Genomic DNA, 55188 nt, shown 5'->3' with positions numbered 1-55188 from the left:
CGTCAGGCTCATAACCTGAAGGTCGCAGGTTCAAATCCTGCCCCCGCAACCAAATTCCTAAAAATATGACGTTGATGTCGCCGCTATGAGATAGGCTCTGTACGCCGAAGCTAATCGTGCGGATATTCAGTGCGAACATCATCCCACAGGGTGTACCCAAGAGCGGCGATATCTTCGTTCAGTTGCACACAGTGCTGCTGTCATCTGGTTTAAGCAACGTCAAAGTGGCTTGTTCGACCTCCGCCAAAGGCGCGGCCCAGCTTTTCATTGATAAGTCTTCCCAGTCTGACACTGCTGTTGGCCAATGGCGGTACAAATCCTGCCCGGTGGCAATCGAAAAACGGACCGCCTGATTGTCCGGTGTCAGCCCTTTTAGGTAGCAAATCCGGCTCTCGGGATCCGAGCTGTAATTCGGTAACCCTTTCCGGTAACACCGCACCTTTATTGGCCGCTCGAACAACTGGGCGTGAAGCGCTGTGAACTCAACTATGCCCGGAGGTCTGATTTTGTAATCTGGATGGTTTCGCCACCATGACTCGAAGTCGGGCCAGACGTGCCGCCAAACTCTTAACCCGGTGACTTCGTAATCAGAGTGCCGCCCGAGGATTGTCTCCATCAAAGATATTTTATCTTCCCCAAATCCCGACCAACGCAGGTCTACACTTAAGGCATCAAGCGGCGCTTCTTCTGTGGCGTCATAGCGTGGATCATGCCTACTTGTATTGAGGGATCCGAAGCTTAGCTTGGTGTTGTCTGTCAGCGTAACTCGCAATTTGCGGATTTTGGGGATGTGAATAAGCTTCTCCCCGAAGCATATGGGGACTTTGTCTGTGGTTCCTGATGTTGTGTGCGTTTCGCTTTGCACAGCAGCGGGGGATGTGAGTGCAACCAGTCCGAAAACCATTGGCATTCGCGCCCATCTCTTGGCCATGCACACACTCCTTACAAATCAGCTTAAGATAATAAACATGTTTTGCTTTACTTTAGGGCGTCGTTTCGCGCACGCAATCGTTTGAGATAAAAACAGTTTGAAGACCGACCGGAAATGGCCACTGCCTCAAAGCCCACTGGCCATACATCACATAAATTCAGTCTTGTAACCCAAGCCGTAAGGCGGAAACGAACGGTTTGATCAGGTACTCGGCGAAAGTGATATTGCGCCCCGACAGGGTGGCAGTGACGGGCATGTCTGTGACCAGTCGGAACCGTTCTGCCATCATGGATTGCGCTTCTGACAGGCTTTCGGCTGATATTCTGGCCGTTGCGGTATAGCCGCGCGGCACCCCGTCCTGGTCTTTCTCGGCTTGGGGAGAAATTGTCAGAATCTCAATCTCCATCTGCGGCATATCTCGCTGGGGCAGGCTGGGCAAAATAAGCTTTCCCTGCATCCCGACCTGCACCTGATCAATACTGTCTGGCGGAATCGATAAGCGGACGATGGGGCGATCCAAGGTTTGCGCAATGACCGCCAGAGTTTGTCCGCGCGGTGCGATCATTTGCGGGCTGTCGTAGTCCAGAGCATGCACATGGCCGGTGACGGGTGACCGAATATCTGCGGCACCGATTTCAGCCTCAAGCCGGCTTTGTTCGGCCCTTAGTCGAGACAGTTGAAGCGTATTCTGGCGCAGTGTTGTCAAAAGTTGTGCCTCGAATTCTGCCAATTCGCTGCGGGCCCGGATTTCTGCCTGCTCGGCCTGACTGGACAAGGATGCGGTTGAAGACTGCCTTTGCTGTAAGTCAGCGGACAGTTCTAAAATTTGATCCGACAGACCTTCGACATCTGTTTGGCGTGCTAGACCTTGTTGCCGCAGTTGTGCCTGCGCCGCGCGCAAGTCTTTGAGCAAAGCGATACGCTGCGCGATCAAGGCGGCTTCACTTTCGCCAGATAAGGCCTGATTGCGCGCGGATTCCGCTTCGTGGGTCAGTGCGGTTTGGCGATGCTGCAAGGCGCCGTAGCTGGCGGCATAGCGGTGAACCAAGGGCGAGGGGGCAAATCGGCTTTCCCAATCCGTGCGATGGCTGCGCAGGGCGGTAATCACCTGATTTTCTGCAGACAGGGCCTCAAGCTGAAGTTGGATCTCGCGAAGGGCGTCTTTCTGGGTAGAAACATCAATCCGAAACAAGATTTCCCCTTGTTGGACAGATTGCTGTTCACGCACGCCAACCCAGGCGATTGGCCCCCCATAGGCATGCTGCATATCATAGCTTGGCCGCGAAGAGGCTAATTCACCGCTGACTGAAACCGAAGTTGCCAGCGGGGCTTTCAGCGCCCACAGGGTAATCACCACCAAGAATGCCAACAGCCCAAAAGCCGTACGTTTCAACGGGCCGGTGACGGACGAGGGAAGAGAAGTGCTGGATTGGGTCAATGGGGGCGCCCTTCCGGTTCAGGGGCGTCGTCATTGACTATACGCGCTGAAAACTGGGCCAGATTGTTTTCGTTTCGAATTTCGAATCGCGCCGCCAGTTTTGAGGCAAGAAACAGAGGCATGGCTTTTTCACCAAGCTTTTCAAAGCCTTCGTGACCGCATTCAATCTGCGATTTAACCTGGCGCAGAAGTTTGTCGGCAGATGTCTGACCTTGCTCGACGATTTGCAATTCACAGTTTCGATCATCCAGAAAACGGAACTGAATTTCGACTTCGCGCGGTTTGTCCTGGGGGCCATTCAGGTTGGCGGCCAGAAACATTTCGGTTCCCAACATGGCGGCTTTGGCGGCGAACTCGGCATCGTTTGAGCGGGTAAACTGCCCGGTAATCCAATCCGACAGGTCCTGCAACGAGGTCTTGCGCAATGGCATTCGGGTCAGACGCCGGCCATCGCTCTGACGCCCCAAGACCTGGGCGCGGGGGCCAAAATCAGAAACAAACCCGCGTTCCAGAACAAGAATGTTATCGGCCAGTCCAATTGCCCCGGCGCGGTGCAAGACCATCACGACGGTCACGCCATCGTCTTTCAGATCCGCGATCGTTTCACACATCGCGCGTTCGCCGTTTTTGTCCAAAAGCGCGTTTGGTTCGTCCAGAAACAAATATTTCGGTTTACAATAAATCGCTGCCGCCAAAGCGACGTGTTGTTTTTGCCCTGCCGTCAAAAGGTGCGGCGTGGCACCGATATCTGTCTGATAGCCCTGAGGTAAGGCCGAGATCATCCCGTGTACTTTTGCTTTCTTAGCGGCGGCAATGATGGCTTTGTCGTTCATTTTCGTATCGAAACCAGCGATATTTTCGGCCACGGTTCCGGGCAGTAACCCGCCCATCTGGGGCAAATAGCCGATCATGGCGCGACGGGTGGTTGCAGACATGTGGCGCACGTCTGTCTGATCAAGAACGACACTGCCGATCGGGGCGGGGTCCAAGCCAGCCAGCGCCTGCAACAGGGTCGATTTTCCGCTTCCCGCATCCCCGATGATGGCCAGACAGTCGCCGGGGGACAGTTCAAAACTGATACGGTCCAGCCGGGGAGGGGCCCCGCCACCGCGTGGATAGATAAGGCGCTCGCATTTTAGCGCCCCTGACAACTCCAAAATATCCATCTGCGTTTCCTGGGGAACCGCCAGATTTTGAAGATGGGTTAAGGCGTCTTTTGCGTCTGGCCAGCTGCGCAACGCGCCAAGCGCCTGTTCAATGGTGGTGATGGTTTTCGCCGCGATCAAGGAGGCAGCAATCATCGCCCCGGCCGACAGTTTCCCTTGAGATACCAAATAGGCACCAATGGACATGGCCAGTAACTGCGCTGACATGCGCAGGCCTGTAAGCGCACCGTTGCCTCCCAGTAAGGGGCGATCAGACTGGCTTTCATAGGTCTGACGGCTTTGGACGGCGTCTTGCAATCTTGTGTTCAGATTGTTGCGCAGGTGCTGTGGTGACGTTAACGGGTTAAGCGTTTCCAGAAGGCGCACCCAACGGCGTTCTTGCGTGCGCAGCTGGTTAATCTGTGCTGAAGGGGCTTTGATCGCGGTATCGCGCAGATGTTGTACCCCCAGCATCGTCGCGACAAGTGTCGCCACCAAGACAACATAACTTAAGTGGATCAACCCCAGCACCCCAATGAACAGGGGTAACCAAAAAAGGTTCAACAAGGCTGTTGCGGACCCGCCGGCGATAAAGCCACGCGCTTGGCCAAGATGGCCCAGCATGTCGGTTTGTTGGGCAGGGGGCAGGGCAAGTATTGGCCCGGTGCAGATGCTTTCGGCCCAGCGTGCGACCCGTTGAAGCGAAAGATCCCGTCCGGTTTCAACAAAGGCGTTGAAGGCGATGGCCAACAGGGCCACCACCAGCAACAAGAACAACGTGTTAAGGTTACCGCTGGGAACAACCCGATCCAACACCTGCATCATGAAGATCGGGCTTACCAGGATCGCGGCATTCGTGACGAAGCTGAAGATTAACAAGGGCGCAATAAGCACGCGCAATTGGGAAAGCGATCCTGGGGTCACAGGTTAGTCTTTCTATGGTTGGGGCTCAGAGGATGAAATTGCTTTCGTCCAGATCGTCGGGCGATACGGATTTAAGGATCAGCTTATCGCCTTCCTGGCCGCCCTCCAGGCCACTCAGATCAATGACCGTGGCCCAGCCCTGATCATCCATCAGACCTTCCAGGTCGGCGTATTCCAGACCATAAGCGCTTAGATCAACGATATCCTGGTTTGACTCAAAGTCGTGCACCATGTCCTTGCCGCCGCCTTGGGCCACGATGAAAGTGTCCGAGCTGCCATCAGCGCTCCATTCGCCACCCCACATGTGATCGTTCCCCGCACCACCAGTGATGACATCAGCGCCGGTGCCGCCGACGAGCTTGTCGTCACCAGCGCCGCCGTCCAATGTGTCGTCGCCTGCGTTGCCGGCGACATAATCGGTGCCATCCCCGGCGAAAAGCGTGTCGTTGCCAGCCTGTCCATTCAGGCTGTCGTCGCCCGCGCCGGCGATGATGAAGTCATTGCCATCGCCCCCATAGAGCGCGTCATTACCCTCGCCACCGTCCAAAGAGTCGTCACCGGCGCCGCCCTCAAGGTGGTCATTCCCGGCTCCGCCGATCAATGTGTCGGTGCCTTCGCCACCAAACAGCATGTCGTTTCCGTCGCCACCGTCCAGACTGTCAACGCCCTCGCCGCCGCGAAGCTGATCATCGCCCGCGCCGCCAAAGATGGTGTCAGCCCCGCCATCGCCGCCGATATTGTCCGCGCCCTCGCCGCCATCCAGCGTGTCGGTGCCTTCACCGCCGCTTAAAATGTCATCTCCGGCCTCGCCATACATGATGTCATCACCGGCCCCGCCGCGCAGATCGTCATCACCGCCTTCACTTGTGGTAACGACTGGATCCTTAAGCAAAATCGTGGCTTCGGTGTCGACAACAGCAAAGGGATCAATCGAGCGCGGATCAACCGCACCATCATTCGAACCCGTGTTCTGGGCCTCGGATTTGAACTCGGCATAGCCATACCCAGCATCAAAATCGTAATGGACCTGATATACCGCGCCAGAACTGTCGGTCGTTCCATCCAAATCATGATCGCCTTTGTTCAGGCCGATATAGAGATTCCCATCGCCATCCATGAAAACCGCCCCGTAAGCGCCTTTTACCATGCCGCTTTCCATCTCACCCTCGAACAGGGTGCCGGTAACGGGGATAGAGGTGATCGTGGGCAGGCCTCCATCCTGAACTTCGCTCAGATCGATTTTGTGAACCTGACCGTTGCCGCCGTTTTGCGAGGGGGCCTCAACCGCGTAGAAACAGTTTTCATCCGCGTTATAGGCAATGTCATAAAGTCGACCATCAAACAGGTCCTTGGGCATGTCATAGTGAATTTGAACGGGATCGCCGTTTTCATCCAACTGGTCCACGTCGATCATCGTGATCCGGTTCAGGCTGCTGTTAAAGGTCCACAGGTTGCCATCACTGTCGAAATCACCAACATAGTCGCCGTTATCGACATCCCCCAAGCGGTATACATCCCCATTGGCATCCATCACCACCAGATCAGGCGGGGTGATCTCATTGCCAAGCGCATCCTGACCACTGCCTTTGCCGATGCCATAGATCAGGTCATCTTCGACGTTATAGCCGATGGCATTGACTTTGAATTCGCCGGGTGAGCCAGCGGTGATATATTCCTCGGCCTCGGGGTCAAAGACCATCAGCTGCCCGTCGATGACCTGATACAGGTTCGACTGGCCCGGTGCGATGGCGTCGACGGTCACTTCCTGACCGTTCACCTCGATGGTGGTCTCATAAGTGTATACCGCGCCGCTGGTATCAATTTCAGGCCCGTCATACGCCACTTCGGCATCCACGACACGGAAGATCATTTGATCGGTGCCGCCGGTACCGGTGACCTCTACTGTGTAGGTTTCATAGGCCCCCGATGTGGTTGAAATCGTTTCCACCACCTCGCCATTCCAGATCACCTGTACACTGCCTGACGTGCTGTCCGCCGCCAGGTTCGCGGCCAGATCAACAGCGATGGTATAGGTTTCCCCTTCCTTGGTATCCAGCTCAGTCGCCATCTGTTCCTGACCGTTCTCTTCGGTCACGGCCCAGCCATCTACGTCGCTAAACTGCGAAATGCTTGTGGGTTTGGTGTCGCCGCTTGGTTCGCCCAGCAGGTTCACGTTGCCCTGATCGCCATAGACAATGTCATCCCCATCGCCCGCGTTCACAACATCCGCGCCCAGACCGCCATAGCCGGTGTCATCGCCGTCTTCCAGGTTGATGACATCTTCGCCTTCACCGCCCTTGGCCGTGTCATTGCCGGTGCCTGCGTTTACAATGTCATCGCCAGCACCTGCGCTCAGGTCATCATGGCCGCGGTTGCCCAACAGCACATCATCGCCTTCGCCGGTTACGATGGTATCGTTGAAATCCTGACTGTCTCCGGTGGCCTCAAGTTCAGGGTCAACCTGCACTTTGCTGGGGTCATAGACCCATTTACCATCCACCAAGGTCCACTCTTCGCCAACATAATCGCCCGCGGCCAGATCATTGCCTTCACCTCCATCAATGGTGTCAGACCCTTCGCCGCCCAACAGGTGATCTTCGGCACCGTCACCTGTCAGGGTGTCGTCGCCGTCATTGCCATCCAGCTGGTCCTGATCCGCACCGCCGGTAAGAACATCATCCTGATCGCTTCCGACAATCGTTTCGCCGGTGTTTTCGGGGAACTTGTCCTGATCTTCCACTGCCATTTTTCACTCCACTCACAAAGAACTTGATCGGGACTTTCGGCCCGGTCTCTTAAGAAGGGGTGAAATGAGCAGCGTGGAACATGTCGAGTTTTAGTAAACTCTCATGGGGAAGTAGTTTGTGAGCTGATTGCGGAGGCCCGCCTACCCAACCCAAAAAAAGCGCAGTCAGATTTGGGCCCCGGGCGCTGTGCTCGCGCGATATGGGGGCCGGGAACGACAGATGCTAAACGTCGATTTTGTCGATCCCGGTGGCGTCTTGCGCTTTGGCGGCGTCGCCAACGCGCTGCCCCTTTACCACCTGATCCCCGGCGATTTCGGCAAGCGGGATCAACACGAAGGGGCGGTTGAACATCTCGCGATGGGGCAGTGTCAGAAGAGGGGTGTCCACTGTCCAGTCGTCCGCAAACAACAGATCAATATCAATCAATCGCGGGCCCCAGCGCCGCTCGGGCGCGCGGCCCATCGAAAGTTCGATCTGTTTGATACGTCGCAGCAGGCTCTCGGGTGCAAGGGTCGACCAACCGGTGGCGCAGGCGTTTACGAAAGGGTCTTGGTTTTCATCGCCCCATGGCGGGGTTTTGTAAAAGCTGGACACCTGATCCAGTTCAAACCCGTCCTCGATCGTCAGGTGGGACAGGGCAAGGCGCAGATTGGCGGCTGCGTCTCCGATATTGCTGCCCAAAGACAAGCCGACGCGCCAGCGCCGTTTGCGCGTAATTTGTACGCCGACAGCATCAAACCTGCCCTTCATCGGAGCGGTTGGCTTGCGCACGGCGATCCGGGTTTCTGTCACACTTGGATTTTTGTCCAAGATCAGATCGGCCAACCGGTTAGCCAGCGTTTCCACCAGATCAAACGGGCCGTCACCGCAAACCTGCCGCGCCAGATCACATAACGATGCATAGCACAGCGCCTGTTCGTAATCGTCGCTTTGGGCGCAGGCGCGGGTGTCAAAGGCGCAGTCGATATCGAACTGAAACTCTTGCCCGGTTTGCTTTTCGCGCTCAAACACCCCGTGATTGCCCCGCAGGCGCAGGTTTTGGACTTTTATCCAGTCGGTCATTGAAACTGCTCCGCGGCATTGAAGATTTGAACGGCATTCACATGTTCGGCGACATCATGAACCCGCAGGATATTGGCGCCATTGCGCAGACCGATAACATTCGCCGCCACAGTCCCGGCCATCCGGTTTGCTGGCGCAGCGCCTGTTACTTCCCCAATCATCCGCTTGCGGGACAGGCCCAACAGGATAGGGCGGCCGAATTTGCGCAGATCGGCCAGTTGATTGAGGATGCGATAATTTTGTTCCAGCGTTTTGCCAAAGCCAATCCCGGGGTCCAGGATAATATGAGCATCGGGGATGCCCGCCTTGGCGGCAAGTGTCAGGCTGTGCTCAAAGAAGGTATTGATATCGCTTGTGATATCCAAATCTGGGTCAACATCGGTTCGATTATGCATGGCAATCAGCGCACTGCCGGTTTCAGCCACGACGTGGGCCATCTGTGGGTCATGGTGCAGGCCCCAGACATCGTTGATCACCGCCGCGCCTGACTGCGCTGCAAAGCGCGCGACATCGGCCTTGTAGGTATCAACAGACACGGCGACATCAACCGCGGCGCAGATCTGCGACAGCGCTGGGTCAAGCCGAGAAAGCTCCTCGGATGCGCTAAGCGGCGTGGCACCGGGGCGGGTGGATTCCGCGCCCACATCGACAATTGCGGCCCCTTCCGACACCATGCGCACGGCTCCGTTTAGCGCAGCCTCAGGCGCGGCATGGAGCCCGCCGTCGGAAAACGAATCCGGCGTCATGTTGACGATGCCCATGACCACCGGCCCTGCGTTGACAGCAGCCAAAAAGGCGTCACGTTTTGTCAGTCTGTCGTCGGCCACGCGGCAAAATCCTTTGATAGATCCGTTCTGCTGTCGACCCGGTCATACAGTGCCTGCGCCAACTCTGCCAGAAGCGGCGTGTTCAGCGCCAGCGCCCGACCGTTCAACGATGTGATCGGCGCGATCAGGCGCAAGCTGTTGGTCATGAAAACGGCTTGGGCGCTGTGCAGTATGTCGGGTGTCAAAGAGGCTTCCTCGACATCGCGAAAGAGCGCGCGCCCAAGGTCCAGCAGCTGCGCGCGCACCACACCGGGTAGTATGCCATCCGAAAGGGGCGGGGTGCGTAAAGTGCCCTCAAGGATCACAAAAATATTGCCTGTGGCGCAGCTGGCGACATGGCCTTGGGTATTTGCAAATATGGCCTCATCCGCGCCGGCGGCTTTGGCCTGCCGCATCGCCAAGATCGCGTCCATATAGGACAGGCATTTATGCCCGGCCAACGGGGAGGTTTCATTGCGGCGGATGGGGGTTTCTATCGCGCGCAGGGGCCGCCATGCTGCGCTGAGAGGGCCGGCATGGGCCTGTGTCAGGATCACCGGTGCACAGGCGTCAGGCAAATCCAGGCCGCGCGGGGCAGGGCCGCGCGTGATCGTGGTGCGCACGGAGCCAGTGACGATCTTACGCGCGGCGTTCCCCAAGGTGGCTTGCGCAACCCGGGCGTCGAAAGGGATGTCAAACGCAGCGCAAGACGCCGCCAGCCGCGCCAGATGGGCCTCGGCAAATACGGCGCGCCCTTGTGCGACCATCACAGTGTCAAACACCCCGTCGCCCAGCAAAAGCCCACGATCACGCAGATCAAAGGGCGCGATGGTGCCGGTCTGCGGTTCGCCGTTAAGCCACTGCATGATTTCCCTTTCGCGCGCGGGCGAAGAAATTTCCGAAAATGTCGTGCCCGTGGTCTGACAGCACGGACTCTGGGTGGAACTGCACACCGTAGGTCGGATGCGTCCGGTGTTCCAGCGCCATGATCTCGCCGCTGTCGGTGCGGGCGGTAACACGCAGGTTTTGCCGCATCTCAGGCGTCTCTTCGACCACCAGAGAGTGATACCGCCCCACCGAGAGCGGCACGGGCAAGCCGTCGAACATACCAGTGCCATTGTGCCCAATCAGGCTTGCACGACCGTGCATCGGCTCGTGGGCGCGGGCCACGACACCGCCAAAGACGGCACCGATACATTGATGGCCCAGGCACACACCCAAAATCGGGATGCGCCCGGAAAACCGTTCGACCGCAGGCAAGGACACGCCAGCCTGACTTGGGCTTGAAGGGCCGGGCGAGATCACGATGGCTTCGGGCTGGGCGGCCTCGATCCAATCCAGATCAATCGCATCATTGCGCAGCACGGTGGGCGGCCAGCCCAGCTCTTCGCAATAGCGCGCGACATTGAAGACGAAAGAGTCATAGTTGTCGATGATCAGCAGCATACCTGTCACTGCGCTCCTTCAAAGGCGGCAAACAGCTTTTCCGCTTTGATCAGCGTTTCTTTGCGTTCGTCTTCGGGGTCCGACAACAGCGTCAGCCCGCCACCAGCCTGTACCACCGCGCAGCCCTCGCCCAATACGGCAGTGCGGATCGCAATGTTCAAATCCATGCGGCCATCAAAGCCAATATAGCCGATCCCGCCGCAATAGATACCACGCGCCACGCCTTCCAGTTCGGCGATGATCTCCATCGCGCGAATTTTTGGCGCGCCGGTGATTGAGCCCCCGGGGAACGCGGCCTCTATCAGGTCGGCGGGCCCTTTGCCTTCGCGCAGCTGCCCCTGAACGACCGAGGTCAGATGGTGTACTGCGGCATAGGTTTCCAGCCCGCAGATGACAGGGGTTTTGACCGTACCGGGCTGACAAATGCGCGACAAATCGTTGCGCAGCAGATCAACAATCATCACGTTCTCGGCCCGGTCTTTTTCCGAGGTGCTTAATTGCGCGGCCAGCGCGGCGTCCTGCGCGGGGTCATCAGAGCGCCGCGCCGTGCCTTTGATCGGGCGTGCTTCTGCCAGCCCCTCGTTCAGGCTGACAAACCGCTCGGGGGAGCTGGATGCGATGGTCGTGTCGCCATCGCGCAAAAACGCCGCGAAGGGGGCTGGGTTTGCCCGGCGCAAGGCTTTGTAAAAGGCCCAGTCGTCAAAGCCTTTCGGCAACGGACCCTGAAAGCGCTGGGCGATATTGGCCTGATATATGTCACCAGAACGGATGTAGTCCTGCACTTTGCACACGGCATCGCGAAAGCCTTGTGGGGTGAAATTCGACACCCATGAATCGCGCGCCACGCAGGCCAGATCAGGGACCGGGGCAGGGGGCGCTTCCAGCTGTTCCAGCAACCATGCGGCCCGTTCCTTGGCATGTAGCGCCTGAGCCGCGCCGACCTCTGGCCAGCCACTGGAACAAACCCATGCTTTTTGATCGCGCTGATCAAATGCAAGGATCAGGTCATAGAACCCAAACGACAATAGGCGGGTTTCCGGGGGCTTAACCGGCAAGGTGGGCAGCGTTTCAAACAGCTGCCCCAAGTCATATGACAGATGGCCGATCGCACCGCCGCAAAAGGGTGGGGCGTCGGGGCCGGGGGGGGCAGCTTGATAGCGCGCCAGACAGCTGGCCAGTGCCGCCATTGGGGCCCCCTCAAGGGGTTGATCGTTCCACAGCGCCTGTGCGCCTTTCACGGTGAAATGACCGAAGGGGGCCACGCCGATATAGGCATAGCGCGCAAGCTCAGGGTCCGTTCCGCCACCATCAAGGAAGGCAAATCCGGGCAGGTCGCGCAGGACCTCGGCGGCATCGACAGGCGCGCGATAGGGGATGGGCTGGCAAATCACGGTGCGGGCTTCCAGAAGGCGGGTCAGTCCTGCAGCAGTTTGAGCGTTTCAGCGCGGCGCTCGGGATTGTCCGACAGCTCGCCCCGCGTCACCAACGTCACGGTCTTGCTTCCATCAGCACGCGCCCCCCGCATAGCCATACACATATGCTCGGCCTCAAGCTTGACCATCACACCGCGGGCACCCAACGCCTGTTCCAGCGCATCGGCGATTTGGGCGCTCATACGTTCTTGCAACTGCGGACGCGCGGCGATGGTCTGTGTCACCCGCGCCAGTTTACTAAGCCCCGCCAACCGCCCGCCGTCGGGCAGATAAGCGATATGGGCTTTGCCAAAGAACGGCAAAAGATGGTGCTCACACATCGAAAAGAAGGTGATGTCTTTGACGATCACCAGTTCTTCGTGGCCATCGGCGCTGAACTGGGTTTCCAGATGTTTAAGAGGGTCTTCGTGCAGGCCCCGAAACACCTCGCGATACATGCGGGCAACGCGGGCTGGCGTATCGCGCAGCCCTTCGCGCGCCGGGTCTTCGCCAAGCGCTTTAAGCAGAGTTTCGATTGCCGCTTCGATCTCGTCCTGAGACGATAAGACCTTACTTTCCAGAGCGTTCAAATGACGTCTCCTTGATTGTGCGAACCCAGGCCTTGCGATCGACACCGGATTTCGGCATTTGCCTTTGAAATCAGATGCCTTTTCAGCCCCGTCCAGGCGCTTTTGCCATCAAGAACCGCACCGTTCTTTATGACGCTCATCGTCTAACCACCCCAACCAGCATATTGCAAGGTGAAAAGCCATGCGTCGAAATCTCCGACACTCATGGAATCGCAGTGAATCAGAAAAGCGCAGGAAAAGGGCCGATGTCAGTTGAGATGTAGCCGCGGGGTTGCCCCGGTGGCACCCGCAGGCGCCGCAGAGCTAAGCTCATGCGTTAGCCGGTGCAGCAGCTCTACATGGCAGCTGATGCCGGTCTTCATGTAAATGGAGCGCAGGTGGGCGCGGATTGTCGGCTCTAGCACGTTCAGTTTATTGGCGATTTTATCAATAAGCAGCCCTTCACGCACCAGCATACAGACACGGAATTCGCTGCGTGTCAGGCCAAACGGGTTGGACAGGTGCAAAACCTGAGGGTCAGGCTGGCGGGTGCCGCGCCGAGTGCGAAACCGGCTGCGTGCGCGTTCGGCCGTACCGGGCAGGCGGGATTGCCATGTTTTCGCAAGTGTCGGTCCCATGATCGCCAACAAACTACGGTCCGCTTCGGGAAGCGTATGTTCAAAGTGCAGCTCTAGAAAGTCGTTCTCGGCCAGCCGCACAGCCAGCAGGTCACGGATCGCATAGGCCGCCAGATCTGCATGCAGCACCTGTAGCTTGGCTGGTCGCGTATTTCGGTTTCTCTGGGCTTCCTTCAGGGACAGCGTGGCCCCAATGCGAAGATCATCTTTCGGATTCTCCAGCATCTCATTCAGGAAGCATGGCGGCCTTCCCTGCGGGTGACCAGCCGCGGCGATCATTTTCAGCGAAATGCGCCCCTCTTGGTGACGCGCAATGAACGCGGCGTGGGCATGCGTTACTTTTATCAACCGTTGCAGCGCGCCGTTGAGTTCACCTTGCCCATGCAAGGTTTCGACCCATTCAGCCAGAATATCGAGACATCCTATATCGACGGACTTAGACGAGCGTTCTTGAGCGTCTTCTATCACCTCTCCCCCCTTCCATGCGCAGGCCTGCCTTCGCAAGCCGTTGCAATACATAAGAAAAATGATGTTGAGAACGTGACTAAGCTGGCGATGGAAAGGTGTTATGTCAATCTTTACGAAAAGATTAAATGTTCATGAATGCGAATGGGAGAATTATAAACTCTGGAAATAGTTTATAAATAACATGGGTGTAGATCGTGAAGTTGAAGTGCATTTTGCGGCGCAATGGGCCATATCAAATTTGCCCATTTGGTAAATAAAAGCGGTGATTATGGGTGATTGTCACTCAATCTACGAACGAAAACCCTTGCGATTCGCAGGGGCTGCGGCCGGAAAGGGCTATCGGCCCTGTTCGAATTTGGCCCGCAATTGGCGGGCCAAGACGTTTACATTTCGTAACAGCGTGACTTCATTCCACCGCCACTGGGGCCACAGATGTAAACCGGGCGGCCTGTGCGGGCGGGGCCTTTGCCGACCACCTGCATGGTCGTGCCACTTTTGGCAGGCGTGCTGGTTGCGACTTTCACGCCTTGGTCAGACATGGTCGAAATTGATGCCGGGCTAGAGATGTTGGATTGGCTTGCCGTTTCGGTGCTCATGCATGCGCTGGTGACGCAAACCATGGCAACCGCGGCGGCGGAAAGACCTGTGGGTACAGCTTTCTTGCCCCGACGTGAAGTCAGAAATACGGACATACTGCTCGTGCTCCTCAAAAGCGCCTTTGCGGCGCTGGTTGCATATTCATGCCACCCTGTCCCAGCGGTTGGCTTTATTATTATTGAGGTGCAGTGGTAAACAAATTTAACATAATTTTCTAGCCGCCCTGAAAATGACGGTTAGAAAACGTGTCCAATTTGCATGAAATAGGGATGACCTGCGCGGGAACGCTGCCCCGCTGCAGGTTGAAAGTTTTTTCAAATCAACGACCAAGCCAGAGGGCTCCCCTTGGCTTTTAAGGCGGCATTATTTCGCCGATCCGGCGTTTATTGGCCGAGAACGCGCTCGGTCACGATCCAGTTTGGCAGGCCATAGCCATCAGGCCACGGGTGTACCTCTTGCTGGTTGAAGTAGACAACCGAGGTCAGCTGCGGAAACTGCGGATAGTCCTGACGCACCGAGTTTTCCCAGCGGCTCACATAGTCCGCATCCCCGACATAACCCAGTTCAGCGACCATTACAGGTTTGCCAAATCCTTTCACCCGTTCATAGCGTGGGGTGAAAATGTCCAGAAACTCCTGTTCATCGCCCAGTTGTTCGCGTTCCCAGGCTTGCAAGCCAAAGACAGACAGGCCCACGACATCGACATAGTCATCGCCGGGGTAGTAGTCTTCGAGCCCTTCATGACCCAGTGGAGACCACATGACCTGCACGTCTGGTGCAACGGCGCGGCAGACATTGATCATGCGCTGAAACGCGTCGACATAGATTGTCGGCTCCCAGTCGGACCAGATGAATTGCCCGCTTTCGTCCTCCATCTCCTGAGCCCAACGCACGGTGATATCGCTGTCCAGCTCATCCAACACAGCGCAGATCGCGCTCATGTTGCTGTCATAGAGACCGGTGCGGATGCCGTTGATCAGGAACTCGGGCGTGTTGCGGATGTCGCGGGTCCAGGTCCAGGGTTCAATGGTCACCAGCAGCTCGCGATTGCGTTCTTTGGCATAGGTGTCAGCGTCATAAAGACTGCCTAAGAACACGTCCTCCCAAGGCAGGAACAGATGTTCGATAGCGACTTCGCCGTCAGACGAAAATTGCCCGGGCGGGTCATAGGCGCCAAAAGCCAGATCGCCCGGGGGCGCGGCCAATGCAGGTGTGGTAAAGGCCAACATTGCCAGCCCCACGCCCCAAGGCGGTTTTCGGATCAGTTTGTATGGTGTCATCATCTGGAGCCCTCCTTGATAGATAACGAATTGAACCCTTTGAAAAGGTCCGTGCGGAATTGGTAATGAAGACGCCCCTGTGTCTGTCCCGCACCCGAGACATAGGAACGCATTTCGGTCATCTGATAGGGGCCAAGCCCCAGCGTCAGCACATGCAGCCCTTGGGTGCCACGCAGCGCGAAAGAGGCCCCAACCAGAAAAATCAAAGCGGCACAGGCGGCAAACTGCCCGGTGACCCGGGGCAGATAGCCACGCCAGTCCACCTTGTTTTCCTTAAGGTGCCGGATAAGGATCACCGCGCAGGTGATCGCATAGATGGCGGCATAGAGCAGCGATAGCAGGTAAAAGCCCCCGGCCTCGACCACGTCTGCGTTCAACAACACGGGAAGCGCGGACAGGGCGGATAGGGCAAAATAGGGGGCAAGCACCCGAACGGGCAAGGGCGGCTTGGTTGTCTGGCCCTTTGGCGTGATGCGGAAGTCTACGAATGACCCTGTCAGCGCATCGCGGAACGCCACGGCGCAGCCCATGAACACCCACGGCCACTGTAAAAACTGGAACAGGATCTTTTCCCAGCTGAACACATAGGCATCCAGCGGCCTCAGTAATTGATCGCGCCGACATTCAATCACCATCCATGTCAGTACGACCGCAGCCGGAAGAGCGTGCAGGACGAAGTCGACATAGGTTACGGCAGCAAAACGCGCATCGAAGGTCACCGCCAGAACCGGGATCAGGAACATCAGGAAATGCGCAAAGGCCGTGATCGGATAGAACGTCTGACAAAACAGGAATTGGAAGCGCAGCCTAAGAGGCAGCTCACCCAGATAGTGGGGGGTGTGTTTGAGCAGCAGCGTCAACAGGCTGCGCGACCACTGGAACTCCTGCGTGGCAAGGTCAGACACGCTTTCGGGCCCCGCGCCATAGGCGATGGCATCAATTGCGTGTACACCCCGCCAACCGCCGGCGTTCATCAGCAGTGAGGTCGAGTGATCCTCGGCCAGATCAGGCCCCAGCCCGCCCACCATGCGCAGGGCCTTGGTTCGCACCGCATAGTGCGATCCAATACACATCGGCGCCCAGCCTTTGCTCATCCCGGCTTGAAAGGCGCCGTGAAACAAAGCCTCGGTGAACAAACGCGTGCGGGCAGACCAGCTTTGGGAACGATTGTTGCAACACATCGACGGTGCGCTGACATACCCAACCTTTGGGTCGGCAAAGCCTTTCAGGATTTCGCGCAAATAGCCCGGTTGCGGCACGTGGTCCGCGTCGAGCTGGGACACGAAATCATATTCGTCGTAGCCCCAATGATCATAGAAATAAGCAAGGTTGCCTTCCTTGCATCGGGTCCTGCGCGGCCAATGCGGTTGATGATATGCCGTGATCCCTTTGCGGCTGGAAATTTTCACGCCATGTTCGGCACACCATGCGATGGTGTCCGGGGTCGGGTCTTCGTCAGCCAGCCATGTGTCATGGGGGACGTCTTGTGCCAGCATGGCAAGCAATGTCTCTTCAAGCACATGCAAGGGCTCTGACGGGGTTTTGGTGACGATCATCGCCACCCGCGCTTCTTTGGGCAGCTCAAGCGCCGGGTTGGGCCGATGAGAGCGCAAGAAGAAGGCGAAGAAATAGATCACCAGAAAATTCAACCACGCCAGAACAAAGGTGATCAGCGCAAAACGCCAAACCCCAATGATATTGCCCGGCTGTAGCCACCAGACCCAGAAATATAGATTTGCCAACAAAGCCAGACCTACAGTGATCCTGTACTTGCGTTGTTGAGCCGGCGTGAAGACGGGCACGAGAGCAGGGAGGGTGTCAGGCATGGTTGACCTCCTCCAGCGCAAGACCGAAGTAGGGCGCAGCGTCGCAGATGATCTGATCCAAGGCCGAGCGCTCGGTCTTGAACCCCAGCAGGCGCTGGGCTTGCGTTGGGTCCGCCATGAGTGAGGGCGGGTCTCCGGGGCGGCGGTCTGTCAGGGTCAGGGGGACCTTGCGCCCGCTGACCTGCTTCACGGCCTGCGCGACTTCCAGCACCGAATAGCCGCGTCCGCTGCCAAGGTTCAGTGTCAGTGAGGGACCGCCCTGCAACAAATGCTGCATCGCCATGACATGCCCGCGCGCCAGGTCGCTGACATGAATGTAATCGCGCACACAACTGCCATCCGGCGTGTCGTAGTCAGTGCCAAACACCTGCAGCGCCCCCCGCAGCCCCGAGGCAGACATCAGCGCAAGAGGGATCAGATGGGTTTCAGGGTCGTGGCGCTCTGCAAGGTCTCCGTCAGGATCTGCGCCGCAGGCATTGAAATACCGCAAAATGCCATAGGAAAACCCATAGCGCGCGGCATAGTCCATCAGCATGTGCTCGCCGATCAGCTTGGTGCGGCCATAGGGGTTGATTGGGTGTTGCGGGCTGTTTTCGGTGATGGGCAACTGGTCGGGGATGCCATAGGTAGCGCAGCTGCTTGAAAAGATCAGCTCGCGCACGCTGGCTTTGGCGCAGGCACTTAACAGGGACAACATGCCGCCGACGTTGTTGTCATAGTATTTCTGCGGATCTTCGACGGACTCACCAACATATGCTGAGGCCGCAAAATGCATGACACCCTGAATGTCATACCGCGCGATGACCCTAAGAATGGCCGGCGTATCCCGCACGTCGATATTATAGTACGGCCCCCATTTCACAGAATCCGCATGGCCGGTGGACAGATTGTCCACCACCACCGGCATGTAACCAGCGCTGGCCAATGCCTTACAGGCGTGGCTGCCGATGAAACCGGCACCTCCTGTGACCATGATGGGGATTCCGTGCATGGTTATTCTCCGACTAAACTCGCCGCTGCTTTGCGCGCCAGCTCCTCTTCAAAATAGCGGATGATGTTGCGCAGCCCGTCCTCCAGCGCGATCTGAGGTTGCCAGCTCAGCAGCGTTTTTGCGCGGGTGATATCGGGGCGGCGTTGTTTCGGGTCATCCTGCGGCAAAGGCTTATAAACCAGGCTGGAGCGCGACCCAGTCTGGCGCAGCACCTGATAGGCCAGTTCTTTGATCGTGAACTCAAGCGGGTTGCCTAGATTGACCGGGAAGTTCACCTCGGCGGGTGAACCCATCAGCCGGATCAGACCGTCCACCAGATCATCCACATAGCAGAACGAGCGCGTCTGCTGCCCTTCGCCATAGATCGTAATGGGCGCGCCCTCTAGCGCCTGAATGACAAAATTGGAAATCACCCGCCCATCGCTGGCCCGCATGTTTGGGCCATAGGTATTGAATATCCGGGCGATTTTGGTGGGCACGTCACAGCGTTCAGCGTAGTCGTGAAACAGCGTTTCGGCGGATCGCTTGCCCTCGTCATAGCAAGACCGCGGGCCAAACGTGTTGACGTTGCCAAAGTAATCCTCGGGCTGCGGGCTGACATTCGGATCGCCATATACCTCAGATGTCGAGGCCTGCAAAATCCGAGCGCCTTTCTCCTGCGCCAGATCCAGCAGATTGATCGCCCCCAGCGCGCTTGTCTTGAACGTGTGGATCGGGTCCGCCTGATAACGCGGCGGAGAAGCGGCGCAGGCCATGTTGTAAATCTCGTCCACCGGCCCATCCAGCCAAAGCGGGTTGATCACGTCATGTTCGATGAAGGTGAAGTTTGGATCTTGCAGCAGCGGCGCGATATTCGAAATGCGCCCCGACAACAGATTGTCCACACAGATGATCCGTGTCTCCGCTGTTAAAAGTCGTCTGCAAAGATGGGATCCCAGAAACCCGGCGCCGCCGGTAATCAAGATGGTTTTTCGAGATGGTTTTGCGCCCCGTTTCAGGCCAATAACCTGGCCGTTCCAATCACTGTCTTTCACGTCTATCCCCCCAGATACCGTTACAAAGACGCAGACAAAGTAAGGTGCGAGGGGGCACACCAAGTAACATTAAACTAAGTAGTGATTGCCCCCCGGCAGCGCAGACTTTCTCAACGCCTGTTGAAAAAGTCGCCAATAAACCAAGGGTTAGCAATGACGCGGCGCGGGCGTTTTACGCGATTTGCGCTTGGCTTCCCTTGGGTCATGCAACTTATCGGGGTGAAATACCCGCACCGCGTAAAGACGCCCGCGCGGCCGGCTTTGCCAATGTGGATAATGTGTGGATAACAGGGCGGCGTTAGTCTGGTTGGGCGCCCAGAATCAGGCGTTTCAGCCCCCACAATGCGCCGATATAGATCGCACCCAATGTGACCGGGGCAGAATAGGCCAGCGTGGCAAATCCGGTGACCCCTTGACCAACCGAACAGCCAAGCGCCACGACCCCGCCAATGCCCATCATCGCGGCGCCACCGACCTGACGGCCCAGTTCGCGCGGGTCCTCGCAGGCCTCCCAGCGGAATAATCCCCGCAAGGCCGAGCCAAGAAAGGCGCCGCCAAGCACACCTGCCACAGAGCCAACGGCAAAGCTCAACCCCCCTGATGACGATGTCATCAGCCACAGCAAAGTGCGCCCCAGTGGCGCGGTGAAGCTGTGGCCCTCTACCGGGATGTCCCCAAAGCTGATTTTGTTCAGTGTTGTGGTGCCCCACAAGGCAAAGGTCACGGATAGGCCCGCAGCGACACCCCAGGCCTGATGACGGCTCGAGCGCCGCAGACCTTCGTGGCTGAAAGCCCAATAGATCAGTCCCGCTGAAATCAGCCCGGCCACCGCGATGGCGGGAAGGCCCAAGACCCTCTCTCCCAGGGTCGCAAAGCTTTGCATGGAGTCAGACGGTGACTGCGGGAACAGGAATTGACGCAGATTGGCCAAGGGGCCGCCCAGCGTAATGAAGCCAAACAGCCCCATCACCACCACAACGACCAACGCCCGCATGTCGCCGCCGCCAAAGCGCACCAAAGCGCCAAACCCGCAGTTGCCAGCAAGGGCCATGCCGTATCCAAACAGCAACCCGCCCGCCACGCTGGCGATCGGATTCCAGGCGGTGTCGTGATACAGGGTTGCGCGCAGGTCAATCATGCCCGCACCTGCCAGTATATGGGTGGCGAATATCGCGGTGCCCAGAACGACACCCCACATGCGCAGTCGGGTCTGATCCTCGCCGTAAACAGCGCTTTCAATTGCGCCTAACGTGCAAAAATCACCCAGCCGTGCCGACAGGCCCAAAACGGCACCTGTCGCCAGACCAATCAGCGCCGCGATGGCGCCAATCGGAAGCATGTCCATGCTATTCCTCCCTAAGGCCGTCGTGGCCTTTCCTTGCGACCTGAATTAGGCCGACTTGCAGAACATGTCGTAAACCAGAGCGATCATGCGACGTGCCCGATCATCGGACAGCGAATAATAGATCGCTTTGCCTTCACGGCGGTGCGAAACCAAGCCTTCAAGGCGCAGACGGGCCAGCTGCTGACTGACCGCTGCCTGACGCGAGGACAGCAGGTTTTCAAGTTCGGTTACGGTCTTTTCGCCTGTGGACAGATGGCACAGGATCATCAGGCGGCCTTCGTGCGACAGCGCTTTCAGAAAGCTCGATGCCGCTTCGGCCTGCGTAACCATGTCACGCGCCACGACGGATCCGTATTCGGGCTGAGATGTCTCCGTGCCCAGATCCATGTCGTAAGGGTGAACTGCTTCGGCCATTATCTTTCTCCTAAGGGCGATCCGCGATGGGAGAGACGGATCATAATCAGCCCTTCATATATGTTTCTGCTAGCGTCTGACATACCACGTTCGTGCCGTAATAGCGATTCCACGCCTGTTTTCCAGTAAAACGCCTATTTGATCAGCAGTTAGCTTTGATCTTTAGCCGCCTGATTGCGAATCATTCTCAGCAAGCTGCGCCTGCCATTCGGGTTCCTTTTCGATCATCTTGGCGATCAGCCCCCAGAAAAAGTCCTCGCCGGGATAGCCTTCCAGCCGGGCTTGCTCCACGCCATCGCGTATCAGAACAAAGGTCGGGGTGAAGGCCGGGCGGCCTTTGGTCAGGGTGATCTCGGACTTCCAGTCTTTGCGCAGGTTCACCTTTTTCAAAGGCGCGGTGCGGCCTTCCGCCGTTTTAGAGTAGATCGGGCCGATCTCATTGTCCCATTTGATGCAGTAATGGCAGCCGTCCTGTTCGAACATCACCAGATGTAGTTCCGCGCGCGCGGGCGCGGTCATGAACCCTGTTGCCAGGGCGATCCCCAGCACCAATGAGCGAAGCTTTACCATTTTTGCTTTCCCTAAATATGCATACAACGTAATGTGTTTTGACGATGTCGGCAAGGGAGGCCAAGGTGCTGGACATTTCTTTCGGCGGTGCCGCGCTTGCCGGGCTGCTTTCATTTCTGTCACCCTGCATCCTGCCAATGGTGCCGTTTTACCTTTGCTATATGGCCGGAATTTCAATGTCCGAGCTGCGCGGGGATAACTCTATCGCGCCGGGAGCGCAGCGGCGGTTGGTGTTTTCAGCCATCGCTTTTGCCTTGGGGGTGACGTCGATTTTCATGTTGCTGGGCATGGGGGCCACGGCGCTGGGACAGGCGTTCCGCCAGTATATGGAGCCGTTATCCTATGTGGCGGCGGCGATCCTGATCCTGTTTGGTCTTCATTTTCTGGGCATTCTGCGCATTCCGTTTTTGTACCGTGAAGCGCGGATTGAAAGCAGTTCAGAACCCAGTTCAGTTTTGGGGGCCTATCTGATGGGGCTGGCGTTTGGCTTTGGCTGGACCCCGTGCGTAGGGCCGGCGCTGGCGGCGATCCTGATGATGGCCAGCGGGATGGGGAACATTGCGCAAGGGGCAGGTTTGTTGGCGGTCTATGGCTTGGCCATGACCTTTCCGTTCGTGCTGGCGGCGCTGTTTGCGCGTCCGTTTCTGAACTGGATGCAGCGCAACCGTAAATACATGGGTCACGTCGAGAAGGTGATGGGCGGGATGTTGATCCTGTTCGGACTGCTGATTGCCACCAACTCTGTTTCGATCATCGCGGATTTCATGATCCGACACATGCCGTGGGCCACGTCCATCGGCTAAACACTTTAAGGGAGGAGCCAAAGATGAACCTGTTCAAAACTTTTCTGGCCGCGTTGGTCATTGCGGCGCCGGTCTGGGCCGCTGCCCCGATGGGTGACGACGGGTTACATAAACCTGACTGGCTGCAAGACACGTTTATGGATATGGCCGAAGATCTGGAAAGCGCCAAGGCCGAGGGCAAGCGGCTGCTGATCATCTGGGAACAACGCGGCTGTATCTATTGCAAAGAGATGCACGAAAAGGTCTTTCCCGACCCCAAGATCGAAGCCCTGATCCGCGAAAATTATTATGTCGTTCAGATGAATCTGTTTGGTGATATCGAGGTGACGGATTTTGACGGAACGGCTCTGAGCGAACGCAAAATGGCGCAGCGCTGGGGTGTCATGTTTACGCCGACAATGATGTTTATCGGCGAAGAAGCGCCCGCATCTGGCCACGCAGGGCAGGGGGCAGCGGTGACCATGCCAGGGGCCTTTGGCAAAGGCACAACGGCGGCATTACTGTCCTGGGTTCTGGAGCGCGGATACGAAGGCGACGAGCACTTTCAGAAGTATGTTGCGCGCTACCTCGCTGATAATATGAAGTAATTGGAATGTGTTTGGGCGCGGAATAATATCTCTGCGCTGCGGCATTCTGAGGAAGTTAATACCGCCCAGCGGCAGTAAGAGAATACAATGTTTCGTTCCGCGCAAATAAAAATATGCAAAAAACTATATTTGTTATTGCATGCGATGGAACACGTCCGCTAGAAATAGCACAGGGAAAAGGACACTGGGAGGAGTCTTTACATATGAAACGTGCAATACTGATCGCCGCATCATTGATGGCAGGTGTAGGCCTTGCCTCGGCGGAAGTCGCGCCTCTGAACGTCGTATATGACGATGCTGGAGCGGTTGCCGTATCCTTGTCGGGTGCACCCGGCGATGCGGAGATGGGCCGCAAAGTTTTCAGCACCAAAAGCGAAGGCAACTGCGTGTCGTGTCACGCCGTCACCGAGCTGGTCGAAGACGTACCGTTTCACGGTGAAGTCGGACCGGTGCTGGATGGGGTTGCGGATCGTTGGAACGAAGCCGAAATTCGTGGCATCGTCGCCAACGCCAAAAAGACCTACGAGGGCACGATCATGCCCGCCTTCTATAAGACCACCGGATATATTCGCCCGGGTGATGCTTATACCGGCAAAGCCGCGAAAACCGATCCCCTGCCGCCGCTTCTGACAGCGCAGCAGATCGAGGATGTGGTCGCTTATCTGATGACACTGAAAGAAGAGTAATCCTTCGGGATTTCTGACGAGCAAGGAGAAACCTATGGAACTGACGAGACGTAGCGCGATTGCGCTTGGCGCTGGTGCCGCTGCTGTCGCGGCATTGCCGATCAGCGCGTTGGCCTCGGTCGACGATGCCATCGCAGCCTTCACCGGCGGTGCAGATATGGGCGACGCAGGGATCGACCTGACCACCCCCGAGATTGCAGAGAACGGGAACACGGTTCCGATTTCGGTCGACGCCCCCGGCGCGACTGCGGTCATGATTCTGGCCACGGGCAACCCGACACCGGGCGTATGCACATTTGAGTTCGGCCCGCTGGCTGCGACCCAGATGGCCTCGACCCGTATTCGTCTGGCCGGCACGCAGGACGTTGTCGCAATTGCGAAAATGGCCGACGGCAGCTTTGCCCGCGCGTCCAACACCGTGAAAGTCACCATCGGCGGCTGCGGCGGCTAAGTTACAGGAGAAACAACAATGGCATCTGGTGTAAAACCCCGCGTCAAAGTCCCCAAAACCGCATCTGCTGGTGAAGCTATCACCATCAAGACCCTGATCAGCCACAAGATGGAATCGGGTCAGCGTAAGGACAAAGAAGGCAACGTGATCCCGCGTTCGATCATCAATCGCTTCACATGCGACTTTAACGGTCAGAACGTGATCAGCGTCACGCTTGAACCTGCGATCTCGACCAACCCGTATGTCGAATTCGAAGCCACTGTGCCCGAGGCCGGTGAATTCAAGTTCACTTGGTACGACGATGACGGATCGGTCTATGACACCGCTAAGTCAGTGGCGATCGGCTAAGCGACGGTTTCATCAATTCAGGGAGGAAACGAATGAAACGTACCCAGCTGAAAACGCTAGGCAGTACCGTTGCGATGCTGGCCCTTGTGGCGGGCAGTGCTTCGGCCGACGAAGAGGCCAATCTGGTCGTGAACGAGGAGATCGAAATGGTTGTGCGCACGGATGCGCCAGCCCATGTCGAAAACCTTTCCACGATCTACTCGGGTTGGGTTTTCCGTTCGGATGAAACGCAAGCCTTGCAAATGGACGACTTCGACAATCCGGGCATGATCTTTGTGGATCAAGCCGCTGAACGGTGGGCCGAGGTCGAGGGAAAGAACGGCAAGTCCTGTGCTTCGTGCCACGGCGATGTCGAAGAGGGCATGAAAGGCGTGCGCGCGGTTTACCCAAAGTGGGTTGAATCCGCAGGGGAGGTTCGCACGCTTGAAATGCAGATCAACGACTGCCGCACCAATGCAATGGACGCCGAGCCTTGGAAATACACCAGTGGCAGCATGACCAACATGGTTGCTTTGATTTCCGTGCAATCGCGTGGAATGCCGGTGAACGTGGCCATTGATGGTCCGGCTGAAATGATGTGGGAGCAGGGCAAAGAGCTCTACTACACCCGCACCGGTCAGCTGGAACTGAGCTGCGCGAACTGTCACGAGGACAACTATGGCAACCTGATCCGTGCTGACCACCTTAGTCAGGGTCAGATCAACGGGTTCCCGACCTACCGTCTGAAAAACGCCAAGCTGAACTCGGTTCACGCGCGTTTCAAAGGCTGTGTTCGCGATACCCGCGCTGAAACGTTCAGCCCGGGTTCGGAAGACTTCGTTGCGCTAGAGCTTTATGTGGCCTCGCGCGGCAACGGGCTGTCGGTCGAAGGACCATCGGTGCGTAACTAAAAACACCGCCCTGCGCGCCGTTTTCGCGCGCAGGGTATTCGTTAGTTCCTTTACCACGCGCATGTCTGCCGGTGCCTTCATGTCACCGGGCAGGACAGGTGCATCTTGAACGGAGAGACGACGGACATGATTTCGCGGCGTGATTTCTTGCAGGCCTCGGTTGCGGCTTCGGCAATTGTCGGAGCCTCAGGCGTAGGCAACTGGGCCAAACTGGCTGCCCAGCAAACGCTGACTCAGGATGACCTTCTGGGCTTTGATACCTATGGAAACATCACGCTGGTGCATGTGACCGACATCCACGGCCAGCTAAAGCCAATCTACTTCCGCGAGCCTGAAATCAACCTTGGGATCGGCGATGTGAACGGCCTGCCGCCGCATGTGACCGGGGCGGATTTCCTGAAGATGTTCAACATGACTGCGGGCACGCCCGAGGCTTATGCGCTGACCTATCAGGACTTCAGTGCGCTGGCCAAAGGCTATGGTAAAATGGGCGGCCTTGATCGCGTCGCCACGATCCTGAACGCGATCCGTTCAGACCGTCCTGACGCGCTGCTGCTGGATGGGGGCGATACCTGGCATGGTTCGTACACCTGTTTCAAAACCGACGCGCAGGACATGGTCAATGTCATGAACGCGCTGAAACCTGATGCGATGACCTCGCACTGGGAATTCACGCTGGGCCATGACCGCGTCAATGAAATCGTGGACGAGCTGCCCTTTGCCTTTCTGGGCGCCAACATCTTTGACAACGAGTGGGACGAACCCGCTTATGAACCCTATAAGATGTTCGAGCGCGGCGGGGCCAAGGTGGCCGTGATCGGTCAGGCCTTCCCGTACCTCCCCATTGCCAACCCCAACTGGATGTTCCCGGGCTTGTCCTTCGGCGTGCGTGAAGAACGCATGCGCGAAGTCGTGGCCGAGGTGCGTGACGCAGGTGCCGATCTGGTGGTTGTGCTGTCGCACAACGGCTTTGATGTAGACCGCAAGATGGCCAGTCAGGTGGATGGCATCGACGTCGTCCTGACCGGTCACACCCATGACGCTTTGCCCGAGCCGGTGATGGTGAACAACACCATGCTGATCGCCTCTGGCTCGAACGGCAAGTTCGTGACCCGTCTGGACCTGGATGTGCAGAACGGTCAACTTCTGGGCTTCCGCCATAAGCTGATCCCGGTGTTCTCGGATGTGATCGAAGCCGACAAAGACGTCGCCGCCGTGATCGACGCCGAGCGCGCGCCCTATGAAGCAGAAATGTCCGAAGTGCTGGGCCAGACAGATAGCCTTTTGTATCGCCGTGGCAATTTTAACGGCACCTGGGATGATCTGATCTGCAACGCCCTGATTGACGAGCGTGAGGCCGACATCGCCCTTTCCCCGGGTTTCCGTTGGGGGCCGAGCCTGACACCGGGTGATAAGATCACCCGCGAGGACGTGTTCAACGCCACCTCGATGTCCTATCCGAATGCCTATCGTTCTGAAATGACCGGTGAAACCCTGCACGTCATTCTGGAAGACGTGGCTGACAACCTGTTCAACCCCGACCCTTATTACCAGCAGGGCGGTGACATGGTGCGCGTTGGCGGTATGGGCTACCACATTGACGTGTCCAAGCCGCAGGGCAGCCGCATCACCAACATGACGTTGCTAAAAACCGGCGAGGCGATTGATCCCGCGAAATCCTATGTCGTTTCGGGTTGGGCTTCGGTCAACGAAGGCACCGAAGGACCGCCGATCTGGGATGTCGTGGAAAGTTACATCAAGCGCCAGGGCACGATCAGCATCGATCCGAACAAATCGGTCAAAGTCACCGGGGCCTAGGCGCCCCTTCTTAACCGCGTTGCGCGAGCGCACAGATTTCAACACTCTAACAGGAGGTTGCCACATGACAGACAAGTCAGACCCGACGACCACCCGTCGCGGCTTTATCAAAGCCGGAATTGCCGCCGGTGGCGCGGCTGCCGCAGGGGCGGCCCAGGCGGGTGAACCCGATCCGCTGATCACCGAAGTTCAGGACTGGGCCAGCTATACCGGCGACGGCGTCGATGCCACGCCCTATGGCATGCCGATCGAATATGAATCCGACGTGGTGCGCCGCAATGTTGAATGGCTGACGGCGGACACCATCAGCTCGATCAACTTCACCCCGATCCACGCGCTGGACGGCACGATCACCCCGCAGGGCTGTGCGTTTGAACGCCACCATTCGGGCGCGATTGAGCTGCGCAAAGAAGACTACCGCCTGATGATCAACGGGCTGGTCGATAAACCGCTGATCTTTACCTACGAAGATCTGGAGCGTTTCCCGCGCACCAACAAAGTCTACTTCTGCGAATGCGCGGCGAACACCGGCATGGAATGGGCCGGCGCGCAGCTGAACGGTGCACAGTTCACCCACGGCATGATCCACAACATGGAATATTCGGGCGTTAGCCTGCGTACCCTGCTGGAAGAGGCCGGTCTGGGCGCCGCAGGCGACCTGAAAGACAAATGGGTTTATGTGGAAGGGGCCGATGCCTCGTCGAATGGCCGTTCGATTCCGATGGAAAAGGCACTGGACGACGTTCTGGTGGCGTTCAAAGCCAACGGCGAAGCCCTGCGGATGGAGCATGGCTATCCGGTGCGTCTGGTTGTGCCCGGCTGGGAAGGCAACATGTGGGTCAAGTGGTTGCGCCGCATTGAAGTCACCAACCAAGCCATTGAAAGCCGTGAAGAAACCTCCAAGTACACCGATACGCTGGAAGACGGCACCAGCCGCAAGTGGACCTGGGAAATGGACGCCAAATCGGTTGTCACCTCGCCCAGCCCGCAATCGCCCATTCCGCATGGCGCGGGTCCGTTGGTGATCACCGGCCTTGCATGGTCGGGGCGCGGGTCGATCACCGGGGTGGATGTGTCCATTGACGGTGGCAAAAACTGGCAAGAGGCCCGTCTGGCACAGCCCGGCGACGATAAAGCGCTGACCCGCTTCTACCTGGATATCAACTGGGATGGTTCTGAAATGCTGCTGCAATCGCGGGCGAAAGACAGCACCGGCTATGTGCAGCCGACCAAAGCGCAGTTGCGCGATGTGCGCGGTCTGAACTCGATTTACCACAACAACTGCATTCAGACCTGGTGGGTCAAGGAAAGCGGGGAGGCAGAGAATGTCGAAGTATCGTAATCTGATTGCAGGCACCATCGCCGCAACCCTGATCACAGCCCCGGTCGTGGCGGGTGAATACGGCCTTGGCCGCGAAGCTCTGCCTGAAGAAGTCGCAGCATGGGATGTGGACGTCGCGCCCGATGGCACCGGCTTGCCGGCGGGCTCTGGCTCGGTTGAATATGGCGAAGAAGTCTTTGCCGAAGCCTGCGCCTATTGCCATGGTGACTTTGCCGAAGGCGTCGACAACTGGCCAAAACTGGCCGGTGGTGCCGACACGCTGGACCACGAAGACCCGCTGAAAACCGTTGGCTCGTACTGGCCGTACCTGTCGACCACTTGGGACTATGTGAACCGGTCCATGCCGTTTGGCTATGCCCAAAGCCTTGAGCCGGATGATGTCTATGCCATTGTGGCCTATATCCTCTATTCCAACGACATGGTGGATGACGATTTCGTTCTGTCGAACGAAAACTTCCTTGAGGTCGAAATGCCCAACGCCGGTGGCTTCATCATTGATGACCGTGAAACCGCTGAGGCCCATTTCTGGAACGACAGTCCCTGCATGGAAAACTGCAAAGACAGCGTCGAAATCACCATGCGTGCCATGGTTCTGGACGTGACCCCGGACACGGAATAACGCCAACCACATCTGATCAGAACGGGCGGTCCATCGCGGGCCGCCCGTTTTCGTTTGACTGTGTTATCATGGGGCAGGGAGGACATCATGATTACACGACGCACTGCGATATTGGCGGCGGGCGCACTGGCGTTTCCGCGCGTCAGTTGGACGGCTGAACTGGGTGATGATGGGCTACACAAACAGCCTTGGTTCACCGACAGTTTTCTTGAATTGGACGACGATCTGACCACCGCGCAGGACGAAGGCCGGTATCTGATGGTACTGTTTGAACAGGCCGGGTGCCCCTATTGCCGCGAGCTGCATGAAGTTAACTTTGAGCGCGTCGAAATCGTCGACTATCTGACGTCGAACTTTGATGTCATCCAACTTGATCTATGGGGCGCACGCGAAGTTTTGGACTTTGATGGCGCCGCCCTGGAGGAGCGCAACCTTGCTGCCAAGTGGGCAGTGAACTTTACGCCCTCGACGGTGATCTTTGGACGCGATGAAAACGGGGTGGCGAAGGAGCTATTCCGGCTGCCTGGATACTTTAAGCCATTCCATTTTCTGTCATCATTAGAATATGTTGTAAGTGAAAGTTACAGTAATCAACCGTTTCAACGGTTCCTGCAAGACAAGTTCGCCGATTTGCGTGCGAAAGGCATTGATCCCGACGTCTGGTAGCGTTCAGATTTAGCACTAAAAATATTCATATATTGTTGATCGACGCACGCTTAATGTGCATAAATTCAATTATGAACAGATATACGATTTATTCTTGCGCAGCGACTGTTCTGTTGGGAGGCGCTGCCCAAGCATCTGACATTGGTGACCCGGAACATGGGGCTGAGGTTTGGAAAGAATGTGCCGCGTGTCACGAGGTTGGGCCGGGCGCGCACAACAACGTTGGTCCCAACCTGAACGGGATTTACGGGCGCCGGGCTGCCTCGGTCGACGGGTTTGCCTACTCGGCGTCCATGGACCGGGCAGGCAGTGACGGTCTGACCTGGACGTTAGAGACCCTCGAGGTCTACATCCATAACCCCAAATCGCTGGTCACCGGCACCAATATGAACTTTGGCGGGATCAAAGACGCGCAGGATCGTGCCGATCTGTTGGCCTATATGCGCAGCTTTTCGGACAATCCGGCAGACATCCCCGAGGCTGAGCCGACAGCACTGGCCGACCCGTGGGAGGTACCCGCAGATATTCTGGCACTGGTCGGTGATCCTGAATATGGCGAGTACCTGTCTTCAGAATGCACCACCTGTCACCAGACCACCGGCGACTATGACGGCATCCCGGCGATTATCGAATGGCCCGAAGAAGACTTCGTGCTGGCCATGCATCACTACAAGAACAAACTGCGGCCGCATCCGGTCATGCAGATGATGGCGTCGCGCCTCAGCAACGAGGAAATCGCGGCGCTGGCGGCCTATTTTGGCTCGCTTACCTACGAATAACGAAGACAATCAGGGAGGAGATTAACATGACTTTGAACAGACGCCATTTCCTGCGCACAGCCGCTGTGGCCTCGGCCGCATCGCTGGGCGCGTCGCGCACTTGGGGCGCGGGCCACGGCAAACCCAAAGTGGTGATTGTGGGCGGCGGCGCGGGCGGCGCCACAGCCGCGCGTTATATCGCCAAGGATAGCAAGGGCGAGGTTGATGTAACGCTGGTGGAACCCACCCGCACCTACTACACCTGCTTCTTCTCTAACCTCTATATCGGCGGGTTCCGCAGCATTGAATCCATCGGTCACACCTATGGCAAGCTGGCGGCAGAGTACGGCATCAACGTTGTGCATGACTGGGCTGTGGGCGTGGATCGTGACGCCAAAACAGTGACCTTGGCCGGTGGATCGGTACTGAACTATGACAAGCTGATCCTGAGCCCGGGTATCGACTTTGTCGATGGGGCCGTGGCCGGTTGGGACGTAACCAGCCAGAACGCCATGCCGCATGCCTATAAGGCCGGCAGCCAAAGCCAGCTTCTGAAGGCGCAGATCGAAAGCATGCCGCAGGGCGGGACCTTTGCCATGGTCGCCCCGCCCAACCCCTATCGCTGCCCCCCGGGACCCTACGAGCGGGTCTCGATGGTGGCGCACTATCTGAAGGAAAATAACCCGACGGCCAAGATCATCGTGGCTGACCCCAAACCGAAGTTTTCCAAGATGGCGCTGTTCCAGGAAGGCTGGGCCAACCATTATGATGGTATGATCGACTGGATCGGGCCGGACTTCGGCGGGGGCGATGTGTCGGTTAACGCGGATTCGATGGAAGTCACCATCGACGGCGAAGTCACCAAGGTCGACGCCTGTAACGTCATTCCAGCGATGAAAGCGGGCCGTATCTGTGAACTGGCCGGCATTACCGAGGGCAACTGGGCGCCGGTATCGGGCCACACGATGGAATCGCGGGTTGACCCGAATATCCACGTTTTGGGCGATGCCACCAATCAGGGCGATATGCCCAAGTCGGGTTTCTCGGCCAACTCTCAGGCTAAGGTTGCTGCAATGGCGGTACGTGGGGCGCTGACCGGATCCAAAGTGTTCCCGGCTAAGTTCTCAAACACCTGCTGGTCGCTGATTGAAACCGAAGATGGCATCAAGGTGGGCGCATCCTATCAGGCCACCGACGAAAAGATCGCCAAGGTTGACGGGTTCATCAGCGCAACCGGCGAAAGTGCGGAACTGCGCGCGCAAACCTATGAGGAAAGCGTGGGCTGGTACGCAGGTATCACGTCCGACATGTTTGGCTGATTTACCCCGTAACCAGTGACAAAGCCGTCCCTTAAAAAAAGGGGCGGCTTTTTAGTTTTGCGGCGTGAAATGACCATAGCCACCCCGGGCAAAGACCAGCGGCGCGGCGCCGGTCAGATAGACGTCTTCGACTTGCCCAACCACGATAACATGGTCGCCCGCATCATGGCTGTCAGCCAAGCGGCAGTTAAAGCGCGCCGCACAGGTATCGAACAAAGGCACCCCGTGTTCATCCGCCTGCCAGTCCACCGGCCCGAAATCATCCCCATTCATGGCAAAATGCTGGGACAGATCGGCCTGATCTTCACGCAGGACATGAATGGCAAAATGCGGCGCGTTGGCAAAGATATCGAAGCGATGGGCGTTCTTGGCCGGGCACCACAAAACCAACGCCGGGTCCAGCGACACCGAAGAAAACGAGTTTGCGGTAAAGCCAACCGGGCCATCGGGTCCGGCGGCGGTGATCACCGTCACCCCGGTAGCGAACTGCCCCAAAGCATCGCGATAGGCGCGCTCGTTCTGCGGGCCGGGGGGGAAGGTATGATCGGTCATACGGCACATCCTGAGTGTTTGCAGTCTGATAGCATCTAATTCGGCAAGGGCAAGGGACCACCGCGTTGGTGCCTGTCATGAAAAGTTCAGAAAAGTTAAACATTGCCTTTGCGGACGCCCTGTAGCCAGCCCCAGACAGATTTGGGGGTCCTATGCTGCTTTCCGTTGAAGGCGTCACGAAATCATTCGGGCGCAACACTGCCGTCGAGAACGCATGTTTCACCGTCGATAGACCGGCGATGATCGGGATTATTGGCCGTTCGGGTGCGGGGAAGTCGACGTTCTTGCGGATGATGAACCGCCTGACCGATGCAACTTCGGGCGAAATCAACTTTGAAGGCCGCAACATTCTGGCCCTGCAAGGCGGCGACAAACGCGCTTGGCAAGCCGAATGCGCGATGATCTTTCAGCAGTTCAATCTGGTGCCGCGCATGGATGTGGTCAGCAATGTGCTGCATGGCACGCTGAACCGCCGCTCGACCCTTGCCACCATGTTCAACCTGTTCCCGCAGGATGACATCCATAAAGCCATCGACATTCTGGACCGTCTGGGCATCGCCGAGCAGGCCCCCAAACGGGCCGAGGCCCTGTCGGGCGGGCAGCAGCAGCGCGTCGCCATTGCGCGCGCCCTGATGCAAGACCCCAAGATCATTCTGGCCGACGAACCTATCGCCAGCCTTGACCCGATGAACGCCCAAGTGGTGATGGATGCCCTGCGCCGCATTCACGAAGAAGACGGTCGCATGGTCATCGCCAACCTGCACACGCTGGACACCGCGCGGCGCTATTGCGACCGCGTGATCGGTATGCGGGACGGCCGGATCGTCTTTGACGGCACGCCCGAACAACTGACCACCGGTGTCGCCCGCGACATCTATGGCGCCGATGCCTCGTTCTCCGAGGCCGCAACATCCACCGCGATCGAAACCCTCGACGCGGTCCCTGCTTAACACCCGAGTTTTCATCAGCCTCGGGGGCAGATCTCCGGGGCACAATCAACCTGGAGAGAAACCGATGAAAAAACTGATTGCTGCCCTGGCTGCAACCACCGCCCTGGCTGGCGCTGCCAACGCTGAAGGCATTACCGAATTCCGCATTGGCATCCTGGGCGGCGAAAACGCCCAAGACCGTCTGACCTCGCATGAGTGCCTGAAGAACCACACCGAAGAAGCCCTGGGCGTTCCGGTAAAAATCTTCGCTCCCGCTGACTACAACGGCGTGATCCAAGGCCTGCTGGGCGGCACCATCGACTATGCTTGGCTGGGCGCTTCGGGCTATGCCAAAACCTTCCTGGAAGATCCGGAAGCTGTTGAGCCGGTTCTGGTTAAGATCAACCTGGATGGCTCCTACGGTTACCACTCGATTGGCTTTGCCCGCAAAGACGCTGGCATCGCTTCGCTGGACGACATGAAGGGCAAAGTTTTTGGCTTTGGCGACCCGAACTCGACTTCGGGCTACCTGATCCCCTCGATCGAAATCCCCCAGCAGACCGGCGCCACCATGGAGTCGGGTGACTACTTCGGCGAAGTTAAATTCACCGGCGGTCACGAGCAGACCATCGTTGCTGTAAACAACGGCGACGTTGACGGCGGCGTCACCTGGGCCGACGGTCAGGGCGAATGGGAAGACGGCTTCAACTCGGGCGCGCTGCGCAAGGCTGTGGACGCTGGCCTGGTTGACATGAACGACCTGGTTGAAATCTGGCGCTCGGCTCCGATCCCCGAAGGCCCGATTGTTCTGCGCAAAGCCCTGCCCGCAGACGTCAAAGAGAAAATGACCGCCATGATCGACGGCATGTATGAGGCCGACAAAGACTGCGCCTACAACATCGCCGCCGGTGAATCGCTGGGTTTTGATCCGATCACCCACGACGCCTACATCTCGATCATCGAGGCACGTAAAGCCAAATCGAACTAAGCGTTCGCTTTGATCCGGCGGGTCCCATTTCGGGGCCCGCCACTTTTTTCAAGGACATCCCAAATGGCTGATCTGACGGCCGCGCAAGGGGCGCAGACCCCTGATATCCGCGCGCATTACATGGACATGACCCGCCGCAAACGCCTGTATGGTGGCATCACGATCAGCATTTTCGCCTTGCTGATGGTGTCGGGTTTCCTGCTGGCCGACAGCCGCAATGCCGGTGGGTTCTGGGATGGCCTGCACCGCATCTTTGATTTCCCCGCGCAAGTCGTGTCCGAGGCGTGGGAAAGCCGCGCCGATATGCCCAGCCATCTGCTGACCTATTTTCCGTCCTTGATTGAAACGATCAACATCGCGGCGGTGTCCACCATGGTTGGCGCGCTTGGCGGGATTGTTCTGTCGCTCTTGTCGACCCGCGGCATGGCCCGCTTCCCGCGCTTGATCCCTGTTTTCCGCCGCATCATGGATGTGATGCGCGCGATGCCCGAGATCGTGATCGCGCTGGTGCTGATCTTTATTCTGGGCGGTGGCCCGGTGCCCGCGATGATCGCGATTGCGTTTCACACCGCTGGCGCGCTTGGCAAACTGTTTTCCGAGGTGAACGAGAACGCCTCCCTGAAGCCTGTCGAAGGCTTGCAATCGGTGGGCGCGACATGGTCGCAACGCATGATGCTGGGCGTGATCCCGCAGGTACTGCCGAACTATCTGTCTTACGGGCTGCTACGATTTGAGATCAACATCCGCGCCTCGGCCATTCTGGGCTTCGTGGGTGCAGGCGGCATTGGCTACGAGCTGAAAAATGCCATGTCCTGGGGCCTTGGCAAGTTTGACGAGGCCGCCGCGATTTTCATTCTGCTGTTTGGCGCAATCGTGTTTTTTGACCAACTGTCCAGCCACTATCGCAATCGCCTTACCCATGGGGGCAAAGCATGACAACCGCCGCGATCAAACTCCAAAGCGATCAGCTCTTTGCCCGTAAACGGCTGCTAAACTTTGGCCTGCCTGCCGTTGTGCTGGCCTATTTCATCTATATCTTCTTCGCCTTTGATCTGATCGGTCTGGCCGAGCGTGCCCGCATGGACAACGCCCGCATTCTGGTCGCCGATAGCTATAGCTATAAAACCCACGTCACCCGCGATAACCGCTCGGGCGAGGTTAGCTTTGCGATTGAGGGCGAACGCAAAGGCGCATACCCCGAGGGCGAGATGCCCGAATGGGTGTCGCAAAGCGGCGAAGAGACGGTGATTGATCTGGGCGATGGCAAGATTGCCACCTATGACGCGCAGTCGATCACGCTGGATATTCCCGGCTACGGTCTGATCACCTCGACCCCGTCGCGGGCCAAGGGGGTGAATGCCACCTTCCCCGAAGGCGCGCTGCCCGACTGGATCAACGCCTCCAAGAACCGTTTGACGGTCACGACCCCCGGCGCGCGCCTGACCATCACCCGCAACCGGGCCGAGGTGTTTCGGTATTCTTCGGGGTGGGAGTTGTTCTTCTTTACGCTTAACAGCCCCTATCATGGCGCGGGGGCGGGCCAGATCTTGTTTGGTGACCGGATAGACCCCGCGCGCAGCAACGTTGCGGGGGCCGCCCACGACTTTTGGCACAACCCGATGTGGCGCCATGGAGAGGTCGCCTGGGCGATGTTCGAAACCGTCTTGATGGCGTTTCTGGGCACCATGGGCGCGGCCATCGTGGCGCTGCCGCTGGCCTTTATGGCCGCCAAGAACTTTGCCCCTTTCAGCGCCGTGCGCTTTGGCTTTCGCCGGGTGTTTGACTTTGTGCGCGGGGTGGACGGGCTGATCTGGACCATTGTCCTGTCGCGCGCTTTTGGCCCCGGCCCGATGACTGGCGCGCTGGCGATCCTGATCACCGACACTGGCAGCTTTGGTAAAATGTTCTCGGAAGCGTTGGAAAACGTGGATGAAAAACAGATCGAAGGCATTCAGTCCACCGGTGCCAAACCGGTGCAGCGGTATCGCTTTGGCGTGATTCCGCAGATCACACCGGTGCTGTTGTCGCAGGTTCTGTACTATCTGGAATCCAACACCCGTTCGGCAACCATCATCGGCGCCATCACCGGCGGTGGGATCGGCCTGTTGCTGACGCAGGCGATGATCACCCAGAAAGACTGGGAGGAGGTGTCCTATTACATCGTGCTCATCATCGGCATGGTGATGCTGATGGACTGGCTTTCCGGCCTGATACGCCGCCGATTGATCGCTGGTGATGAAAGCGGTCACTGAGATTGAAGGAGGCTCGAATGCCCAAGTTGAATGCCGATACGCCCTTCATCCATCCTGAGTGCGAAATCACCGAAAGCCAGTTTGGGGCCTATACCGAGGTAGGGCAGGGCAGTCGCGTCGCGTATTCGGAATTTGGCGACTATTCATACTGTGACCGCTACGCTGATGTGGCCAACACCACCATTGGCAAATTCGCCAATATCGCCAGCTTCACCCGGATCGGCCCGACCGATCACCCGATGCACCGGGCGTCATTGCACCATTTCCTGTATCGTTCGGCCGATTACTGGGATGATGCCGAACACGACCCGGATTTCTTTGCCCATCGCAAATCGCGCCGCGCAGTGATCGGCCATGACACCTGGATCGGCCATGGCGCGGTGATCCGGCCTGAGGTGAGCATCGGCCACGGTGCTGTGGTCGCCGCCGGGGCCGTGGTGACCAAAGATGTGGCCCCCTACATGATCGTAGCTGGCGTGCCAGCGACTCCGTTGCGTGAGCGGTTCTCAGCCCCAGTTGCAGAACGGATCATGGCGCTGGCGTGGTGGGATTGGCCGCATGACGCGCTGCGTGCAGCGTTGACAGACTTCCGCAGCCTGCCAATCGAAGCCTTTTTAGAAAAATACGGTGGCTGACCCAGTTCCAAAAATTGAAGGCGGCCATAAGGCCGCCTCCGGAACAAAGGGAAAGTCATTTTGGTTGGTTCCACCCGGATAATCGGGACTGAGAAACCTCAGTTCTTATGCCATCGCCATATGACGATCAGACAACCTTAGTAAGACAGTTTTGCTGCGCCGCGGCAATGTGGCGGGCGGAAAAGGGCGGCCCGAAAGCCGCCCCTGCCTGATTAATGAGCAGAGTTTGTTACTTCAGGCCCATGCAACTGGCATAATAGGTCACAGTCGCGGGCCAGTCGCTGAAGATCCCTTCGATCTGGACATCCTGCGCCAGAACGTCCAGCAGCTCGAAATAAACCGCGTCCGAAGTGGTGGCGTCCTTGATAGACTGGAAGTACCAGCCGCCACCGGTGGTCAGCGGGCCAGAACGCTCTAGTGTCCAGGTGATCAGCTTCAGACCAGCCTCTTTGGCTTTCTTGGCATATTCGGAAGGGACGATCTCACCGTTTTCCAATGTCACCAGCATCCACATCGGCGGGGCGATGTAGTTTACGCCCATATCGGCCAGTTCTTTCATGGAAGGTTTAAAGGTTTCAGGATTGTTTGCATCAAAACTTTCAACATCATACCGCCCATCCAGGAACACGGCCTGCTTGCCGAACTCTGGCTCGGCCTTGATCCAATAGAGCACGTCATCCAGGTTGAACGACTGCGCCCAAACGTCCGAGGCCGGGATTCCGGCGGCCTTGTATTCGTCGATCATCTTTTGGGCGTACATTTCCTGGGTGAAGCCCTCGAACGGCATCTCGACCGCGGGCGACTTCAGTTCAGGAGTGAACTTAGCGCCCAGCGATTTAAAGAGCGCGATAGACTCGGCATGGGTCATCACGGTGCCGCCCTGAACCGAGTACAGATCGGTGCGCCAGTTGGCGGTGCCGTCCATGTAACCTTCGACGGTGGTGGCCGAGGCGTCAGCCGCGTCCATCTTGCCGGTCAGGGTCCGGTATTCAGCCAAAGTGATGTCTGAGGTGCGGCACTCGGCCTTGGCTTTGTCGTCACCGGCGGCGGGCACAAAGCCCTGAGTGCACTTGTCGGCCAGATCGGTGGCCAGAATGTCGGTGGTGGTGTGCAGGTCGTTTTGGGCGTGACGGCAGACCAGCTCTTTGTCCTTGGTAAAGGTCACGTCGCATTCCAGAATGCCTGCGCCCATGCGCGCCGCAGCAACGTTGGATTCAACCGTGTGTTCGGGGAACATCAGCGGCGCGCCACGGTGGCCGATGGAAAACAAGGTGCGTTCAAACGGGCCCTCAGAACAGGACAGCAGCTTGTCCTTCAGGGCGCCGTCTTCCATGCGGTCAATCAGGTAATAGGGGCGGGGGCCCAGCTCGATGACATCTGCGGCAACTGCGGTCGCGCCCATCATGGCGGCAACAGCCAGCAGGCTGGTGGTTTTCAAAGACATGGGAATTCCTTTGTCAGGGGTTGTCGTAACCCAAACAGGATCGCGCAGACCCATGACAGTCGGTTAACCCATTGGTGACATTGAAATGATGCTTTAATGACGCCTATTCGGCGGCCATATCCATGGCCGATCCACGCCCGGCAAACCGGTGCGCCGCCCCGCCAGAAACATAGCTGAGCTTGCCACCCGCAATGGTCATTTCCACTTGGCGTGTGGCCTCGTTGATCAAGCACATGTCGGCGCGCTTGCCGATATCCAGAACACCGCGGTCCGGCAGGCGGAGGATCTCGGCCGGTTTCGTGGAAATCATCGCCCAGGCTTCGGGCAGGGATTTTACACCCGCATCCACCAAGGCCCAGGCCGCAGCGGGCAGGGCAGGGTAGTAGTAATCCGAAACCAGTGCGTCACACAGCCCCTGTTGGATCAGGTCCATTGCCGAGACATTGCCCGATTGCGAGCCGCCCCGCACAACGTTTGGCGCGCCCATCAAGACCGGGTCGCCAATGGCACGTGCCGCCGCAGCCGCACGGCGCGATGTCGGAAACTCGGCAATTCGGGCTCCGATCATCGAATAATTCTCGCGGGTTTCGCCGTCGGGGTCGTCGTGCGAGCCATAGATAACGCCCAGATCGTCAAAGGCATCGGCCAATGTACACAGGTGACGGGGCACCTCTTTGTCGCGCGCCAGCATGGTGCGGACTTTGGCCAAAAAGGCCTCGGGCATCATTCCGGCGTTCTTGGCCCAGTGGTGCAGGTTTTCCGGGCGGGTCCGGGCAGATTCCAAGGCCTCTTCCAGATGGTTGTTGAACATCACGTAATCCACATTGTGCCGTCGGATCGCCGACAGCATCTGCGGGGCGGTTTCAACCAGATGGGTCTCGCAGCGCAGCTGAACACGCAGATCGGTTAGTGCGTGACGTCGGTACTGGTCAACGGACTCCAGCATCGCTTCGGCGCTTTCGGGGCTACGTCGCCCGCCTTCCCAGGACCAGCTTTGCGCCAGCCAGGCGGTCGTCACACCATTGGCGGCGGCATCCCGATCCGTGGCGCGCAAGCCGATTTGGGAATCAAACGGGGCAGTGGGGCGTGGCGCGACATGGCGTTCAAACGCGTCGCCATGCAGGTCGATGATCCCGGGCAGGATCAGATAGCCTGTCATATCCACCTCGGGCAGGGGGCCTTTGGTGATCCGGCCATCGGCAACCGCCAAAGACCGACGCTGCAAGGCGCCGTCACGAAGGATCGTTGCGCCGGTGAAACGCAAAGGAGGTAGGAGTTCAGACATTTCGACTGCTCGTCTTTAGATTACCTCAGGATGTACGCCGACTCTGTATCGGGTGTGTGACAGGCGGTCGAAAAATCAGGGCAGAATAGCGCAGAATCCAGCGCTTATGCGTCCTCTGGCGTGACAACCAGCGTGATACGGTCCCCGGCGAACCAGCTGTGGCCAAACTCGATCGGGGTCCCTTGGGCATCAATATTGACCGAGACACTGCGCAAGATCGGCGCGCCTTCTTGGATCTGAAGATGGAGCGCATGGGTGCTGTCAGCCAGTATTGCGGTCAGACGGGTTGTCGCACGGGTATAGTCTGTCACGCCGCAGGCTTTTAATGCGCGGGTGACGGATTTGGTGCGCCGCAATTGCGTAGGTAGATCGGGTAAACGATCAGCCGGGAACACGCTGCGCGCCAACACAATTGGCACCCCGTCAGAAATGGAAACACCTTCATAAACATGTACTTGTGATCCGGTATTAAGGTTAAGTTCCTCACACTCACGGGCATCAGCAACGCGGGTTTCCAGACGCAAGATACGCCGTTGGGGTGATTGCCCGGCGGCGCGCAGATTCTGGTGAAACCGTACCCGCCTGCCAATGGGGTAGTCAGTGGGGCGGGCCGCCACGAATACGCCTGCGCCCCGGCGCGCATGTGTCACCCCCTGATCAGACATTTCCGCCAGCGCACGACGTACGGTATGGCGATTCACGCCAAACCGGGTTGAAAGCGCCGCCTCGGTCGGCAGCTTGTCCCCGGGGCGATAATGGCCATCAGCGATTTCGTTGGTCAGCGTCGTTTGAATGGTTTTCCAAATCGGAGTGCGCGCCATGACTGTCACCAAAATTTCACACCTCTTCGCTTGTGCGACTCGGGCGTGGTCCGTAATAATTTGTCTAGTTGTATAGGGAAGTAGACAAATCAGCAAGATGTCTAATATCGAAAATCAAACTGAACGACAGGGCTGGATGAGCCTGCTTGCCAAAGCATCGGCTGCGCATCTGGCGCAGCTTATGGGCCCGCTTGATTCCCCAGCTTTTGACTGGCTTCGCACGCCTGAAACCGGTGGCGTGATGGTGCGTGGCCGTATGGGCGGGGCCGGGGCGCCGTTCAATCTGGGCGAGATCACCGTAACACGCTGTGCGCTGACTTTGCGGGCAGGCGGAGCGGTGGGGCACGCCTATGTTCAGGGGCGTGATAAGACCCACGCCCAACAAGCCGCATTGGTCGATGCTTTGATGCAGACCGACGCCGCCGCGACCATTCGCACCACGGTGCTGGAGCCGCTGCAAAAGGCCGCAAAAGACCGCAATGACAGTCGCGCGCGCAAGGCGGCCGCCACCAAGGTTGATTTCTTCACCATGGTTCGAGGCGAGGATTAACAATGCAAAAACAATCTCTTATAGGTGGATTTTCAGACGCTCCTAAACAATCGGCGCAAGCGTTTCGTGCTGCGATGAACGCGATGGCCCGCCCGGGTAGGCTCTTTGAGATTACCGGTGCGCAGCCTCCTGTGCCTTTGTCGGTTGCAGGGGGGGCATTGGTGCTGACCCTTGCGGATACAGACACCCCGCTCTTTTTGGCGCCCTCGCATGATGTGCCGGAAATTCGCGACTGGATCGCCTTTCACACCGGCGCACCGATTGTTCCCGCGGCAGAGGCCATGTTTGCCCTTGGTGACTGGTCGGCGCTGCAACCGCTGGATCAGTTTGCCATTGGCACATCGCAATATCCTGATCGCTCGGCCACTTTGATTGTCGAGCAACCCTTGCTGAAAAACACGGGTGCCGCCCTGAGCGGTCCGGGCATTGAGCATCAACACCACCTGAACCTGCCTGATCTTCAGCCGTTTCAGAACAATGCCATGCTCTTTCCGCTGGGGCTGGATTTCTATTTTACCGCAGGCACGCAAATCGCGGCCCTGCCGCGCAGCACGCAGGTAACCCCCGCACTACAGGAGAGCGTCTGATGTATGTCGCGGTAAAAGGTGGCGAACGCGCTATTGATAACGCCCATGCATGGCTTGCCGAAGAACGGCGCGGCGATCTGGGCGTGGCCGAGATGTCGCTGGAGCAAATCCGCGAACAGCTTTCGCTGGCGGTCAATCGGGTGATGGCCGAGGGCTCGCTCTATGATGCTGATCTGGCTGCGTTGGCAATAAAACAGTCGCGCGGCGATCTGATCGAGGCGATCTTTCTGATCCGGGCTTATCGCACCACCTTGCCACGTTTCGGGGCGTCTTTGCCGGTCGAAACCGAGGAAATGGCCTGTGATCGGCGCATCTCGGCGACGTTCAAGGATTTGCCCGGTGGGCAAATTCTGGGGCCGACGTTTGATTACACCCATCGGCTGCTGGACTTCAAACTGGCAGCTGAGGGGCAGGGGGGCGCCGCGGCCGAAGCTCCTGCCAGCGGCGCGCCACTGCCCCATGTTACCGAGTTCCTGAATAAAGAAGGGTTGATTCAGCAAGAGGTTGCCAGTGATGAAACCCCGCCCGACCTGACCCGGGAACCGCTGGAGTTTCCGGCCAATCGCCCCTTGCGCCTGCAGTCACTTACCCGCGGCGACGAAGGTTTTGTCCTGTCGATGGCCTATTCAACCCAGCGTGGCTATGCCCGCAACCACGCCTTTGTAGGCGAATTGCGCATCGGGCGTTGTGCGGTCGAAATGGAGGTTCCCGAACTGGGGTTCGCGGTTGAGATCGGCGAGATCGAATTGACCGAATGCGAAACGGTGAACCAATTTCAGGGGTCCAAGACAGAACCTGCGCAGTTCACTCGCGGTTACGGGCTGGTGTTTGGGCAGGCGGAACGCAAAGCCATTTCAATGGCGCTTGTCGATCGTGCTTTGCGGTGGGAAGAGCTGGGCGAAGACAATGTTGGCTCACCCGCGCAGGACGAAGAATTCGTGCTGTCGCATGCCGACAATATCCAAGCGACGGGGTTTCTGGAGCATATCAAACTGCCCCATTACGTCGATTTTCAATCTGAATTGGAATTGGTGCGCAAGCTGCGTGCTGAAGCCACCGAAGCCATGTCGGAGGCCGCGGAATGACTATTTCAGCCGTTCCGGTTCTTACCGATGATGGCGCGCCCATCTGCATAGCGGCGGGTGCGCAGGGCGAAGATCAGTACCTCGCGCAGAACGCCTACGGCGATGATGGTCATGGCCAGTTCGTCAAAGGTGATGCCGGAAAGAATGTTGGCCATATGCCAGTCCTCTTGGTGTCTTGCTGCGTGTCGATGAAATCAACTTACTGGCGAAAAGGGGCCGAATAATGACGCAAAACGGTCAATATAATTTCGCCTATCTGGACGAACAGACCAAGCGGATGATCCGCCGGGCGATCCTGAAGGGATTGGCAGTGCCGGGCTATCAGGTGCCCTTTGCCAGCCGCGAGATGCCAATGCCTTATGGCTGGGGCACTGGCGGGGTACAGGTATCTGCCGCCTGCCTGACGGCGGATGACACGTTCAAAGTGATCGACCAGGGCGCCGATGACACCACCAACGCCGTGTCGATCCGGAAGTTCTTTGAACGCACGGCGGATGTGGCGGTGACGGAACGCACGTCGGATGCCTCGGTCATCCAGACCCGCCACCGCATTCCCGAAGAACCGCTGAGCGAAGATCAGATCCTTGTATATCAGGTGCCAATCCCCGAACCGTTGCGGTTTCTGGAACCGCGCGAGACGGAAACCCGCAAAATGCATGCGCTGGAAGAATACGGGCTGATGCATGTGAAGCTGTACGAAGACATCGCGCGACACGGCAATATCGCCACGTCCTATGCCTATCCGGTGAAGGTTGAAGGGCGGTACGTGATGGACCCATCCCCGATCCCGAAATTCGACAACCCCAAGATGGAAATGGCGGCGATCCAGCTGTTTGGTGCCGGGCGTGAACAACGCATCTATGCCCTGCCGCCCTATACACAGGTTGTCAGTCTGGATTTTGAGGATCACCCGTTTGATCCCTCCAAGGCCGATCATCTCTGCGCGCTGTGCGGGGCGGAACACACCTATCTGGACGAGGTCATCGTCGATGATGACGGCACCCGGATGTATGTGTGCTCGGACACCGATTACTGCGCCACGCGCCGCGCCGAAGGGCACACTGGCACCATGGGCACCCCATTCACGGAGGACGCGGCATGACCCCTTTGTTGCAAGTCAAAGACATCGCCAAGTTCTACGGCAACCGGATCGGCTGCACGGATGTTTCGTTTGATCTGTACCCCGGCGAGGTCATGGGGATTGTGGGCGAGTCCGGCTCTGGAAAGTCCACATTGCTGAACTGCCTGGCCGGTCATCTGGCTCCTGATGCCGGTCAGGTTTTTTTTGACACACGCGAGGCGGGTCTGAAGGACACGGTCACCATGTCCGAGCCTGAACGCCGGATGCTGGGGCGCACCGATTGGGCCTTTGTCCATCAGCACGCCCGTGACGGGCTGCGCATGGGGGTCAGCGCCGGTGGCAACGTCGGCGAGCGGCTGATGGCCGTGGGCGCGCGTCACTATGGCGATATCCGCGCGCAGGCCGTCGATTGGCTGGACCGGGTCGAGATCTCTGAGGACCGCGTTGATGACCGCCCCAGTGCCTTTTCGGGCGGCATGCAGCAGCGCCTGCAAATTGCCCGCAATCTGGTGACCGGGCCGCGGTTGGTGTTCATGGATGAACCCACCGGCGGCTTGGACGTTTCGGTGCAGGCGCGCCTGTTGGACCTGCTGCGCGGGCTGGTGCGCCAGATGGGCCTGAGCGCGATCATCGTCACCCACGATCTGGCCGTGGTGCGCCTGTTGGCGGACCGCCTGATGGTGATGAAGGACGGGAATGTCGTCGAAACCGGCCTGACGGATCAGGTGCTGGATGATCCGCAGCATGGCTATACCCAGCTGCTCGTTTCTTCTGTTTTGCAGGTGTAACCTCATGATCAAGATCGAAAATCTTTGCAAGAACTTCGTCCTGCACAATCAGGGTTCCGCAGTAATTCCGGTGATGGAAAACGCGCATCTGTCGGTGGCGCCGGGTGAATGCATCGCGTTGATCGGCGCGTCTGGCGCTGGCAAGTCCACCCTGATGCGGATGATCTATGGCAACTACCTGTCGCAGTCGGGTTCTATTGTGGTGGATGGCGTTGATGTCGCCACCGCCGAGCCGCGCGAGATCCTGCAACTGCGCCGTGACACGCTGGGCTATGTTAGCCAGTTTCTGCGCGTTGTGCCCCGTGTGCCCACCTTGGAGGTCGTGGCCGAACCGCTCTTGAACATCGGCACCGACCGCGACGCAGCGCTGGCGCGTGCCCGTGATCTGCTGGCGCGGCTGAATATCCCCGAACGGCTGTGGGCGCTGTCGCCCACCACCTTTTCGGGTGGCGAACAGCAGCGGGTGAACATCGCGCGCGGCTTTGCCCACAGTTTTCCGGCTATGCTGCTGGATGAACCCACCGCCAGTCTGGACGCCACCAACCGCGAGGTTGTGCTGACCCTGATCGAAGAAGCCAAAGCACGTGGCGCTGCCATTATCGGTATCTTCCACGACGAAGCCGCCCGAGCCCGTGTCTGCGACCGCGAGGTCGACGTAACGGGGTTCACGCCCGCCAAGGCCGCGTGATGAAGGGGCGGTTATTTGCGGTGGTCGGCCCTTCGGGTGTGGGTAAGGACACGCTCATGGAGGCCGCGCAGCTGCGCCTGCCTGATTTGCACCTGGTGCGGCGTGTGATTACCCGCCCGTCGGATGCCGGGGGGGAAGCTTTTGAAGGCGTCAGCCCCCAGACCTTTGCTGCCCGTAAAGCGCGCGGCGATTTTGCGCTGGACTGGCAGGCGCACGGGCTCAGCTATGGCATTCCGGTGCAGATTGAGGCCCTGATGGCCGACGGGGTGGATGTTGTCTTTAACGGATCGCGCGGCGTGCTGGCGGACACCTCGCGCAAGTATCCGCAGCTGCAGGTATTGCACATCACGGCTTCGCCCGAAGTTCTGGCAACCCGACTGGCGGCACGGGGCCGGGAGGATCAGCAGGACATTGCGCGGCGTTTGAAGCGCGCCGACTATGCGCTGCCGCAGGGCATGAATGTCACCATGATCCGTAATGACGGGGCGCTAGAGGACGCGGTGGATCACCTGTGCGCCGCGCTTCAGCCGGTCAGCGCATAGCGATGCAGCTGATGGAACATTCCGGCGGTATCCTCGCCAAACAGGCAAATAGAGCTGACATCGAAGGGGCGCGGCAACAGCGGCTCAACAACCGGGTCCAGCACTGCTTTGACCTGCTTGACATGGGGCGCCGACAATCGACCCGTCAGCGTCAGGTGAAAACGGAACTCTTCCATCACATAGGGGTACCCCCAACGCCGCAGCAGCGCGCGCTGTACCTCGGTCAGGCTTTCGGGGCGACGCCGGGCCAATTCCGCCGGGCTGGGCGGGGCGCGAAACGGGTCCAGTTCCATAACGATATGGCTGGCCAACGAGGCAAGGTTGGTGACATCGCCAACCGCGGTCAGGGCCAGAAAATGCCCCAGTTGCGAAAGCTCAAGCCCCTCCAGCCGGACGGGGGGCAGGTGCTGCGTCAGGCTCAGAATCGCCGCGTGCAAGGCATCCACGTCTTGGCCGTCACTCAGGAAGAAGGGCGGCTTCAACGTGCCATGAAACCCGTATTTGCGCGGGGTTTCGGTGATCTGCGAGACGGGCAGGGGCAAGCCGGGCAAAACCGGATGATCCGCTGGCATGCCAGCCGTGGCGCACCAACCCAACCACTGGGCACCAAAGTCAGACAAAGCACCGCTTTGCGGAGCGTAATAAAGCGCATAGCGTCGAAAATTTTTCATAAGGACCGCCATAGGGGTGTCACGCAACAAAGGTGTGACATTCGACAGCTAGAGTGGCGGCACAGGTTCAGGAGAGCAAGATGACCGACACTGTTTTTGCCAATGCACAACTTGTTTTGCCCGACGAGGTTGTGACCGGGTCACTGCAGTTACGTGATGGTCAGATCGTGGCGATTGAACCCGGGGGGAATGTCCCGGCGAACGCTGTTGATTGCGGCGGTGACATGATGATGCCGGGCCTGATCGAATTGCACACTGACAATCTTGAACGCCATATTCAGCCCCGCCCCAAGGTGGACTGGCCCCATGCCAGCGCGATCATCGCCCATGATGCTGAACTGGCAGGGGTTGGCATCACCACAGTGTTTGACGCGATGCGGGTTGGCTCGGTTCCGTCTGGTAAAAAGGGCGACTACAAAGCCTATGCCCGTGGACTGGCGTCCGAGTTGCTGGAGTTGCGCGCCAAAAATGCCCTGCGGATCAGTCACTTCCTGCATTTGCGTGCGGAAGTCTGTTCGGAAACTTTGGTTGCTGAGCTGTCAGAGTTTACCGAGGAAGACCGGGTGGGCATCGTTAGTCTGATGGATCACACGCCCGGCCAACGCCAGTTCCGCGATGTCAGCAAACTGGCGCAATATGTGATGGGCAAACACAACCTGACCCCGGCGGAGTTTGACGACCACGTCGCCCATTTGAAAGACCTGCGCGACCGATTTGGCGCCGATCACGAAGCCGCCGCCGTGGCCGAAGCGAAACGCTTTGGCGCGGTTCTGGCCAGCCATGATGATACCACGGCGGACCACGTCAAAACCTCGGCCGCCTATGGCATTGGTCTGGCTGAATTCCCGACCACGGTTGAGGCCGCGCAAGCCTGTCATGACCATGGAATTAAAGTGATGATGGGGGCACCGAACCTGATCCGGGGCGGCTCGCACTCGGGTAATGTCGCAGCGCATGAACTGGCCGAGATGGATCTGCTGGATATCGTGTCGTCGGACTATGTGCCGGCGGCCTTGTTGATGTCTGCGGTTCTTTTGGGCGATCTGTGGGGTGATATGGCGCGCGGCATTGCCACCGTGACCCGCGCCCCTGCGGATGCGGCGGGCCTGTCTGATCGTGGGCGGCTTGAAATTGGTGCCCGCGCCGATCTGATCCGTGTGTCACGTATCGAAGGCACGCCAACCGTGCGCGAAACCTGGGTTCAGGGGCACCGCGTCGCCTGATTGTTGCGCTACCATTGATCTGTCGCAATCCGCGGGTGGCGACGCTTTGATATAATTCAGGGCGTAACCACTCGAGGAGGAGCGAGTTATGAAAGCGAAAGAAAAAGCAAAACAAGCCGATTTTGGCGGGGTTTCGAGCATGGAAGGTCTGGATATGGCCGGGCGGCTCAGCAACGCCATCATGGACTTCATCGGCAAGTCGGGCGCTGAATTTGTAGAGTTCGTCAACGCGCGGCTGCAAGAGGACGCCAAGGTGCAACAGGCGCTGTTATCGTGCCAAAACGTCGAAGATCTGTCGCGGGTTCAGGCAGATTTCGTGCGCACTGCACTGGAACAATACACCGAAGAAACCGGGCGTATGATCCGCCTGTCCAGTGCCGCAAGTCAGGAAATTCTGGGCGCGGCCCTGAAGAAATCAGCCTGACTCTCCAAAGCCCCCAAGTCGCGGGGGCTTTGATCAGCCGTTCTCTTTAAAACGCGCGTCCATTGCGCCGCATAGGGGCGACAGGTCATACCCGGCCTTGGCGGCGGCTTCCATCAGCGGGCCAGAAGGCGCTTTGCTGGAACTGGCCAATCCCCACAACATGGTCGAGCGCGTGCCAGAGCGGCAATAGGCCAGAACCGGTCCCTCGCAACTGCCAAGCACCGCTTCCAGTTGCTCGACCAGATCAAGGGTGAACCTGCCCGGAAAGACGGGCAGGAAATGAAAGGCCAGACCGGCGTCTTCGCAGGCGGCTTGCATGGCTTGTGCGGAAGGTTGACCCGGGATTTCATCATCGGGGCGGTTGCAGATCACGGTTTTAAAGCCAGCCTCGGCAAGTGTCGCCACGTCGGCAATGTCGATTTGTGGCGAAGCCGAAAAGTGATCGGTGACCGTGCGGATATCCATGCGGGCTGTCCTGTTGATGCGAGCGTTTGGGGAAACATACCCAAACCCGGGCGCGGCGCAAGCGGTGGATTAGCAGCGCAGCGCTTCGCTGAGTTCCATGGGCAGGTGTTGCGCCATAAGGGAAGGCGCTTGCCACTGGGCCGCGCTGTGGTCTTCGTCATCGGTATAGGCCGACGCCGTCATCAGCACCCGCAGCTTCGCGTCATGGGCGGATCGCAGACCGTTGAGGCTGTCTTCAAAGGCGATGCAGTGGTCCGCAGGCAGGTTCAGTTGCTGAAGGGCAAGCAGATACACATCGGGCGCAGGCTTCTTTTGGGCCACCATGTCCCCGGCTGCGATGTGGTCAAACACGTCAGTTGCCGGGGCATTCCAGCAGCACTGGCACAGGGCCTCGACATTCGGGGTGTTGGTGGTTGTGGCGACGGCCAGTTTGACACCAGCCCGACGGGCGGTGTCGATCAGCGCGGCCACGCCGGGGCGCAGTTCAAGCAACCCGCTGGCAAGGATTTCGCCATATCGGGCGGTTTTTTCCTTGTGCATCTGGGCGATTTGCTCATCCGTCAACCGGGCACCCGCCAGCGAAGACTGGAAGGCCTTGATCCGCTCTTTGCCGCCGGTGACTTTCAGTAGGGTGCGATAGTCTGACTGGCTCCAATGCCAGTCCAGCCCCCATTTGGCGAAAGTGTTGTTGAAGGCGGCGCGGTGGGCCTCTTCGGTTTCGGCAAGCGTGCCGTCGACGTCAAATATCAAAGCGCGCAGGGTCATGCGGACACCGGAGTCAGGCGTTCAACAATTGCGGGCAGATCGGCGTAGTCGGCGAAACTGGCCGAATGATAAAGCTGCGCCACCGGCGATTTGCGGTACCCTTCGGTGAACAGCGCAAAAGGCACATCGGCGGCTTTGGCGGTGGCGGCATCGACATCGCTGTCGCCAACATAGACCATCGGCCCGGCGCCCAGCTTGGCATGGGCTGCCAAAAGCGGGGCGGGGTCTGGCTTGTTCACCGGCAGGGTGTCGCCACCGATTACGACATCGAAAAACTTAGCCATATCAACGTGTTCCAACACGTCCTTTGCGGCGGATTCGGGCTTGTTGGTGCAGACACCAAGGATCGCCCCGCGCGCCTTCAGAGAGATCAGCACCTCACGCACGCCGGGAAACGGCACGGTCAGATCATGACCGGCGGTATTATAGTGATGCAGGACCTCTTGGGTCAGGGCCTCATGATCGGCCATGTCCAGATCAGTGGCTTTAATCACTCTCTCAACAAGGGTTGGTAAGCCATTGCCAATAAATGAAATAATTGTCGGAAGGTCGAGCGGTTCCAGCCCGTGATCCGCCAGCATTCGGTTGGCGGCCTGACGAATGTCGGGCGCGCTTTCTACCAGCGTCCCGTCGAGATCAAAGATGACAGAGTTCATGACGTTTTCCATTTGATCGAACATCCCATCGAGGGAATTTGTTCGGCAGGCCCATGCCCGGTTTCAGCGACTTGCTTCATGGCCTCAAAGAGCTCTCGTGGCAGGTCGCCCGCATCAGGGTTGCGGCCCGCACCATCCAGACGCCCGCGATATTGCAGGCCCAGATCGGCATCAAAGCCAAAGAAGTCAGGCGTGCAGATCGCACCATAGGCGCGGGCTACTTCCTGTGACTCGTCATAGAGATAGGGGAAGGGCAGCTTGAGCCGCTGATCCAGTTCCACCATCTTTTCAAAGCTGTCTGCCGGATAAGCCACGGCGTCATTGGCGCTGATCGCCACGACGCCCACCCCCAGGTCCTGCAAGGCGACGGCGTCCTGGATGATGCGATCGCGCACAGACACCACATAGGGGCAATGATTGCAGATGAACATCACAAGGGTCCCGTTTGCCCCGGCGATATCCGCCAGAGCATGGGTTTTGCCATCGGTGCCGGGCAGGGCGAAATCAGGGGCACGCCACCCGAAATCGCAAACCGGAGGGGATAAAGGCATTATTCGAACTCCATTTCCGCAAAGACTGTGCCGGCGTTTTTCGTCGCCAACTCGTTGAAAGTATCCAGAAATTCCCAGTTGGACTGATCGACGTAATAGGCGTCATCCAATGTGCCGCCATTGTCCAAATGCGCGCCGATCTTGGTGCGCAGGTCCTTCAGATAGCCCATCGTGTGGTGGGTGACCTGCGCCAGATTGGTGGGGTAGCCGTGGCCGGGAATGATGTAGGTGGGGTTCAGCGGGGCAAAGCCGGTTTCCCATGTTTCGATCCAGCAGCTGGTGCAGGTGTCGGTGAAAATCGGGGTCATGCGGCCGTTAAAGGCGATATCACCGGCGATCATCATCGACAGATCCGGCAGCCAGACCTGCGTGTCGCCCGCGCCGTGCGCCGGGCCCAGATAGAGCACCTCGATATGCATGTCACCCATGTCGATAACGTGGGTGTCCTCGAAGGTCATTGTGGGCCTAACCAGTTCAGTTCCTTCGGAATTTTCGCGTGCATAGCGTTGCATTCCGGCCAGTATCTGGGCCTCGCGTTCTTCGAATTCATGGACCGCGTCGACATGGGCCAGAATGTCCACGCCCTGTGCCAGCCAATAGCTATTGCCCAGCATGGCGTGGCCCTGACCGTTTTCATTGATCACCAGTTTCACCGGTTGATCGGTGACCTGTTTGATTTCGGCGTGAAGCGCCTGCGCGAGTTTGTAATTTGCGCCGCCATTTATCACCACGACCCCGTCACCGGTAACCAGAAACGACAGATTGTTGTTGTGACCGGCGTTTTCATAGGTGGGCGGGGCAGTGGCGCCGATGGCGGACCACACATTGGGGATGACCTCAATCGGTTTGTCGTAAAGAACCGATTGAGGATACTTGTCAGCGATGTCTTCCGAGGCAAATGCGGGCATGGCAAAGCACGCCGCGAAAATGGCGGTACGGATCATGATCTGGATCTCCCTTTAAATCTCCTGATCAGAACATTTACACATACGAATATGTAAGGCCAGAGTGGCAATACACATCCGATGCACATCGCATGCACATCCCATATGCATGTTATGCGGCTTTCAGCGCTCCCTCTGCGGCGTTGCGAATGGCGCGAATGTTCTCGCCATAGACCTCGGGCGTATCCACGGAACCGCCCTTAAACACTGCTGAACCTGCGACAAAGCAATCGGCGCCAGCGGCGACAAGCGGTCCGACGGTGGTCGGGTCAACGCCGCCATCGACCTGAATGTGGATGTCGCGATCGCCGATCATCTCGCGTACCTGACGCACCTTGTCGACCGACGAGGGGATGAACTTCTGACCGCCGAAGCCGGGGTTTACGCTCATCACCAAAACCATATCGCACAGCGGCAGCAGATGTTCGATCACGCTGGCCGGGGTGCCGGGGTTCAGGCTGATGCCCGCCTTGGTCCCGGTGGCCTTAATCGCCTGCAACGTGCGGTGCGGGTGCGGGCCGGCTTCCCAGTGGGCCACGATCATATCGGCCCCCGCATCGGCATAGGCCTGAATATAAGGGTCCACGGGCGCGATCATCAGGTGCACATCCATGAAGGTTTTCACATGCGGACGGAACGCTTTGACGGCGGGCGGGCCAAAGGTGAGGTTGGGCACAAAGTGGCCATCCATCACGTCCACATGCACCCAGTCGGCGCCCTGGGCTTCGATGGCCTGAATTTCTTGTCCGAAATTGGCAAAGTCGGCCGACAGGATCGACGGTGCGATCTTGATGGAACGGTCAAAGCCCATGGTTCATTTCTCCTTCATGCGGGGGGTTGCCCCGGCTTGGTTTACGCTTTGCGCCAATATAGCTGGCCCTTGGCGCAGGCGCATCCGTGAAATCTCGGATAAAGGGGCAGGGGCGGCACCACCGTCTGGTTGACAGGGAAAGAGGTGGTGCCGCAGGCCCGCAGTCGCGCATCAGGCAGCTTGCGCAGTCGCGGTCTTGGGGTCCAACGCGCCGCTGGCATAACGTGCGGCCATGTCATCCAGATCAATCACTTTGATCTTTGCGGCATTGCCCGCGGTGCCAAAGCGTTCAAACCGGTCACGGCACAGGTCTTCCATTTCCTTCATCGCCGGGATCAGGAATTTGCGCGGGTCAAACTGAGAAGGGTCCCCCTGTGCCACTTTACGGAACTGGCCGGTCATCGCCATGCGGCAATCGGTGTCGATGTTAACCTTGCGCACGCCCATCTTGATGCCGCGTTCGATCTCTTCAACCGGCACGCCATAGGTTTGCGGCATGTCTCCGCCGCTGGCATTGATCAGGTCCTGCAATTCCTGCGGGACCGAGCTGGAGCCGTGCATCACAAGGTGAATGCCGGGCAGCTTTTCGTTGATCGCGCGGATGGTTTCCATCGACAGGATGTCGCCGGTGGGTTTGCGGGTAAACTTATACGCCCCATGCGAGGTGCCGCAGGCAATGGCCAATGCGTCGCATTTGGTGCGGGTGACGAAATCCACCGCCTGATCCGGGTCGGTCAGCAGCTGGTCGGTGGTCAGTTTACCCACCGCGCCCGAGCCGTCTTCTTCGCCTGCTTCGCCGGTTTCGAGGCTGCCAAGCACGCCCAGCTCGCCTTCGACCGAGGCCCCAACCCAATGCGCCATTTCGGCGACGCGGGCGGTGATATCGACGTTGTATTCATAACTGGACGGGGTTTTCATATCGGCCTCAAGCGAGCCATCCATCATCACGCTGGTAAAGCCGTGGCGGATGGCAGTCATGCAGGTGGCTTCGTTGTTGCCGTGGTCTTGGTGCATGCAGACCGGAATATTCGGGTACATTTCCGACAGGGCCTGCACCATGTGGCGCAGCATGATGTCCCCGGCATAGGAGCGTGCCCCGCGCGAGGCCTGCAGGATCACCGGCGCATCCACCGCCTTTGCGGCCTCCATGATCGCCAGACCCTGTTCCATGTTGTTGATGTTGAAGGCGGGCACGCCATAGCCATATTCGGCCGCGTGATCCAGCAGTTGTCGAAGGGTAATAAGTGCCATGATGTTCCTCCCTCAGGCAGCTTTTTGAGCGTTCATCAGCGCGGCGATGCCGGGCAGGGTTTTGCCTTCGAGCCATTCCAGGAAGGCGCCACCGGCGGTCGAGACATAGGTGAATTCATCCGCGACACCGGCAGTATTCAGCGCGGCGACGGTGTCACCGCCGCCAGCCACAGACACGGCAAGCCCGGCGCGGGTCAGCTCGGCTGCGGTTTCGGACAGCGCCATGGTGGAATGGTCGAAAGGCGGGATTTCAAAAGCGCCAAGCGGGCCATTCCACAAAATGGTCTGTGCGCTGGCCAGCACGCCCTGGAAATTACGCAAAGCAACTGTGCCCGCATCCAGGATCATGGAATCGTCGGGGCATTTGTCCCACGGTACGATTTTCTTGCGGGCGCCTTCGCGGAATTCCTTGGCGACAACCACATCTTCGGGCAGCAGAATTTCGCAACCCGAGGCCCGCGCCAAAGCGTAAATCTCGGCCACGGTTTCGGTCATGTTTGCCTCGTGCAGGGATCGGCCCATGGGCGCCCCTCTGGCAAACAGAAACGTGTTTGCCATGCCGCCGCCAACAATGATGGCATCCAGTTTTTGCACCAGATGTTTCAGCACCGCGATTTTGGTCGACACTTTCGCGCCACCGACAATCGCGACGGCCGGGCTTTGCGGCGTTTCAAGCGCGGTGGACAGGGCCTTGAGCTCGGCCAGCAACAAGGGGCCCGCGGCAGAGGGCAGGAAATTGGTGATGGCCGCTGTTGACGCATGGGCGCGGTGTGCACAGGAAAACGCGTCGTTGACATAGATGTCGCCCAGCCGCGCGAACTGCGCCGCCAGTTCGGGGTCGTTTTGTTCCTCGCCCGGGTTATAGCGCACGTTTTCGCACAGGATCACTTCGCCATCGCCAATCCGGCTGACGTTGATTTCTGCCGCCGGACCCGCAGAGATATCCGAAAAGGTCACCGGTACCCCAAGGTGCTTGGCCAGTGCCGGGCGCAGTTTGTCGACCGAAAGCGAGGAATCCAGATTGCCATTCGGGCGGCCCATATGGGTAAGAATAACCAAACGGGCCCCGCGTTCCAGCAGCGGGCGCATGCCTTCGGCGAAGCGCTTGATACGGGTGTCATCGGTGATGAAACCGTCTTGTACAGGGACGTTCAGATCGGCCCGCACCAGCAGGCGCTTACCTTTGACGTCCATATCCATAATCGGGGTGATATCCATTAAATCAGCCCTCCCATTGCGACGGCGGTGTCAGCCATGCGGTTTGAGAACC

Annotated in this window: 58 protein-coding genes and 1 pseudogene; 27 read left to right on the top strand and 32 right to left on the bottom strand. The window is 58.3% G+C overall.

Annotation, left to right across the window (positions count from 1 at the left end):
- Positions 1-178: 178 nt before the first annotated feature.
- The 11 genes from ATO10_RS15270 to ATO10_RS15220 form a co-directional block, all read right to left on the bottom strand.
- On the bottom strand, positions 179-931 hold the full coding sequence (locus ATO10_RS15270; RefSeq protein ID WP_035253236.1) for a hypothetical protein: 753 nt from the start codon (positions 929-931) through the stop codon (positions 179-181).
- Between the two features lie 157 nt (positions 932-1088).
- Positions 1089-2369, bottom strand: coding sequence for a beta-barrel domain-containing protein (locus ATO10_RS15265; RefSeq protein WP_035253235.1), 1281 nt, complete (start codon positions 2367-2369; stop codon positions 1089-1091).
- Positions 2366-4408, bottom strand: a complete 2043-nt coding sequence (locus ATO10_RS15260; protein ID WP_238323526.1) for an ATP-binding cassette domain-containing protein — start codon at positions 4406-4408, stop codon at positions 2366-2368. Before ATO10_RS15260 ends, ATO10_RS15265 begins: the two co-directional genes overlap by 4 nt.
- A gap of 55 nt (positions 4409-4463) precedes the next feature.
- Positions 4464-7184 carry a DUF6923 family protein gene (locus ATO10_RS15255; RefSeq protein ID WP_051598187.1) on the bottom strand — a complete coding sequence of 907 codons (2721 nt, stop codon included), beginning with the start codon at positions 7182-7184 and terminating at the stop codon, positions 4464-4466.
- Positions 7185-7407: 223 nt separating this feature from the next.
- Positions 7408-8247 (bottom strand): 2-amino-4-hydroxy-6-hydroxymethyldihydropteridine diphosphokinase, encoded by an 840-nt coding sequence (folK, locus tag ATO10_RS15250; RefSeq protein ID WP_051598186.1) that lies wholly within the window; start codon positions 8245-8247, stop codon positions 7408-7410.
- Complete coding sequence (gene folP, locus ATO10_RS15245; protein WP_035253231.1) at positions 8244-9074, bottom strand: dihydropteroate synthase; 831 nt, start codon at positions 9072-9074, stop codon at positions 8244-8246. Before folP ends, folK begins: the two co-directional genes overlap by 4 nt.
- Positions 9056-9919: an aminotransferase class IV gene (locus ATO10_RS15240; protein WP_051598185.1), complete on the bottom strand. Its 864-nt coding sequence runs from the start codon at positions 9917-9919 to the stop codon at positions 9056-9058. Before ATO10_RS15240 ends, folP begins: the two co-directional genes overlap by 19 nt.
- Positions 9906-10499, bottom strand: coding sequence for an anthranilate synthase component II (locus ATO10_RS15235; RefSeq protein WP_035253228.1), 594 nt, complete (start codon positions 10497-10499; stop codon positions 9906-9908). Before ATO10_RS15235 ends, ATO10_RS15240 begins: the two co-directional genes overlap by 14 nt.
- A 5-nt stretch (positions 10500-10504) precedes the next feature.
- Positions 10505-11890 (bottom strand): aminodeoxychorismate synthase component I, encoded by a 1386-nt coding sequence (pabB, locus tag ATO10_RS15230; protein WP_035253227.1) that lies wholly within the window; start codon positions 11888-11890, stop codon positions 10505-10507.
- 23 nt (positions 11891-11913) lie between these two features.
- Positions 11914-12501: a GTP cyclohydrolase I FolE gene (gene folE, locus ATO10_RS15225; RefSeq protein ID WP_051598184.1), complete on the bottom strand. Its 588-nt coding sequence runs from the start codon at positions 12499-12501 to the stop codon at positions 11914-11916.
- A gap of 248 nt (positions 12502-12749) precedes the next feature.
- Positions 12750-13586: a helix-turn-helix transcriptional regulator gene (locus tag ATO10_RS15220; RefSeq protein WP_035253224.1), complete on the bottom strand. Its 837-nt coding sequence runs from the start codon at positions 13584-13586 to the stop codon at positions 12750-12752.
- A gap of 465 nt (positions 13587-14051) precedes the next feature.
- Here ATO10_RS15220 and ATO10_RS15215 point away from each other — a divergent pair, with 465 nt between their 5' ends.
- Complete coding sequence (locus ATO10_RS15215) at positions 14052-14378, top strand: hypothetical protein (protein WP_162174104.1); 327 nt, start codon at positions 14052-14054, stop codon at positions 14376-14378.
- Positions 14379-14566: 188 nt separating this feature from the next.
- Here the strand turns inward: ATO10_RS15215 and ATO10_RS15210 are convergent, their stop codons facing one another.
- From ATO10_RS15210 to ATO10_RS15180, 7 genes are all read right to left on the bottom strand, one after another.
- The gene (locus tag ATO10_RS15210; RefSeq protein WP_051598183.1) at positions 14567-15466 is read right to left on the bottom strand and encodes a glycoside hydrolase family 26 protein; all 900 of its coding nucleotides are present in this window, start codon (positions 15464-15466) and stop codon (positions 14567-14569) included.
- Positions 15463-17289: a glycosyltransferase family 2 protein gene (locus ATO10_RS15205; RefSeq protein WP_081806549.1), complete on the bottom strand. Its 1827-nt coding sequence runs from the start codon at positions 17287-17289 to the stop codon at positions 15463-15465. Before ATO10_RS15205 ends, ATO10_RS15210 begins: the two co-directional genes overlap by 4 nt.
- Positions 17282-18280, bottom strand: coding sequence for a UDP-glucose 4-epimerase GalE (gene galE / locus ATO10_RS15200; RefSeq protein ID WP_035253220.1), 999 nt, complete (start codon positions 18278-18280; stop codon positions 17282-17284). The genes ATO10_RS15205 and galE overlap by 8 nt, the downstream gene beginning before the upstream one ends.
- Before the next feature lie 2 nt (positions 18281-18282).
- Positions 18283-19314, bottom strand: a complete 1032-nt coding sequence (locus tag ATO10_RS15195) for a UDP-glucuronic acid decarboxylase family protein (protein WP_420313649.1) — start codon at positions 19312-19314, stop codon at positions 18283-18285.
- Positions 19315-19612: 298 nt separating this feature from the next.
- On the bottom strand, positions 19613-20659 hold the full coding sequence (locus ATO10_RS15190) for a YeeE/YedE family protein (RefSeq protein WP_035253218.1): 1047 nt from the start codon (positions 20657-20659) through the stop codon (positions 19613-19615).
- Between the two features lie 45 nt (positions 20660-20704).
- A complete protein-coding gene (locus ATO10_RS15185; RefSeq protein ID WP_238323524.1) occupies positions 20705-20989 on the bottom strand; it encodes an ArsR/SmtB family transcription factor in 285 nt (94 codons plus the stop codon).
- A gap of 246 nt (positions 20990-21235) precedes the next feature.
- Complete coding sequence (locus tag ATO10_RS15180) at positions 21236-21643, bottom strand: thioredoxin domain-containing protein (protein ID WP_035253217.1); 408 nt, start codon at positions 21641-21643, stop codon at positions 21236-21238.
- Between the two features lie 65 nt (positions 21644-21708).
- Here ATO10_RS15180 and ATO10_RS15175 point away from each other — a divergent pair, with 65 nt between their 5' ends.
- The 12 genes and pseudogenes from ATO10_RS15175 to ATO10_RS15120 all read left to right on the top strand — a co-directional run bounded on the left by ATO10_RS15175 (position 21709) and on the right by ATO10_RS15120 (position 31930).
- On the top strand, positions 21709-22446 hold the full coding sequence (locus ATO10_RS15175; RefSeq protein ID WP_035253215.1) for a cytochrome c biogenesis CcdA family protein: 738 nt from the start codon (positions 21709-21711) through the stop codon (positions 22444-22446).
- Between the two features lie 23 nt (positions 22447-22469).
- Positions 22470-23033 carry a thioredoxin family protein gene (locus tag ATO10_RS15170; RefSeq protein WP_035253213.1) on the top strand — a complete coding sequence of 188 codons (564 nt, stop codon included), beginning with the start codon at positions 22470-22472 and terminating at the stop codon, positions 23031-23033.
- 203 nt (positions 23034-23236) lie between these two features.
- A complete protein-coding gene (soxX, locus tag ATO10_RS15165; RefSeq protein ID WP_035253212.1) occupies positions 23237-23719 on the top strand; it encodes a sulfur oxidation c-type cytochrome SoxX in 483 nt (160 codons plus the stop codon).
- A gap of 34 nt (positions 23720-23753) precedes the next feature.
- On the top strand, positions 23754-24170 hold the full coding sequence (soxY, locus tag ATO10_RS15160; RefSeq protein WP_035253210.1) for a thiosulfate oxidation carrier protein SoxY: 417 nt from the start codon (positions 23754-23756) through the stop codon (positions 24168-24170).
- Positions 24171-24188: 18 nt separating this feature from the next.
- Positions 24189-24518 carry a thiosulfate oxidation carrier complex protein SoxZ gene (soxZ, locus tag ATO10_RS15155; protein WP_035253208.1) on the top strand — a complete coding sequence of 110 codons (330 nt, stop codon included), beginning with the start codon at positions 24189-24191 and terminating at the stop codon, positions 24516-24518.
- A 74-nt stretch (positions 24519-24592) separates the two neighbouring features.
- Positions 24593-25408, top strand: coding sequence for a sulfur oxidation c-type cytochrome SoxA (gene soxA / locus ATO10_RS15150; RefSeq protein ID WP_238323523.1), 816 nt, complete (start codon positions 24593-24595; stop codon positions 25406-25408).
- 126 nt (positions 25409-25534) lie between these two features.
- Positions 25535-27226 (top strand): thiosulfohydrolase SoxB, encoded by a 1692-nt coding sequence (soxB, locus tag ATO10_RS15145; RefSeq protein ID WP_035253205.1) that lies wholly within the window; start codon positions 25535-25537, stop codon positions 27224-27226.
- A gap of 64 nt (positions 27227-27290) precedes the next feature.
- Positions 27291-28568 carry a sulfite dehydrogenase gene (gene soxC / locus ATO10_RS15140; protein ID WP_035253203.1) on the top strand — a complete coding sequence of 426 codons (1278 nt, stop codon included), beginning with the start codon at positions 27291-27293 and terminating at the stop codon, positions 28566-28568.
- Positions 28552-29184: pseudogene (locus ATO10_RS15135) on the top strand (c-type cytochrome); the annotation flags it as partial. The gene soxC and the pseudogene ATO10_RS15135, both read left to right, overlap by 17 nt.
- A 90-nt stretch (positions 29185-29274) precedes the next feature.
- The gene (locus tag ATO10_RS15130) at positions 29275-29853 is read left to right on the top strand and encodes a thioredoxin family protein (RefSeq protein WP_051598182.1); all 579 of its coding nucleotides are present in this window, start codon (positions 29275-29277) and stop codon (positions 29851-29853) included.
- A 71-nt stretch (positions 29854-29924) separates the two neighbouring features.
- On the top strand, positions 29925-30632 hold the full coding sequence (locus ATO10_RS15125) for a c-type cytochrome (protein WP_051598181.1): 708 nt from the start codon (positions 29925-29927) through the stop codon (positions 30630-30632).
- A gap of 26 nt (positions 30633-30658) precedes the next feature.
- Positions 30659-31930, top strand: a complete 1272-nt coding sequence (locus ATO10_RS15120) for an NAD(P)/FAD-dependent oxidoreductase (RefSeq protein ID WP_035253201.1) — start codon at positions 30659-30661, stop codon at positions 31928-31930.
- Between the two features lie 51 nt (positions 31931-31981).
- Here ATO10_RS15120 and ATO10_RS15115 read toward each other — a convergent pair whose 3' ends face one another.
- A complete protein-coding gene (locus ATO10_RS15115) occupies positions 31982-32482 on the bottom strand; it encodes a flavin reductase family protein (RefSeq protein ID WP_051598180.1) in 501 nt (166 codons plus the stop codon).
- Between the two features lie 152 nt (positions 32483-32634).
- On the opposite strand from ATO10_RS15115, the gene phnC reads away from it, so the two are divergent.
- The 5 genes from phnC (at position 32635) to ATO10_RS15090 (ending at position 37286) form a co-directional block, all read left to right on the top strand.
- Positions 32635-33432: a phosphonate ABC transporter ATP-binding protein gene (gene phnC / locus ATO10_RS15110; RefSeq protein WP_420313648.1), complete on the top strand. Its 798-nt coding sequence runs from the start codon at positions 32635-32637 to the stop codon at positions 33430-33432.
- A gap of 64 nt (positions 33433-33496) precedes the next feature.
- Positions 33497-34399 (top strand): phosphonate ABC transporter substrate-binding protein, encoded by a 903-nt coding sequence (gene phnD, locus ATO10_RS15105; protein WP_035253198.1) that lies wholly within the window; start codon positions 33497-33499, stop codon positions 34397-34399.
- 63 nt (positions 34400-34462) lie between these two features.
- Positions 34463-35335 carry a phosphonate ABC transporter, permease protein PhnE gene (gene phnE / locus ATO10_RS15100; protein ID WP_035253197.1) on the top strand — a complete coding sequence of 291 codons (873 nt, stop codon included), beginning with the start codon at positions 34463-34465 and terminating at the stop codon, positions 35333-35335.
- Positions 35332-36651: a phosphonate ABC transporter, permease protein PhnE gene (phnE, locus tag ATO10_RS15095; RefSeq protein WP_035253196.1), complete on the top strand. Its 1320-nt coding sequence runs from the start codon at positions 35332-35334 to the stop codon at positions 36649-36651. The genes phnE (ATO10_RS15100) and phnE (ATO10_RS15095) overlap by 4 nt, the downstream gene beginning before the upstream one ends.
- Before the next feature lie 17 nt (positions 36652-36668).
- Positions 36669-37286: an LbetaH domain-containing protein gene (locus ATO10_RS15090; RefSeq protein ID WP_035253195.1), complete on the top strand. Its 618-nt coding sequence runs from the start codon at positions 36669-36671 to the stop codon at positions 37284-37286.
- A gap of 229 nt (positions 37287-37515) precedes the next feature.
- Here the strand turns inward: ATO10_RS15090 and ATO10_RS15085 are convergent, their stop codons facing one another.
- From ATO10_RS15085 to phnF, 3 genes are all read right to left on the bottom strand, one after another.
- Positions 37516-38730 (bottom strand): glycerophosphodiester phosphodiesterase family protein, encoded by a 1215-nt coding sequence (locus ATO10_RS15085; RefSeq protein WP_035253194.1) that lies wholly within the window; start codon positions 38728-38730, stop codon positions 37516-37518.
- A 103-nt stretch (positions 38731-38833) separates the two neighbouring features.
- Entirely contained in the window at positions 38834-40015 is a 1182-nt protein-coding gene (locus ATO10_RS15080) for an alpha-D-ribose 1-methylphosphonate 5-triphosphate diphosphatase (RefSeq protein WP_035253193.1), read from the bottom strand.
- A gap of 104 nt (positions 40016-40119) precedes the next feature.
- Entirely contained in the window at positions 40120-40836 is a 717-nt protein-coding gene (gene phnF / locus ATO10_RS15075) for a phosphonate metabolism transcriptional regulator PhnF (RefSeq protein ID WP_035253192.1), read from the bottom strand.
- A gap of 97 nt (positions 40837-40933) precedes the next feature.
- Here phnF and phnG point away from each other — a divergent pair, with 97 nt between their 5' ends.
- The 3 genes from phnG to ATO10_RS15060 are packed head-to-tail and all read left to right on the top strand — an operon-like array spanning position 40934 to position 43058.
- The gene (gene phnG, locus ATO10_RS15070) at positions 40934-41386 is read left to right on the top strand and encodes a phosphonate C-P lyase system protein PhnG (protein WP_035253191.1); all 453 of its coding nucleotides are present in this window, start codon (positions 40934-40936) and stop codon (positions 41384-41386) included.
- A 2-nt stretch (positions 41387-41388) separates the two neighbouring features.
- On the top strand, positions 41389-41973 hold the full coding sequence (gene phnH / locus ATO10_RS15065; RefSeq protein ID WP_035253190.1) for a phosphonate C-P lyase system protein PhnH: 585 nt from the start codon (positions 41389-41391) through the stop codon (positions 41971-41973).
- Positions 41973-43058, top strand: a complete 1086-nt coding sequence (locus ATO10_RS15060; protein WP_035253189.1) for a carbon-phosphorus lyase complex subunit — start codon at positions 41973-41975, stop codon at positions 43056-43058. The genes phnH and ATO10_RS15060 overlap by 1 nt, the downstream gene beginning before the upstream one ends.
- Positions 43059-43063: 5 nt before the next feature.
- Here ATO10_RS15060 and ATO10_RS16450 read toward each other — a convergent pair whose 3' ends face one another.
- Entirely contained in the window at positions 43064-43213 is a 150-nt protein-coding gene (locus ATO10_RS16450) for a hypothetical protein (protein WP_155886783.1), read from the bottom strand.
- A gap of 68 nt (positions 43214-43281) precedes the next feature.
- Between ATO10_RS16450 and ATO10_RS15055 the strand changes: the two genes are divergently transcribed.
- Genes ATO10_RS15055 through phnN form a run of 4 tightly spaced genes read left to right on the top strand, consistent with a single transcriptional unit; the run spans position 43282 to position 46157 of the window.
- Positions 43282-44160, top strand: coding sequence for an alpha-D-ribose 1-methylphosphonate 5-phosphate C-P-lyase PhnJ (locus ATO10_RS15055; protein WP_035253188.1), 879 nt, complete (start codon positions 43282-43284; stop codon positions 44158-44160).
- Positions 44157-44927, top strand: a complete 771-nt coding sequence (gene phnK, locus ATO10_RS15050) for a phosphonate C-P lyase system protein PhnK (protein ID WP_035253186.1) — start codon at positions 44157-44159, stop codon at positions 44925-44927. Before ATO10_RS15055 ends, phnK begins: the two co-directional genes overlap by 4 nt.
- Before the next feature lie 4 nt (positions 44928-44931).
- Positions 44932-45615, top strand: a complete 684-nt coding sequence (gene phnL, locus ATO10_RS15045) for a phosphonate C-P lyase system protein PhnL (RefSeq protein ID WP_035253184.1) — start codon at positions 44932-44934, stop codon at positions 45613-45615.
- A complete protein-coding gene (gene phnN, locus ATO10_RS15040; RefSeq protein ID WP_035253182.1) occupies positions 45615-46157 on the top strand; it encodes a phosphonate metabolism protein/1,5-bisphosphokinase (PRPP-forming) PhnN in 543 nt (180 codons plus the stop codon). Before phnL ends, phnN begins: the two co-directional genes overlap by 1 nt.
- Here the strand turns inward: phnN and ATO10_RS15035 are convergent.
- Complete coding sequence (locus tag ATO10_RS15035; protein ID WP_035253181.1) at positions 46139-46828, bottom strand: DUF1045 domain-containing protein; 690 nt, start codon at positions 46826-46828, stop codon at positions 46139-46141. The genes phnN and ATO10_RS15035 overlap by 19 nt on opposite strands.
- Before the next feature lie 53 nt (positions 46829-46881).
- On the opposite strand from ATO10_RS15035, the gene ATO10_RS15030 reads away from it, so the two are divergent.
- A complete protein-coding gene (locus ATO10_RS15030; protein WP_272945313.1) occupies positions 46882-48051 on the top strand; it encodes an alpha-D-ribose 1-methylphosphonate 5-triphosphate diphosphatase in 1170 nt (389 codons plus the stop codon).
- A gap of 88 nt (positions 48052-48139) precedes the next feature.
- Positions 48140-48475, top strand: coding sequence for a phasin family protein (locus ATO10_RS15025; RefSeq protein ID WP_035253177.1), 336 nt, complete (start codon positions 48140-48142; stop codon positions 48473-48475).
- 33 nt (positions 48476-48508) lie between these two features.
- Here ATO10_RS15025 and ATO10_RS15020 read toward each other — a convergent pair whose 3' ends face one another.
- The 8 genes from ATO10_RS15020 to ATO10_RS14985 all read right to left on the bottom strand — a co-directional run bounded on the left by ATO10_RS15020 (position 48509) and on the right by ATO10_RS14985 (position 55136).
- Entirely contained in the window at positions 48509-48940 is a 432-nt protein-coding gene (locus tag ATO10_RS15020) for a protein tyrosine phosphatase family protein (RefSeq protein ID WP_035253175.1), read from the bottom strand.
- 69 nt (positions 48941-49009) lie between these two features.
- The gene (locus tag ATO10_RS15015) at positions 49010-49705 is read right to left on the bottom strand and encodes an HAD family hydrolase (protein WP_035253173.1); all 696 of its coding nucleotides are present in this window, start codon (positions 49703-49705) and stop codon (positions 49010-49012) included.
- Positions 49702-50361 (bottom strand): phosphoglycolate phosphatase, encoded by a 660-nt coding sequence (gene gph / locus ATO10_RS15010; protein ID WP_035253171.1) that lies wholly within the window; start codon positions 50359-50361, stop codon positions 49702-49704. Before gph ends, ATO10_RS15015 begins: the two co-directional genes overlap by 4 nt.
- Positions 50358-50912: a thioredoxin family protein gene (locus ATO10_RS15005; protein ID WP_035253169.1), complete on the bottom strand. Its 555-nt coding sequence runs from the start codon at positions 50910-50912 to the stop codon at positions 50358-50360. The genes gph and ATO10_RS15005 overlap by 4 nt, the downstream gene beginning before the upstream one ends.
- Positions 50912-51856, bottom strand: a complete 945-nt coding sequence (locus ATO10_RS15000; protein WP_035253167.1) for an MBL fold metallo-hydrolase — start codon at positions 51854-51856, stop codon at positions 50912-50914. The genes ATO10_RS15005 and ATO10_RS15000 overlap by 1 nt, the downstream gene beginning before the upstream one ends.
- A 112-nt stretch (positions 51857-51968) precedes the next feature.
- Positions 51969-52667 carry a ribulose-phosphate 3-epimerase gene (gene rpe, locus ATO10_RS14995; RefSeq protein ID WP_035253166.1) on the bottom strand — a complete coding sequence of 233 codons (699 nt, stop codon included), beginning with the start codon at positions 52665-52667 and terminating at the stop codon, positions 51969-51971.
- A gap of 171 nt (positions 52668-52838) precedes the next feature.
- Positions 52839-53918 carry a class II fructose-bisphosphate aldolase gene (fba, locus tag ATO10_RS14990; RefSeq protein ID WP_035253164.1) on the bottom strand — a complete coding sequence of 360 codons (1080 nt, stop codon included), beginning with the start codon at positions 53916-53918 and terminating at the stop codon, positions 52839-52841.
- Between the two features lie 12 nt (positions 53919-53930).
- Positions 53931-55136, bottom strand: coding sequence for a phosphoglycerate kinase (locus ATO10_RS14985; RefSeq protein WP_035253161.1), 1206 nt, complete (start codon positions 55134-55136; stop codon positions 53931-53933).
- Positions 55137-55188 lie beyond the last annotated feature (52 nt).

This window comes from Actibacterium atlanticum (assembly GCF_000671395.1).
Classification (GTDB): Bacteria; Pseudomonadota; Alphaproteobacteria; order Rhodobacterales; family Rhodobacteraceae; genus Actibacterium_D; species Actibacterium_D atlanticum.
This window is presented reverse-complemented; position numbering and strand designations above follow the sequence as displayed.

What these genes read in the sequence shown, in the direction of transcription:
- ATO10_RS15270 (WP_035253236.1), bottom strand. Translation starts at nt 931, where the DNA reads ATGGCCAAGAGATGGGCGCGAATGCCAATGGTTTTCGGACTGGTTGCA.
- ATO10_RS15255 (WP_051598187.1), bottom strand. Translation starts at nt 7,184, where the DNA reads ATGGCAGTGGAAGATCAGGACAAGTTCCCCGAAAACACCGGCGAAACG.
- folK (WP_051598186.1), bottom strand. Translation starts at nt 8,247, where the DNA reads ATGACCGACTGGATAAAAGTCCAAAACCTGCGCCTGCGGGGCAATCAC.
- ATO10_RS15240 (WP_051598185.1), bottom strand. Translation starts at nt 9,919, where the DNA reads ATGCAGTGGCTTAACGGCGAACCGCAGACCGGCACCATCGCGCCCTTT.
- ATO10_RS15235 (WP_035253228.1), bottom strand. Translation starts at nt 10,499, where the DNA reads ATGCTGCTGATCATCGACAACTATGACTCTTTCGTCTTCAATGTCGCG.
- ATO10_RS15210 (WP_051598183.1), bottom strand. Translation starts at nt 15,466, where the DNA reads ATGATGACACCATACAAACTGATCCGAAAACCGCCTTGGGGCGTGGGG.
- ATO10_RS15205 (WP_081806549.1), bottom strand. Translation starts at nt 17,289, where the DNA reads ATGCCTGACACCCTCCCTGCTCTCGTGCCCGTCTTCACGCCGGCTCAA.
- galE (WP_035253220.1), bottom strand. Translation starts at nt 18,280, where the DNA reads ATGCACGGAATCCCCATCATGGTCACAGGAGGTGCCGGTTTCATCGGC.
- ATO10_RS15190 (WP_035253218.1), bottom strand. Translation starts at nt 20,659, where the DNA reads ATGGACATGCTTCCGATTGGCGCCATCGCGGCGCTGATTGGTCTGGCG.
- ATO10_RS15185 (WP_238323524.1), bottom strand. Translation starts at nt 20,989, where the DNA reads ATGGTTACGCAGGCCGAAGCGGCATCGAGCTTTCTGAAAGCGCTGTCG.
- ATO10_RS15180 (WP_035253217.1), bottom strand. Translation starts at nt 21,643, where the DNA reads ATGGTAAAGCTTCGCTCATTGGTGCTGGGGATCGCCCTGGCAACAGGG.
- ATO10_RS15170 (WP_035253213.1), top strand. Translation starts at nt 22,470, where the DNA reads ATGAACCTGTTCAAAACTTTTCTGGCCGCGTTGGTCATTGCGGCGCCG.
- soxX (WP_035253212.1), top strand. Translation starts at nt 23,237, where the DNA reads ATGAAACGTGCAATACTGATCGCCGCATCATTGATGGCAGGTGTAGGC.
- soxY (WP_035253210.1), top strand. Translation starts at nt 23,754, where the DNA reads ATGGAACTGACGAGACGTAGCGCGATTGCGCTTGGCGCTGGTGCCGCT.
- soxZ (WP_035253208.1), top strand. Translation starts at nt 24,189, where the DNA reads ATGGCATCTGGTGTAAAACCCCGCGTCAAAGTCCCCAAAACCGCATCT.
- soxA (WP_238323523.1), top strand. Translation starts at nt 24,593, where the DNA reads ATGCTGGCCCTTGTGGCGGGCAGTGCTTCGGCCGACGAAGAGGCCAAT.
- soxB (WP_035253205.1), top strand. Translation starts at nt 25,535, where the DNA reads ATGATTTCGCGGCGTGATTTCTTGCAGGCCTCGGTTGCGGCTTCGGCA.
- soxC (WP_035253203.1), top strand. Translation starts at nt 27,291, where the DNA reads ATGACAGACAAGTCAGACCCGACGACCACCCGTCGCGGCTTTATCAAA.
- ATO10_RS15130 (WP_051598182.1), top strand. Translation starts at nt 29,275, where the DNA reads ATGATTACACGACGCACTGCGATATTGGCGGCGGGCGCACTGGCGTTT.
- ATO10_RS15125 (WP_051598181.1), top strand. Translation starts at nt 29,925, where the DNA reads ATGAACAGATATACGATTTATTCTTGCGCAGCGACTGTTCTGTTGGGA.
- ATO10_RS15120 (WP_035253201.1), top strand. Translation starts at nt 30,659, where the DNA reads ATGACTTTGAACAGACGCCATTTCCTGCGCACAGCCGCTGTGGCCTCG.
- ATO10_RS15115 (WP_051598180.1), bottom strand. Translation starts at nt 32,482, where the DNA reads ATGACCGATCATACCTTCCCCCCCGGCCCGCAGAACGAGCGCGCCTAT.
- phnC (WP_420313648.1), top strand. Translation starts at nt 32,635, where the DNA reads ATGCTGCTTTCCGTTGAAGGCGTCACGAAATCATTCGGGCGCAACACT.
- phnD (WP_035253198.1), top strand. Translation starts at nt 33,497, where the DNA reads ATGAAAAAACTGATTGCTGCCCTGGCTGCAACCACCGCCCTGGCTGGC.
- phnE (WP_035253197.1), top strand. Translation starts at nt 34,463, where the DNA reads ATGGCTGATCTGACGGCCGCGCAAGGGGCGCAGACCCCTGATATCCGC.
- phnE (WP_035253196.1), top strand. Translation starts at nt 35,332, where the DNA reads ATGACAACCGCCGCGATCAAACTCCAAAGCGATCAGCTCTTTGCCCGT.
- ATO10_RS15090 (WP_035253195.1), top strand. Translation starts at nt 36,669, where the DNA reads ATGCCCAAGTTGAATGCCGATACGCCCTTCATCCATCCTGAGTGCGAA.
- ATO10_RS15085 (WP_035253194.1), bottom strand. Translation starts at nt 38,730, where the DNA reads ATGTCTTTGAAAACCACCAGCCTGCTGGCTGTTGCCGCCATGATGGGC.
- ATO10_RS15080 (WP_035253193.1), bottom strand. Translation starts at nt 40,015, where the DNA reads ATGTCTGAACTCCTACCTCCTTTGCGTTTCACCGGCGCAACGATCCTT.
- phnF (WP_035253192.1), bottom strand. Translation starts at nt 40,836, where the DNA reads ATGGCGCGCACTCCGATTTGGAAAACCATTCAAACGACGCTGACCAAC.
- phnG (WP_035253191.1), top strand. Translation starts at nt 40,934, where the DNA reads ATGTCTAATATCGAAAATCAAACTGAACGACAGGGCTGGATGAGCCTG.
- phnH (WP_035253190.1), top strand. Translation starts at nt 41,389, where the DNA reads ATGCAAAAACAATCTCTTATAGGTGGATTTTCAGACGCTCCTAAACAA.
- ATO10_RS15060 (WP_035253189.1), top strand. Translation starts at nt 41,973, where the DNA reads ATGTATGTCGCGGTAAAAGGTGGCGAACGCGCTATTGATAACGCCCAT.
- ATO10_RS16450 (WP_155886783.1), bottom strand. Translation starts at nt 43,213, where the DNA reads ATGGCCAACATTCTTTCCGGCATCACCTTTGACGAACTGGCCATGACC.
- ATO10_RS15055 (WP_035253188.1), top strand. Translation starts at nt 43,282, where the DNA reads ATGACGCAAAACGGTCAATATAATTTCGCCTATCTGGACGAACAGACC.
- phnK (WP_035253186.1), top strand. Translation starts at nt 44,157, where the DNA reads ATGACCCCTTTGTTGCAAGTCAAAGACATCGCCAAGTTCTACGGCAAC.
- phnL (WP_035253184.1), top strand. Translation starts at nt 44,932, where the DNA reads ATGATCAAGATCGAAAATCTTTGCAAGAACTTCGTCCTGCACAATCAG.
- phnN (WP_035253182.1), top strand. Translation starts at nt 45,615, where the DNA reads ATGAAGGGGCGGTTATTTGCGGTGGTCGGCCCTTCGGGTGTGGGTAAG.
- ATO10_RS15035 (WP_035253181.1), bottom strand. Translation starts at nt 46,828, where the DNA reads ATGAAAAATTTTCGACGCTATGCGCTTTATTACGCTCCGCAAAGCGGT.
- ATO10_RS15025 (WP_035253177.1), top strand. Translation starts at nt 48,140, where the DNA reads ATGAAAGCGAAAGAAAAAGCAAAACAAGCCGATTTTGGCGGGGTTTCG.
- ATO10_RS15020 (WP_035253175.1), bottom strand. Translation starts at nt 48,940, where the DNA reads ATGGATATCCGCACGGTCACCGATCACTTTTCGGCTTCGCCACAAATC.
- ATO10_RS15015 (WP_035253173.1), bottom strand. Translation starts at nt 49,705, where the DNA reads ATGACCCTGCGCGCTTTGATATTTGACGTCGACGGCACGCTTGCCGAA.
- gph (WP_035253171.1), bottom strand. Translation starts at nt 50,361, where the DNA reads ATGAACTCTGTCATCTTTGATCTCGACGGGACGCTGGTAGAAAGCGCG.
- ATO10_RS15005 (WP_035253169.1), bottom strand. Translation starts at nt 50,912, where the DNA reads ATGCCTTTATCCCCTCCGGTTTGCGATTTCGGGTGGCGTGCCCCTGAT.
- ATO10_RS15000 (WP_035253167.1), bottom strand. Translation starts at nt 51,856, where the DNA reads ATGATCCGTACCGCCATTTTCGCGGCGTGCTTTGCCATGCCCGCATTT.
- rpe (WP_035253166.1), bottom strand. Translation starts at nt 52,667, where the DNA reads ATGGGCTTTGACCGTTCCATCAAGATCGCACCGTCGATCCTGTCGGCC.
- fba (WP_035253164.1), bottom strand. Translation starts at nt 53,918, where the DNA reads ATGGCACTTATTACCCTTCGACAACTGCTGGATCACGCGGCCGAATAT.
- ATO10_RS14985 (WP_035253161.1), bottom strand. Translation starts at nt 55,136, where the DNA reads ATGGATATCACCCCGATTATGGATATGGACGTCAAAGGTAAGCGCCTG.